61 protein-coding genes (2 of these 61 cut by a window edge) are annotated in these 54941 nt (G+C 69.0%); 44 read left to right on the plus strand and 17 right to left on the minus strand.

The window, feature by feature from the left end:
- A protein-coding gene (locus ACFY9N_RS03390) for an ArsR/SmtB family transcription factor (RefSeq protein ID WP_391476857.1) crosses the window boundary here: on the plus strand, positions 1-410 show its 3' portion. It extends 7 nt beyond the left edge of the window; 410 of the gene's 417 nt are visible here — the last part of the coding sequence; its start codon lies off the left edge, out of view; the stop codon is at positions 408-410.
- Positions 411-600: 190 nt separating this feature from the next.
- Here the strand turns inward: ACFY9N_RS03390 and ACFY9N_RS03395 are convergent, their stop codons facing one another.
- Both ACFY9N_RS03395 and ACFY9N_RS03400 read right to left on the minus strand, forming a co-directional pair.
- Positions 601-1425, minus strand: coding sequence for an ABC transporter permease (locus ACFY9N_RS03395; RefSeq protein ID WP_391476858.1), 825 nt, complete (start codon positions 1423-1425; stop codon positions 601-603).
- Entirely contained in the window at positions 1422-2327 is a 906-nt protein-coding gene (locus ACFY9N_RS03400) for an ATP-binding cassette domain-containing protein (protein ID WP_391476859.1), read from the minus strand. Before ACFY9N_RS03400 ends, ACFY9N_RS03395 begins: the two co-directional genes overlap by 4 nt.
- Positions 2328-2430: 103 nt before the next feature.
- On the opposite strand from ACFY9N_RS03400, the gene ACFY9N_RS03405 reads away from it, so the two are divergent.
- From ACFY9N_RS03405 to ACFY9N_RS03445, 9 genes are all read left to right on the plus strand, one after another.
- Entirely contained in the window at positions 2431-3363 is a 933-nt protein-coding gene (locus tag ACFY9N_RS03405) for a TetR/AcrR family transcriptional regulator (protein ID WP_391476860.1), read from the plus strand.
- A 94-nt stretch (positions 3364-3457) separates the two neighbouring features.
- The gene (locus ACFY9N_RS03410) at positions 3458-3649 is read left to right on the plus strand and encodes a helix-turn-helix domain-containing protein (RefSeq protein ID WP_391476861.1); all 192 of its coding nucleotides are present in this window, start codon (positions 3458-3460) and stop codon (positions 3647-3649) included.
- Positions 3650-3785: 136 nt separating this feature from the next.
- Complete coding sequence (locus tag ACFY9N_RS03415) at positions 3786-3884, plus strand: 30S ribosomal protein bS22 (protein WP_003792170.1); 99 nt, start codon at positions 3786-3788, stop codon at positions 3882-3884.
- Between the two features lie 97 nt (positions 3885-3981).
- A complete protein-coding gene (locus ACFY9N_RS03420) occupies positions 3982-4284 on the plus strand; it encodes a rhodanese-like domain-containing protein (protein ID WP_247623262.1) in 303 nt (100 codons plus the stop codon).
- Positions 4281-4544, plus strand: coding sequence for a glutaredoxin family protein (locus tag ACFY9N_RS03425; protein WP_391476862.1), 264 nt, complete (start codon positions 4281-4283; stop codon positions 4542-4544). Before ACFY9N_RS03420 ends, ACFY9N_RS03425 begins: the two co-directional genes overlap by 4 nt.
- Entirely contained in the window at positions 4541-4843 is a 303-nt protein-coding gene (locus ACFY9N_RS03430; protein ID WP_391476863.1) for a Dabb family protein, read from the plus strand. Before ACFY9N_RS03425 ends, ACFY9N_RS03430 begins: the two co-directional genes overlap by 4 nt.
- 148 nt (positions 4844-4991) lie before the next feature.
- A complete protein-coding gene (locus ACFY9N_RS03435) occupies positions 4992-5804 on the plus strand; it encodes a basic amino acid ABC transporter substrate-binding protein (protein WP_391476864.1) in 813 nt (270 codons plus the stop codon).
- A gap of 38 nt (positions 5805-5842) precedes the next feature.
- The gene (locus ACFY9N_RS03440) at positions 5843-6640 is read left to right on the plus strand and encodes an amino acid ABC transporter permease (protein WP_391476865.1); all 798 of its coding nucleotides are present in this window, start codon (positions 5843-5845) and stop codon (positions 6638-6640) included.
- Entirely contained in the window at positions 6637-7392 is a 756-nt protein-coding gene (locus ACFY9N_RS03445) for an amino acid ABC transporter ATP-binding protein (protein ID WP_391476866.1), read from the plus strand. Before ACFY9N_RS03440 ends, ACFY9N_RS03445 begins: the two co-directional genes overlap by 4 nt.
- Positions 7393-7460: 68 nt before the next feature.
- Here ACFY9N_RS03445 and ACFY9N_RS03450 read toward each other — a convergent pair whose 3' ends face one another.
- The 6 genes from ACFY9N_RS03450 to ACFY9N_RS03475 all read right to left on the minus strand — a co-directional run bounded on the left by ACFY9N_RS03450 (position 7461) and on the right by ACFY9N_RS03475 (position 12184).
- Positions 7461-7553 (minus strand): YegP family protein, encoded by a 93-nt coding sequence (locus ACFY9N_RS03450; protein WP_391478443.1) that lies wholly within the window; start codon positions 7551-7553, stop codon positions 7461-7463.
- Positions 7554-7568: 15 nt separating this feature from the next.
- A complete protein-coding gene (locus tag ACFY9N_RS03455; RefSeq protein WP_391476867.1) occupies positions 7569-8660 on the minus strand; it encodes an ABC transporter ATP-binding protein in 1092 nt (363 codons plus the stop codon).
- A complete protein-coding gene (locus ACFY9N_RS03460; RefSeq protein WP_391476868.1) occupies positions 8657-9451 on the minus strand; it encodes an ABC transporter permease in 795 nt (264 codons plus the stop codon). Before ACFY9N_RS03460 ends, ACFY9N_RS03455 begins: the two co-directional genes overlap by 4 nt.
- Positions 9448-10386: an ABC transporter permease gene (locus tag ACFY9N_RS03465; protein ID WP_391476869.1), complete on the minus strand. Its 939-nt coding sequence runs from the start codon at positions 10384-10386 to the stop codon at positions 9448-9450. Before ACFY9N_RS03465 ends, ACFY9N_RS03460 begins: the two co-directional genes overlap by 4 nt.
- Entirely contained in the window at positions 10383-11522 is a 1140-nt protein-coding gene (locus ACFY9N_RS03470) for an ABC transporter substrate-binding protein (protein WP_391476870.1), read from the minus strand. Before ACFY9N_RS03470 ends, ACFY9N_RS03465 begins: the two co-directional genes overlap by 4 nt.
- Positions 11523-11668: 146 nt before the next feature.
- Positions 11669-12184, minus strand: a complete 516-nt coding sequence (locus ACFY9N_RS03475) for a GNAT family N-acetyltransferase (RefSeq protein WP_391476871.1) — start codon at positions 12182-12184, stop codon at positions 11669-11671.
- Between the two features lie 101 nt (positions 12185-12285).
- On the opposite strand from ACFY9N_RS03475, the gene ACFY9N_RS03480 reads away from it, so the two are divergent.
- Positions 12286-13068 (plus strand): sulfite exporter TauE/SafE family protein, encoded by a 783-nt coding sequence (locus ACFY9N_RS03480; RefSeq protein ID WP_391478444.1) that lies wholly within the window; start codon positions 12286-12288, stop codon positions 13066-13068.
- A 352-nt stretch (positions 13069-13420) separates the two neighbouring features.
- Here the strand turns inward: ACFY9N_RS03480 and aspS are convergent, their stop codons facing one another.
- Positions 13421-15202: an aspartate--tRNA ligase gene (gene aspS / locus ACFY9N_RS03485; protein WP_391476872.1), complete on the minus strand. Its 1782-nt coding sequence runs from the start codon at positions 15200-15202 to the stop codon at positions 13421-13423.
- Positions 15203-15319: 117 nt separating this feature from the next.
- Here aspS and ACFY9N_RS03490 point away from each other — a divergent pair, with 117 nt between their 5' ends.
- A complete protein-coding gene (locus tag ACFY9N_RS03490; protein WP_391476873.1) occupies positions 15320-15718 on the plus strand; it encodes a DUF5684 domain-containing protein in 399 nt (132 codons plus the stop codon).
- 1 nt (position 15719) lies between these two features.
- Positions 15720-16349 (plus strand): histidine phosphatase family protein, encoded by a 630-nt coding sequence (locus tag ACFY9N_RS03495; RefSeq protein WP_391476874.1) that lies wholly within the window; start codon positions 15720-15722, stop codon positions 16347-16349.
- 72 nt (positions 16350-16421) lie between these two features.
- Here ACFY9N_RS03495 and ACFY9N_RS03500 read toward each other — a convergent pair whose 3' ends face one another.
- The gene (locus tag ACFY9N_RS03500; protein ID WP_391476875.1) at positions 16422-17378 is read right to left on the minus strand and encodes an NAD(P)/FAD-dependent oxidoreductase; all 957 of its coding nucleotides are present in this window, start codon (positions 17376-17378) and stop codon (positions 16422-16424) included.
- Between the two features lie 6 nt (positions 17379-17384).
- On the opposite strand from ACFY9N_RS03500, the gene ACFY9N_RS03505 reads away from it, so the two are divergent.
- From ACFY9N_RS03505 to ccsB, 13 genes are all read left to right on the plus strand, one after another.
- Positions 17385-17789 (plus strand): MerR family transcriptional regulator, encoded by a 405-nt coding sequence (locus ACFY9N_RS03505; RefSeq protein WP_391476876.1) that lies wholly within the window; start codon positions 17385-17387, stop codon positions 17787-17789.
- A gap of 54 nt (positions 17790-17843) precedes the next feature.
- Positions 17844-18383: a heme-binding protein gene (locus ACFY9N_RS03510; protein ID WP_391476877.1), complete on the plus strand. Its 540-nt coding sequence runs from the start codon at positions 17844-17846 to the stop codon at positions 18381-18383.
- Between the two features lie 10 nt (positions 18384-18393).
- The gene (locus ACFY9N_RS03515; RefSeq protein WP_391476878.1) at positions 18394-19149 is read left to right on the plus strand and encodes a GntR family transcriptional regulator; all 756 of its coding nucleotides are present in this window, start codon (positions 18394-18396) and stop codon (positions 19147-19149) included.
- Between the two features lie 76 nt (positions 19150-19225).
- Positions 19226-20467 (plus strand): ABC transporter substrate-binding protein, encoded by a 1242-nt coding sequence (locus ACFY9N_RS03520; protein WP_391476879.1) that lies wholly within the window; start codon positions 19226-19228, stop codon positions 20465-20467.
- A gap of 31 nt (positions 20468-20498) precedes the next feature.
- On the plus strand, positions 20499-21380 hold the full coding sequence (locus tag ACFY9N_RS03525; protein ID WP_391476880.1) for a carbohydrate ABC transporter permease: 882 nt from the start codon (positions 20499-20501) through the stop codon (positions 21378-21380).
- The gene (locus tag ACFY9N_RS03530; protein WP_391476881.1) at positions 21377-22219 is read left to right on the plus strand and encodes a carbohydrate ABC transporter permease; all 843 of its coding nucleotides are present in this window, start codon (positions 21377-21379) and stop codon (positions 22217-22219) included. Before ACFY9N_RS03525 ends, ACFY9N_RS03530 begins: the two co-directional genes overlap by 4 nt.
- Positions 22216-23427, plus strand: a complete 1212-nt coding sequence (locus ACFY9N_RS03535; RefSeq protein WP_391476882.1) for a mandelate racemase/muconate lactonizing enzyme family protein — start codon at positions 22216-22218, stop codon at positions 23425-23427. The genes ACFY9N_RS03530 and ACFY9N_RS03535 overlap by 4 nt, the downstream gene beginning before the upstream one ends.
- A 3-nt stretch (positions 23428-23430) precedes the next feature.
- Complete coding sequence (locus ACFY9N_RS03540) at positions 23431-24384, plus strand: aldo/keto reductase (RefSeq protein ID WP_391476883.1); 954 nt, start codon at positions 23431-23433, stop codon at positions 24382-24384.
- Between the two features lie 11 nt (positions 24385-24395).
- A complete protein-coding gene (locus tag ACFY9N_RS03545) occupies positions 24396-25406 on the plus strand; it encodes a Gfo/Idh/MocA family oxidoreductase (RefSeq protein ID WP_391476884.1) in 1011 nt (336 codons plus the stop codon).
- Positions 25407-25541: 135 nt separating this feature from the next.
- Entirely contained in the window at positions 25542-26192 is a 651-nt protein-coding gene (locus ACFY9N_RS03550) for a TlpA family protein disulfide reductase (protein WP_391476885.1), read from the plus strand.
- Positions 26189-26953, plus strand: coding sequence for a cytochrome c biogenesis CcdA family protein (locus tag ACFY9N_RS03555; RefSeq protein WP_391476886.1), 765 nt, complete (start codon positions 26189-26191; stop codon positions 26951-26953). Before ACFY9N_RS03550 ends, ACFY9N_RS03555 begins: the two co-directional genes overlap by 4 nt.
- 43 nt (positions 26954-26996) lie before the next feature.
- Complete coding sequence (locus ACFY9N_RS03560; protein WP_391476887.1) at positions 26997-28802, plus strand: cytochrome c biogenesis protein ResB; 1806 nt, start codon at positions 26997-26999, stop codon at positions 28800-28802.
- A gap of 4 nt (positions 28803-28806) precedes the next feature.
- Positions 28807-29784, plus strand: a complete 978-nt coding sequence (ccsB, locus tag ACFY9N_RS03565; RefSeq protein WP_391476888.1) for a c-type cytochrome biogenesis protein CcsB — start codon at positions 28807-28809, stop codon at positions 29782-29784.
- Between the two features lie 94 nt (positions 29785-29878).
- Here the strand turns inward: ccsB and ACFY9N_RS03570 are convergent, their stop codons facing one another.
- Positions 29879-31831, minus strand: a complete 1953-nt coding sequence (locus ACFY9N_RS03570; protein ID WP_391476889.1) for a YhgE/Pip family protein — start codon at positions 31829-31831, stop codon at positions 29879-29881.
- Positions 31828-34599 carry an efflux RND transporter permease subunit gene (locus ACFY9N_RS03575; RefSeq protein WP_391476890.1) on the minus strand — a complete coding sequence of 924 codons (2772 nt, stop codon included), beginning with the start codon at positions 34597-34599 and terminating at the stop codon, positions 31828-31830. The genes ACFY9N_RS03570 and ACFY9N_RS03575 overlap by 4 nt, the downstream gene beginning before the upstream one ends.
- A gap of 140 nt (positions 34600-34739) precedes the next feature.
- On the opposite strand from ACFY9N_RS03575, the gene ACFY9N_RS03580 reads away from it, so the two are divergent.
- The 3 genes from ACFY9N_RS03580 (at position 34740) to ACFY9N_RS03590 (ending at position 37423) form a co-directional block, all read left to right on the plus strand.
- The gene (locus ACFY9N_RS03580) at positions 34740-35360 is read left to right on the plus strand and encodes a TetR/AcrR family transcriptional regulator (RefSeq protein ID WP_391476891.1); all 621 of its coding nucleotides are present in this window, start codon (positions 34740-34742) and stop codon (positions 35358-35360) included.
- 69 nt (positions 35361-35429) lie between these two features.
- Positions 35430-36161 carry a TetR family transcriptional regulator gene (locus ACFY9N_RS03585; RefSeq protein WP_391476892.1) on the plus strand — a complete coding sequence of 244 codons (732 nt, stop codon included), beginning with the start codon at positions 35430-35432 and terminating at the stop codon, positions 36159-36161.
- The gene (locus ACFY9N_RS03590; protein ID WP_391476893.1) at positions 36158-37423 is read left to right on the plus strand and encodes an MFS transporter; all 1266 of its coding nucleotides are present in this window, start codon (positions 36158-36160) and stop codon (positions 37421-37423) included. The genes ACFY9N_RS03585 and ACFY9N_RS03590 overlap by 4 nt, the downstream gene beginning before the upstream one ends.
- Positions 37424-37429: 6 nt before the next feature.
- Here the strand turns inward: ACFY9N_RS03590 and ACFY9N_RS03595 are convergent, their stop codons facing one another.
- Complete coding sequence (locus ACFY9N_RS03595) at positions 37430-38407, minus strand: o-succinylbenzoate synthase (protein ID WP_391476894.1); 978 nt, start codon at positions 38405-38407, stop codon at positions 37430-37432.
- Between the two features lie 90 nt (positions 38408-38497).
- Here ACFY9N_RS03595 and ACFY9N_RS03600 point away from each other — a divergent pair, with 90 nt between their 5' ends.
- The 12 genes from ACFY9N_RS03600 to ACFY9N_RS03655 all read left to right on the plus strand — a co-directional run bounded on the left by ACFY9N_RS03600 (position 38498) and on the right by ACFY9N_RS03655 (position 49052).
- A complete protein-coding gene (locus ACFY9N_RS03600) occupies positions 38498-38827 on the plus strand; it encodes a PadR family transcriptional regulator (protein WP_391476895.1) in 330 nt (109 codons plus the stop codon).
- Position 38828: 1 nt separating this feature from the next.
- Positions 38829-39800 (plus strand): permease prefix domain 1-containing protein, encoded by a 972-nt coding sequence (locus ACFY9N_RS03605; protein WP_391476896.1) that lies wholly within the window; start codon positions 38829-38831, stop codon positions 39798-39800.
- A complete protein-coding gene (locus tag ACFY9N_RS03610; RefSeq protein WP_391476897.1) occupies positions 39797-40744 on the plus strand; it encodes a 1,4-dihydroxy-2-naphthoyl-CoA synthase in 948 nt (315 codons plus the stop codon). Before ACFY9N_RS03605 ends, ACFY9N_RS03610 begins: the two co-directional genes overlap by 4 nt.
- A gap of 24 nt (positions 40745-40768) precedes the next feature.
- Positions 40769-41911, plus strand: coding sequence for an AMP-binding protein (locus tag ACFY9N_RS03615; RefSeq protein WP_391476898.1), 1143 nt, complete (start codon positions 40769-40771; stop codon positions 41909-41911).
- Positions 41912-41933: 22 nt separating this feature from the next.
- Positions 41934-42773 carry an AAA family ATPase gene (locus ACFY9N_RS03620; protein ID WP_391476899.1) on the plus strand — a complete coding sequence of 280 codons (840 nt, stop codon included), beginning with the start codon at positions 41934-41936 and terminating at the stop codon, positions 42771-42773.
- An 18-nt stretch (positions 42774-42791) separates the two neighbouring features.
- Positions 42792-43583, plus strand: coding sequence for a class I SAM-dependent methyltransferase (locus tag ACFY9N_RS03625; RefSeq protein ID WP_391476900.1), 792 nt, complete (start codon positions 42792-42794; stop codon positions 43581-43583).
- A gap of 93 nt (positions 43584-43676) precedes the next feature.
- On the plus strand, positions 43677-44873 hold the full coding sequence (locus ACFY9N_RS03630; protein WP_391476901.1) for a sensor histidine kinase: 1197 nt from the start codon (positions 43677-43679) through the stop codon (positions 44871-44873).
- A gap of 16 nt (positions 44874-44889) precedes the next feature.
- Positions 44890-45525: a response regulator gene (locus ACFY9N_RS03635; protein WP_391476902.1), complete on the plus strand. Its 636-nt coding sequence runs from the start codon at positions 44890-44892 to the stop codon at positions 45523-45525.
- Positions 45526-45640: 115 nt separating this feature from the next.
- Positions 45641-46402, plus strand: coding sequence for an ABC transporter ATP-binding protein (locus ACFY9N_RS03640; RefSeq protein ID WP_391476903.1), 762 nt, complete (start codon positions 45641-45643; stop codon positions 46400-46402).
- Positions 46399-47874 (plus strand): FtsX-like permease family protein, encoded by a 1476-nt coding sequence (locus tag ACFY9N_RS03645; RefSeq protein WP_391476904.1) that lies wholly within the window; start codon positions 46399-46401, stop codon positions 47872-47874. Before ACFY9N_RS03640 ends, ACFY9N_RS03645 begins: the two co-directional genes overlap by 4 nt.
- Positions 47875-47902: 28 nt before the next feature.
- Positions 47903-48529 (plus strand): 2-phosphosulfolactate phosphatase, encoded by a 627-nt coding sequence (locus tag ACFY9N_RS03650; RefSeq protein ID WP_391476905.1) that lies wholly within the window; start codon positions 47903-47905, stop codon positions 48527-48529.
- A gap of 64 nt (positions 48530-48593) precedes the next feature.
- A complete protein-coding gene (locus ACFY9N_RS03655; protein ID WP_391476906.1) occupies positions 48594-49052 on the plus strand; it encodes a DUF3054 domain-containing protein in 459 nt (152 codons plus the stop codon).
- 11 nt (positions 49053-49063) lie between these two features.
- Here the strand turns inward: ACFY9N_RS03655 and ACFY9N_RS03660 are convergent, their stop codons facing one another.
- From ACFY9N_RS03660 to ACFY9N_RS03675, 4 genes are all read right to left on the minus strand, one after another.
- Positions 49064-49552 (minus strand): SprT-like domain-containing protein, encoded by a 489-nt coding sequence (locus ACFY9N_RS03660; RefSeq protein WP_391476907.1) that lies wholly within the window; start codon positions 49550-49552, stop codon positions 49064-49066.
- Between the two features lie 54 nt (positions 49553-49606).
- Positions 49607-50134 carry a hypothetical protein gene (locus ACFY9N_RS03665; RefSeq protein WP_391476908.1) on the minus strand — a complete coding sequence of 176 codons (528 nt, stop codon included), beginning with the start codon at positions 50132-50134 and terminating at the stop codon, positions 49607-49609.
- Positions 50135-50226: 92 nt separating this feature from the next.
- Positions 50227-51087, minus strand: coding sequence for a spermidine synthase (locus ACFY9N_RS03670; protein ID WP_391476909.1), 861 nt, complete (start codon positions 51085-51087; stop codon positions 50227-50229).
- Between the two features lie 32 nt (positions 51088-51119).
- Positions 51120-52379: an LCP family protein gene (locus ACFY9N_RS03675; protein ID WP_391476910.1), complete on the minus strand. Its 1260-nt coding sequence runs from the start codon at positions 52377-52379 to the stop codon at positions 51120-51122.
- Positions 52380-52559: 180 nt separating this feature from the next.
- Between ACFY9N_RS03675 and ACFY9N_RS03680 the strand changes: the two genes are divergently transcribed.
- The 3 genes in view from ACFY9N_RS03680 to ACFY9N_RS03690 are tightly spaced (at most 15 nt apart) and all read left to right on the plus strand, a layout consistent with a single transcriptional unit that may run on beyond the window.
- The gene (locus ACFY9N_RS03680) at positions 52560-53846 is read left to right on the plus strand and encodes a sugar ABC transporter substrate-binding protein (protein WP_391476911.1); all 1287 of its coding nucleotides are present in this window, start codon (positions 52560-52562) and stop codon (positions 53844-53846) included.
- 15 nt (positions 53847-53861) lie between these two features.
- Positions 53862-54836, plus strand: coding sequence for a carbohydrate ABC transporter permease (locus tag ACFY9N_RS03685; protein WP_391476912.1), 975 nt, complete (start codon positions 53862-53864; stop codon positions 54834-54836).
- Positions 54833-54941: the beginning of a carbohydrate ABC transporter permease gene (locus ACFY9N_RS03690; protein WP_391476913.1), read on the plus strand. 725 nt of this gene lie beyond the right edge of the window; the window shows 109 of its 834 coding nt (coding positions 1-109); its start codon is at positions 54833-54835; the stop codon falls past the right edge of the window. The genes ACFY9N_RS03685 and ACFY9N_RS03690 overlap by 4 nt, the downstream gene beginning before the upstream one ends.

Here is a 54941-nt window from a genome sequence, read left to right on the forward strand (position 1 = left end):
ACATCTTCGACGTGATCGCAGACGGTACGAGGCGAGACATCCTCCAGCTCCTCCTGCGGCGCACGTCCGAAGGAGAAGCGGGCACGAGCGTCAGCCAGATCGTCGCCGACCTCGGCATCAGCCAGCCCACCGTGTCGAAGCACCTCAAGGTGCTGCGCGACGCCGAGCTGGTCACCGTGCGCGAAGACGGCCAGCGCCGGTTCTACAGCCTCGCGGTCGAGCCGCTCGAGGTCGTGGATGACTGGCTGGTGCCCTTCCTCGTGGATGCTTTCGGCGACGAGGCCCCCGACATCGACTACCCGGGCGCGCCGATGTCCGAGAGCGCCGCGCACGCGGCCGAGGTCGTCGGACGCGCGGCGGCATCCGCCAAGCACGTGGTCGCCACCGCTCTCAAGCGCCTCGGCGCCTGACGGAGCGATCCGCGCCCCGATCCCGAACGCAGATCGCCCCCGAACGACCGGGGGACTGTCGTCGGGGGCGATGCCGCGGGCCCCAGCCCGCGTGTCCCGGGGCGGTGCCTGCCCCGGTGTTGCGCCGAGTGTGACACTTCCGGCTGAGTGAATCTCGGAGAGAGGCTATGCCTCTCCTGTGATGCGCGCCTCAGCGCCGCCCGGCCTTGCGGCGGAAGAGCCACGCTCCCCAGGCGCCTGCGATCGCGAGGATCAGCAGGCACCAACCGACCGCCCACCACGCCTCTCCGTTCGCGGCGGTATCCGTCAGCAGGGCGCGGATCGTCTCGACGATCGGCGTGATCGGCTGGTGCGCGGCCACGGGCTGCAGCCAGTCGGGCATGCTTTCGACGGGAACGAACGCGCTCGACAGGTAAGGGAGGAACAGCAGGATGAAGCCGTACCCGTTCGCTCCTTCCGGGCTGCCGGCCGCGAGCCCGATCGCCGCGAACAGGTAGGTTATGGCCAGGATGTACAGCGCGATGAGCGCGCCGAGCCCGATCCAGTCGAGCAGTGTCGCCGTCGGACGGAAGCCGACCAGCACTCCGACGCCGATGACGATCGCGGTCGCCACGAGGTTGCGCAGCATGCTCGCGACCACGTGTCCGGTGAGCACGGCTCCGGCGCGCAGGGGCATGGTGCGGAAGCGGTCGATGACGCCGGTGCGCATGTCGTTGGCGACGTACACGGCCGTCGATGAGGCGCCGAATCCGGCGCAGGTGAGGATGATCCCGGGAACGACGTAGTCGACGTAGGCCCCGGAGGGGTCGATCGCCCCGCCGAAGACCCAGGTGAACATCAGCATGAGCATCACGGGCAGCATGATCGCCATCAGCAGCGATTCCCCGTCGCGCAACGAGTGCTTCAGGCTCCGGCCGACGAAGACGGCCTCGGCGGTGAAACCGCGCAGACGGGGCCGCGGGGCGGGGGACGGGACGGATGCCGTGGCTCCGGCATCCGTGATCACGGCGCTCATGCGAGCTCTTCCTCGCGGATCGCGGCGACGGCATCCGTGCTGCCACCGCCGGTGATGGCGAGGAAGACGTCGTCGAGGCTGGGGCGCCGCAGCGAGACGATGCCGTCGCGTCCCTCCTCGTCGAGGCGGTCGAGCGCGCGCCGCAGGTCGCCCACGCTGCCGTCGGTCGGAATCGCGCGCAGGAGGTCGCCCGCGGTGTCGTGCAGTTCGACGGTGTCGCCGCCGATCCTCGCCTTGAGCTGCGCGGGTGTGCCGAGGGCGGCGATGCGCCCCTCGTGGAGCACGGCGATCCGGTCGGCGAGGCGATCCGCCTCTTCGAGGTACTGCGTCGTCAGGAACACGGTCGTTCCGGCATCCGCCATCGCCCGGATGATCTCCCAGAGGTCGCGGCGGCTGCGGGTGTCGAGGCCGGTCGTCGGCTCGTCGAGGAAGAGCACGTCCGGGGTGACGACGAAGCTCAGGGCGAGGTCGAGCCGGCGGCGCATGCCGCCGGAGAAGGTGCGGACGGCGCGCGAGGCGGCATCCGTCAGCCCGAATCGGGCCAGGAGGTCGACCGCTCGTCGGCGGGCGTCCGATCGTCTGAGGCCGGCGAGCCGGGCGAACATCGTGAGGTTCTCGGTGGCTGTCAATGCATCATCGACCGCGGCGGACTGCCCGGTGAGGCTGATGCGGCGCTGCACCTCGGTGCTCTGCGTACCGACGTCGAATCCGGCGACGCGGGCGCTGCCGGAATCGGCCGCGATGAGCGTGGTGAGGATCTGGATGGTCGTGGTCTTGCCGGCCCCGTTGGGGCCGAGCAGAGCGAAGATCTCGCCGCGCTCGACGGTGAAGTCGAGCCCGTCGACCACGGGAGATCCGTCGAATGCCTTGCTCACCCCGCGGGCTTCGATCGTGGCGTGCATGGGAGGGGCCTTTCTGTGTATGGATGAAACTGTGTACAGCAGAAACAACTGTGTATGACAGTAACACACTGTTTAGCTAATAAACAGAAGTAGGATGATCGACATGACGGATGCCGATCTCCCCGAGCTCCCCCGTGGAATCGCTCTCGCCTGGGGCGTCGCGGCGAGTCCGCAACGCGGGCCCAAGCGCGAGATGAGCGTGGAGCGCATCGTCGACGCGGCGGTCGAGCTCGCGGATGCCGAGGGGATCGGTGCGGTGTCGATGGCGGCGGTGGCCGCGAAGCTCGGGTTCACCCCGATGTCGCTCTACCGCTACGTGAGCGCCAAGGACGATCTGCTGCTGCTCATGCAGGAGCAGGCGACCGGGCTGCCGTCGGAGGCGCACCTCGAGGCCGACGGCTGGCGCGCCCGCCTCCTCGCCCTGTACCAGGAGCAGATCCTCCTCTATCTGCGGCATCCGTGGATGCTGTCTCTCCCGATCACCGGATCACCGGTGACGCCGAACAGCTCGGCCTGGTTGGACGCGGCGCTCTCGGCGCTGGACGGGACGCCACTCACGGAGGAGGAGCGGATCGCGGTCGCGCTCTCCGTCACGGGGAGCGCGCGCTGGTGCGGCATCGTGCAGGCGGGCTACACCGAGCAGGTGCGCGTGACCGGACTGTCGCCGGAGGAGGTCGCGCTCCGGGAGTCCGCGCTGTTCGACCGCGTGATCACCGCCGAGGAGTTCCCGGCGCTGCGCCGCGCGGTCGACGCGGGGGTCTTCCTGTCGGAGGCGGACCCGTTCCGTTTCGGTCTCGAACGCGTGCTCGACGGGGTCGAGGGGTACATCGCCGGTCTCGATAGAGGTGCGCCCCATGTCTCGACGGCGGACTGGACGGGGCTCGACCCGGCGGAACTCGCGGGCGATCGAAAGCTGAAGGACGCGCAGAAGGCCGTGCGCGAGGCCGAGAAGGCGCTGCGGGTCGCGCGCAAGCTCGAGCGGCAAGCGCGCAAGGATGCCGCGGAGCGGCTCGCGCGGGGGCGTTCGGGCTCCTGACGCAGCGAGTCCCACTGTTCACACCGGCCCCAAGGGTTTACATGCGTCACTGACAACCCATAGAGTGTGCTCATTCGAGAAAGGGGTATGTGGGATGCCCGAAGTTCCTGACGTCCGGTTCCTCACAGTTGCTGAGGTGGCCGAGATCATGCGTGTGTCGAAGATGACCGTCTATCGGCTCGTGCACTCCGGCGACCTGCCGGCCATCCGTTTCGGACGCAGCTATCGCGTGCCGGAGTCCGCCGTGGCGGACGCCCTCCAGCGCCCGATCGCCGACGTCGGCTGACCCTCGGAAGTCCTACGACGTCGGTGTGACGGCGCAGGCCCGCTGGTTTGCTAGACTGATCCGAGGCATTTTTCCGTGCCCGTACCCGGGCGTCCGATCATCGCGACGCCCAACCCCCTGACTTAGTGAGGTTTCCGTGGGTTCTGTCATCAAGAAGCGCCGCAAGCGCATGGCGAAGAAGAAGCACCGCAAGCTGCTTCGCAAGACTCGCCACCAGCGCCGCAACAAGAAGTAAGCGGCCAAGACACGAGCGCCCCCGACAGCTCCTCGGAGCATGTCGAATGGGGGCGCTTTGTGTCTCTGCCGCTCGTCCGAGCAGCTCGAAGGAAGCCATGAAGTCGATCACCGTCACCGAACTCGCCGACCGCACGGGCACGCCGCTCATCGACGTGCGCGAGAAGGACGAGTTCGCGGCGGGCCACGTGCCCGGCGCCGTCAACATCCCGATGTCCGAGATCGGCAACCGGCTCGAAGAGCTGCCGGCCGAGTCGTTCGACGTGATCTGCCAGGCCGGCGGCCGCTCGGCCCGCGTCGTCGAGGCGCTCGAAGCGCGCGGCTACGACGCCACCAACGTCGAGGGCGGAACGGGCGAGTGGATCGCGCAGGGACGCGCGGTCGAGGTGCCGTCGGCGTGACCACGCTGACACTCATCGGCAAGCCGGACTGCCACCTCTGCGACGTCGCTTCCGAGGTCATCGACGCCGTCGTCGCCGAGTTCCCGGATGCCGCGGCCGAGCGCATCGAGATCGTCGAGGCCTCGATCGCCGAAGATCCCGCCCTGTACGAACTCTGGTGGGAGAAGATCCCCGTCGTCCTCATCGACGGCGAACTGCACGCGCACTGGCGGCTGTCGCCGGATCGACTGCGCACCGCCCTCGAGGAGGCCCTGAAGTGACCATCCGCCATGTCGTGTCCTGGAAGCTCGCCGCGGAGGACGCCGATGAGCGCGCCGCTCAGGCCGCCGAGGTCGCCCGTCGTCTCAACGCTCTCGACGGCGTCGTACCCCAGCTGCTGTCGATCTCGGCCGGCGCGAACGTCGTGCTGCCGGAGTCGAACTGGGACGTCGTGCTCGTGGCGGACTTCGCCTCGGTCGAGTCGCTCGACGAGTACCAGGTGCATCCGGCACATGTCGAGGCATCCGGATACATCCGCTCGGTCGTGAGCGCACGCGTCGCGGTCGACTTCGAGCTCTGAGCCGCGCACGGCCGAAACGCACCGAAACAAAACCGTAATCCTCGATCGGGCACTCTTAGTAGGGCATCCACCCGGCACGTGCCAGGATGTTCACCTATCGGCCCACCGTCGGTGGGCCCTACCCTGCCATCGACTCTCAGGAGCTGTTATGCACCGTCGCACTACCTTCGCCGGCCTCGCACTCGTGGCTGCCGCAACCCTCGCGCTCGCAGGCTGCGCCGGCGGAACCGACTCCGAATCCAGCGAACCCGCCGCTGGCGACGAGTACGGACTGGTCACGGCCGGCACGCTCACCGTGTGCTCCGACATCCCATACGCTCCGTTCGAGTTCGAGGGCGGCGACAACGGAACCGGCTACACCGGCTTCGACATCGACCTGCTCGACGCGATCGCCGACAAGCTCGGCCTCGAGCTCTCGGTGCAGGACGTGGGCTTCGACGCCCTGCAGTCGGGCACGACGCTCGCCGCCGGCACCTGCGACATCGGCGCCTCGGCGATGACCATCACCGACGAGCGCAAGGCGAACATCGACTTCTCCGACCCCTACTACGACTCGCTGCAGTCGCTCCTCGTGCGCACCGACTCGGGCATCACGGGCATCGACGACCTCGCCGGCAAGAACGTGGGCGTCCAGCAGGGCACCACGGGCGAGACCTACGCGACCGAGAACGCCACGGGTGCCGAACTCGTGCAGTACCCCTCGGACGGCGAGCTGTGGCCGGCCATGCAGTCGGGCCTCATCGACGCGATCCTGCAGGACCAGCCGGTGAACCTCGAGCACGAGAAGGCCGACAGCGCCTATGAGATCGTCGAGACGTACAACACCGACGAGTCGTACGGCTTCGCCTTCGCCAAGGGCGAGAAGGACGCACTGCTGGCGGCCGTCAACGACGCTCTCCAGGAGCTGCGCGACGGTGGCGAGTACCAGACGATCTACGACACGTACTTCACGGCCAACTGAGCCGTGCGTCGTAGGAGTCGTCTCGGAGGTCCTTCACAATGGCGTTGAAGCGAACTACCAAGAGCAAGCTGTACCGCTACATCGTCTACGCGGTCCTGATCGCCATCGTCGTCTGGGCGGCGGTCGGGACCAACTGGGCGAAGATCGGTCCGCTGTTCTTCAACCCGGAGATCGCGGCGAAGATGTTCCCCGGGATCATCACCACCGCACTCGTCAACACGCTGTGGTTCACAGCCGTCGCCTTCATCCTCGGACTGGTGCTCGGCGTGATTCTGGCGCTGTTGAAGATGTCGTCGATCCTGCCGTTCCGGTGGATCGCCACGGCGTGGATCGAACTGTTCCGGGGGCTCCCCGCGATCCTGACGATCTTCGCCGTGGCCTTCATCCTGCCGATCGCGTCGGGGGTGCCGGGCAAGGATCTCGGTGGCCCCGTCGTGCTCGGCCTGATCGGTCTCATCCTCGTCGCCTCGGCGTACATGGCGGAGACGATCCGCGCCGGCATCCAGGCGGTTCCGAAGGGGCAGACCGAGGCCGCGCGCTCGCTCGGCATGTCTCCCATGAAGACCACCTTCTGGATCGTCGTGCCGCAGGGGTTCCGCATCATCATCCCGCCCCTCACGAACGAGTTCGTGCTGCTCCTGAAGGACACCTCGCTGCTGTTCATCGCGGGGACATTCATCTGGTCGAAGGAGCTCACCAACTTCGCCCGTGACGCGGCGACGCAGAACTCCAACGCGACACCGCTGATCATGGCGGCGATCCTGTACCTGATCGTGACGATCCCCCTCACGCGCTTCAGCGCGTGGCTCGAGCGAAGGATGGCGAGGCAGCGATGATCACGGAACTGATTGATGTCCACGCCCCGGCGATCGACATCCAGGGGCTCGTCAAGACCTTCGGCGACAACGAGGTGCTCAAGGGCATCGACCTCACCGTCACCAAGGGCGAGGTCGTCTGCGTGATCGGTCCCTCCGGCTCGGGGAAGTCGACGCTGCTGCGTTCGGTCAACCTGCTCGAGGAGCCGACCGGCGGCAAGGTGCTGATCGAGGGGATCGACATCACCGACCCCGAGACCGACATCGACCGCGTGCGCACCCGCATCGGCATGGTCTTCCAGAGCTTCAACCTGTTCCCGCACCTCGACGTGCTCGGCAATCTCACGATCGCCCAGCAGCGCGTCAAGAAGCGGGGCAAGGCGGAGTCCGAGAAGATCGCGCACGAGATGCTCGCCCGTGTCGGCCTGGCCGAGAAGGCGAAGGCGTTTCCGGGCCACCTGTCGGGAGGACAGCAGCAGCGCGTCGCGATCGCGCGTGCGCTGTGCATGAACCCCGACATGATGCTGTTCGACGAGCCGACGTCGGCGCTCGACCCCGAGCTGGTCGGCGAGGTGCTGCAGGTCATGCGCTCGCTCGCCGACGAGGGGATGACGATGCTCGTGGTCACCCACGAGATGGGCTTCGCCCGGGAGGTCGGCTCGCGCCTGATCTTCATGGACGGCGGCCACATCGTCGAGGAGGGCGACCCGCGCGAGGTCATCGGCAACCCGCAGCACCAGCGCACGAAGGACTTCCTCTCGCGCGTGCTGTGAACTGCAGACACACGACGAGGCCCCCGGAGCGCAGCGCTCCGGGGGCCTCGTCGTCGTCAGGAGAAGGATCAGACCTCGACGACCTCGGCGTCGGGAGCGTGGGTGCGTACCGACTCGATCCCGTTCTGTGCGGCGGACTTCGAGGAGTAGCCTTCGCTGATCGATAGGGCGAGATGTCAGGCGCGCGGGTTCACGGCCACGGGCTCGGGGGCGATCGCGATGCGCACCCGGTCGCCGAAGGCCGGATAGCTTCCGGGAGCGTGCTGCACCCGGACGATGTCTCCCGACTCCGTGCGCACGAGCGTCCGGCGCATGCTGCCGAGGAAGGTGCTCTCCTCGACGATCGCGTCGGTCGCCGCATCCGCTTCCGAGGCGAAGAACACGTTCTCCGGACGCAGGTACACGTCGACGGGACCGTCCGCCGGCGTCTGGAGCGGCAGTCGCTGCCCCCACACGACGACGTGGTCGCCTTCGGCGACACCGGCGACGATGCTCGAGAGACCCACGAACGCGGCCACACCGACGGTCGCCGGTGTCGTGTAGAGCTCCTCCGGCGAGCCGATCTGCTCGATGCGGCCCGAGTTCATCACGGCGATCCGGTCGGAGACGGCGAGCGCCTCCTCCTGGTCGTGCGTGACGAACACGGTCGTGATGCCCAGGCGCAGCTGGATGCGGCGGATCTCGTCGCGCAACTGCACGCGCACCTTGGCGTCGAGCGCCGAGAGCGGCTCGTCGAGAAGAAGCACCTTGGGCTCGGTGACCAGAGCGCGCGCCAGCGCGACGCGCTGCTGCTGACCGCCCGACAACTGGTGCGGGTAGCGGTCGGCGAAGTCGGCGAGCCCCACGAGGGCGAGGGCGTCCTTCGCGCGCTTGGCGGACTCGGATGCCGACACCCCGCGGCGGCGCAGTCCGAACGCCGTGTTCTCGGCGACGCGCAGGTGCGGGAACAGCGAGTACGACTGAAAGACCATGCCGATGTCACGCTTGTTGGTCGGAACGCGCGAGACGTCCTGACCGCCGAGCAGCACGGCGCCCTCGTCGGAGCCCTCGAGGCCCGCGAGCACGCGCAGGAGTGTGGTCTTGCCGCATCCCGACGGGCCCAGCAGCGAGACGAACTCTCCGGGGGCGATGTCGAGGTCGACGCCGTGCAGCACGCGGTTGCCCGCGTAGCTCTTCACGATGCTCTGCAGCTGCACCCGGGTGCCTTCGCCCGCCTCGGCGAGCAGCAGATTGTCCTGAGTGCGGGGGAGTGCGTGGTCGATGGTCATGAGTGGGCCTTTCCGTTGCCGCGCGCGACGCGACCGATGAGGAGGAGAAGCAGGAACACGAGCGCGAGTGCCAGCAGCGTGAAGATCGCCGGCGCGTACGGATCCTGCTTCTGCACGACGACCATGGCCGTCTGGAACACCTGCCGGTTCAGCAGAGAGGCGATGGTGAACTCGCCGAGCACCACCGCGATCGAGATGAGTGATGCGGCCAGCAGGCCCTGGCGGAGATTGGGCGCCAGCACCTTGAGCACGACCGTCGGCCAGCTCGCGCCGAGCGACCGCGCGGCCTCGGAGAGCGTGCGCAGGTCGGCGGCATCGATCGACGCCTGGATCGAGCGGTAGGCGAACGGCAGCACCGTGATGCCGTACGCGAACGCGAGCGTCCACGTGCCGGTGCCCACCGAGCGTCCGATCTGCAGGTAGATCGGGGCGAGACCGACCACGAGCACGATCGCGGGGATCGAGATCGGCAGCAGCACCGCGAACTCGAAGATCGGCTTGAGCTTGCCGAAGCGCAGGTTCACCAGGATCATCGTCGGCGTGAGCAGGAACAGCACGATCGCGACCGTGACGACGGCGAGGATCAGCGAGTTTCCGAGACCGGTCCAGATCGGCTTGATCGCCGCGGATGCCGCGGGGTCGAACAGTGCGATCCAGTGGTCGAACGACAGGCCGCTCTCGGTGTCGCGCAGCGTGTAGAGGAAGGTCGACACGAGGGGGACGGCGAAGAACAGGCCGACGAGGATGCCGATGACCCAGCGGGTCGCGAGGGAGGGGGCGAGACGGTTCACGACTGCCACCTCGCAGCCCGACGCTGGATCAGCGAGTAGAGGGCCATCACGATGCCGACCACGATGATCATGCCGAGCGCGAGTGCACCCGCGAGATTCTCGCGGCCGAGCACGGTCTCGCTCGTGAGCGCGGTGCGGATCTGCAGCGGCACGATCTGCGAGCCCTGGCTGGCGAGGGCCGCGGCCGTGGCGTACGACGAGAACGAGTTCGCGAAGAGCAGCAGCAGACTGGCGAGGAACGACGGCGCCAGAACCGGCAGGCCGATGCGCAGCCAGAAGCTCGTGCGCGTGCCGCCGAGGGTGAGGTTCGCCTCGGCCCACTGCGGCTTGAGCGCGGCGAGGGCGGGCATGAAGGTGATGACCATGAGCGGGATCTGGAAGTAGATGTACGGCAGGATCAGGCCCGGCAGCTCGTAGAGCCACGTGCCGTTCTCGTAGATGTTGAATCCGAACGTGTCCTTCAGGAACACGGTCAGGACGCCCTGGATGCCGATCGTCGCGATGAAGGCGAACGCCAGCATCACGCCGCCGAACTGAGCCAGCACACCGGCTGCGGCATCCACCGATGAGCGGATCGCGCCATCGGGATTCATGCCGAGCAGGGCGTAGCAGACGAGCGCGCCGACAACGGCGCCGACGACGGCGGTCAGGAGCGAGATCCAGGCGGAATTGGCGAACGTGTTCAGCACGACGGGGTCGCCGAGTGCCGCCACGTTCGTCCAGGTGAAGGCGCCGTCCTTCGTGAAGAATCCCGAGCCGATCGCGAGGATCGTCGGAACCGCCAGGAACAGCACGATGTAGGCCGCGAAGGGAACGAGTCCCAGCCAGGCCCAGGAAGGCGCGGACCGCCGGGCCCGCGCGGAGTGCGCGGGCCCGGCGGTGGTGGCGGGGGCGGATGCCGGAGCATCCGCCCCCGTGTGGACGAGAGTCGTCACTGGACCGCCGCTGCCCACTTCTCACCGAGCAGGGTGCCGGCGTTCTCGGACTGCTCCTCGGTGGGGACGACCGTCTCCTCGGGAACCTCGGGCAGGGCCGCGGCGAGGTCGGCGTCGATCGTGCCGGCCTCGGTCATGGCCTCCATGCGCACGGGGCGAGCGCCGCCGCCGAGCCACAGGTTCTGCACCTCGTCGCTGTAGAGGAACTCCTGCCACAGACGCGCCGCAGCCGGGTGCGGGGCGTCGACGTTGACCGCCTGGTTGTAGTAGCCCGCGTAGCCGGTGCCGTCGAAGACCACGACCTCCCAGTTGGGGTTGTCGGCCTTGTGCGAGGCGTTCAGGTAGTCCCAGTCGAAGACGACGGGAGTCTCGCCGCTCGCGACGGTCGCGGTGGTCACGTCGACCTTGAGCAGGTTGCCGGCCTTCTGCAGCTCCGAGAAGAAGTCGATGCCGGGCTGGAAGTCGTCGAGCGTGCCTTCGGACTGGACGGTCGCGAGACCGACCGCGGCGAACGCGGCGCCTGCCTGGGTCGGGTCGCCGTTGATCGCGACGGCACCCTTGTAGTCGGCCGAGAGCAGATCGGCGAGCTCGGCGGGAGCGTCGAACTTCGACGAGTCGTAGCCGACCGACATGTACCCGCCGTAGTCGCCGACGAAAAGACCGGTCGGCTCCTTGAGCTCGTCGGGGATCTCGTCCCACGTCTGCACCTTGTAGGGGGCGAAGTAGTCGGTGTTCTGGAGCGCGACCGTGAGGCCGATGTCGAACACGTCCGGAGCGGTGTCGAGGCCCTTGTTGGTCTCGGCAGCCTGGATCTCCTCGGCGCTGGACACGTCGGGGGAGGCCTCGTTGATCGTGATCTCTGGGTACTTCTCGGCGAAGAGGTCGAGGATCTCGCCGTAGTTCGCCCAGTCGCGGGGCAGCGCGATGACGTTGAGCTGGCCCTCCGCCTTCGCGGCGGCCTCAAGGTCGGCGAACGTGCCGAAGTCGGCGACGGACGTCGCGGTCGCGGCGTCGGTCGAGCCCTCGCCGCCGTCGGTCGCGTCGGCGGTGCCGGAGCAGGCGGTGAGTGCCAGGGCGGCGGTGGTGACCAGTGCGATACCGGCGCCGATGCGCGCGCGGCGGGTGAAGCGTGCCATGAGTGTCCTCTCGGGTGTCCGGCGGAGCGCCGGTTCGGGTTGCGAGAGGAAACTATGGGCCGTGAGTTACCGGTCGGAGCGGCGTGGGTGAACGAACGGTGACCGGGTGGTGGCGGAGTGGGGCGAACCCCGCCGTGGCGCGGATCTCAGGCGGTCTCGACGGCGTATTTGAAACCGAGATGTGACCCGATATACCCCAGGCGCTCGTAGAAGCGATGCGCGTCGGTGCGCGCGGCATCCGATGTCAGCTGCACCATCGCGGCGCCGACCGCGGGAGCGGCCTCCTCGCCGACCCAGCGCATCACGGCCGAACCGACGCCCGACGATCGCAGGTCGCTCCGCACGCGCACGGCCTCGACCAGGAGGCGCCGGGCGCCCCGACGCGCCATGCCCGGGATCGACGTGAGCTGCAGCGTGCCGACGATCGCGCCGTCGAGCTCGACGACGAGCAGGTCGTTCGAGGGCTCGGCGAGGATCTCGAGGAGCGCCTGGGCGTACGCGGGCCGATCGTCTGCCGAAGCGACATCGCCGCGCGCCGCGCTGATCGGGTCGTCCGCGAGCAGCGCGATCACGGCGTCCGTGTCATCGGCCGTCGCGCGTCGCAGCACGGCGCTCCCGAGACGCGATGCGAACGGGTACGGCAGGGGGAGGGCATCGATCATGGTTCCAGTCTGCCAGCGTGATCTTCGGGACCCCGGAACTCTGGAATCATGGCCGAGTGGATATCGGCGCCGTGCTCGGACTCGAGCAGCTCACCTGGGGGATGCTGCTGCTCGTCGTCATCGCCGCATTCGCCGCGGGCTGGATCGATGCCGTCGTCGGCGGCGGAGGATTGCTGCAGCTCCCCGCGCTGCTGCTCATCCCCGGCATCGCGCCGATCCAAGCGCTCGCGACCAACAAGCTCGCCTCGGTCTTCGGCACCGCCACCAGCAGCGTCACCTACTACCGGCGGGCGAAACCCGACATCCGCACCGCGATCCCGATGGCCGTGATCGCGCTCGCCGGATCGTTCGGTGGGGCGGCGGTCGCCACCCTCCTGCCCGCGGCGGCGTTCAAGCCGATCATCGTCGTGGCGCTGCTCGCGGTCGCCCTGTTTACCGCGTTCCGACCGCAGATGGGCGCCGCGACCATGCTGCGCTTCCACGGGCACAAGCACCACATCATGGCGGGAGCGGCCGGTCTCGTGATCGGCTTCTACGACGGCATGATCGGTCCGGGAACCGGCACGTTCCTCGTGATCGCCCTCGTCGCGCTGCTGGGCTACGACTTCCTGCAGGCGAGCGCCAAGGCGAAGATCGTGAATCTCGCCACCAACCTCGGGGCGCTGTTGCTCTTCATCCCGCACGGGTCGGTGCTCTGGGTGCTCGGCGGCATCCTCGCGGTCGCCAACGTCGCCGGCAGTTACCTGGGGTCGCGCATGGCGATCTCGCGCGGCACGAAGTTCATCCGCGTCGTCTTCCTCATCGTGGTGATCGCCCTGATCGCCAAGCTCGGCGTCGACGTGTGGAACGAGAACCTCGCCCCGGCCCTCGGTCTCGCGTCGTAGCATCCCGGGCCGGTGGGCGACGGCATCCTTTTGCAGGGAGCGATGACGGATGCGGGGAGGATTCGACGGCTTCTCCCTGCAGGTGTGCTTTCTCCCTGCAGATGAGCCGTGCAGCGCGGCACGCGCGCACGGAGCGCGCACGTCTGCACGGCGATACGGGCGGATGCTCCGTGCAGGTGTGACTTCTCCGTGCGGGTGTGCGGGGCGGGGCCCTTCGACGGGCTCAGGGACTCAGTGGCGCGACAGGCGCAGCGTCCGAAACTGGGTTGCTGAGCCTGTCGAAGCACCCCGCCAACGCGACAGGCCCAGCACCCCAACCGGGTTGCTGAGCCTGTCGAAGTGGGGACGAGGGTCAGGCCTCGTCGTCCTCCGGCTCGAAGTCGACGCCGGCCTCGGCGCGCTGCTCGGCCGAGATCGGTGCGGGCGCGGCCGTGAGCGGGTCGTAGCCGTTGCCCGACTTCGGGAACGCGATGACCTCGCGGATCGACTCGGTCTTCGTGAGGTGCTGCATGACGCGGTCCATGCCCAGGGCGATGCCGCCGTGGGGCGGGGCGCCGAACTTGAACGCGTCGAGCAGGAAGCCGAACTGCTCCTCGGCGAGCTCGTCGCTGATGCCCATCACGTCGAAGACGCGCTTCTGGATGTCCTCGCGGTGGATACGGATCGATCCGCCGCCGAGCTCCGAGCCGTTGCACACGATGTCGTACGCGTAGGCGAGCGCCGACCCGGGGTCGGTGTCGAACGTCGCCTCGAACTCGGGCTTGGGGCCGGTGAACGCGTGGTGCACGGCGGTCCAGGCTCCGGCGCCGACGGCGACGTCGCCCGAGGCCACGGCATCCGCCGCCGGCTCGAACATCGGGGCGTCGACGACCCAGGTGAAGGCGAACTCGTCGGGGTTCAGGTATCCCAGACGACGACCGATCTCGACGCGCGCAGCGCCGAGGAGGGCACGGCTCTCCTTCGTGGATCCCGCGGCGAAGAACACGCAGTCCCCGGTCTCGGCGCCGACGAGCTCGGCGAGACCCGCCTGCTCGGCCTCGGAGAGGTTCTTGGCGACGGGGCCGCCGAGGGTTCCGTCCTCGTTGAAGAGCACGTAGGCGAGTCCGCGGGCGCCGCGCTGTTTCGCCCAGTCCTGCCAGGCGTCGAGCTGCTTGCGGGGCTGGCTCGCGCCGCCGGGCATGCGCACCGCACCGACGTATTCGTTCTGGAAGACGCGGAACGTGGTGTCGGAGAAGTACTCGGTCGCCTCGACGAGCTCGAGACCGAAACGCAGGTCGGGCTTGTCGGAACCGTACTTGGCCATCGCGTCGGCGTAGGTCAGGCGCGGAAGCGGGGTCTGCACCTCGACGCCGATCGTCTTCCACATCGCGACGACGAGCGTCTCCATGAGGCGGATGACGTCTTCCTGGTCGACGAAGCTCATCTCGATGTCGAGCTGCGTGAACTCGGGCTGGCGGTCGGCGCGGAAGTCCTCGTCGCGGTAGCAGCGCGCGATCTGGAAGTACTTCTCGACACCGCCCACCATGAGCAGCTGCTTGAACAGCTGCGGCGACTGCGGCAGGGCGTACCAGCTGCCCGGGCTCAGGCGTGCGGGAACGAGGAAGTCGCGGGCGCCCTCGGGCGTCGAGCGCGTGAGGGTCGGGGTCTCGACCTCGGTGAAGTCCTCGCCGTGCAGCACGTCGCGGATCGCCTTGTAGACGTCGGAGCGCAGACGCATGGCGGATGCCGGGGCCGGGCGGCGCAGGTCGAGATAGCGGTACTTGAGGCGCGCCTCTTCTCCGACCGTCTCGCTGTCGGCGAGCGCCGTCGAGACCTGGAAGGGGAGGGGAGCGGACTCGTTGAGCACCTCGACGTCGGTCGCGATGAGCTCGATCTCGCCGGTGGGCAGGTTCGGGTTCGCGTTGCCCTCGGGGCGACGCGACACCTCACCCGTGACCTTGAGCACGAACTCGTTGCGCAGCGGGTGGGCGATCTCCTCATCGCGGATGACGACCTGGGCGATGCCCGATGCATCGCGAAGATCGATGAACGCGACTCCTCCGTGGTCACGACGGCGATCGACCCACCCCGCGAGGGTGACGGTCTGACCGATGTGCTCGGCTCGCAGTGAGCCTGCCGAGTGGGTGCGAAGCACGGAGGATTCCTTCTATTCTGTGAACGGGCGAATCCGCCCATTCTACGGGGGTGCGCGAGGCACCTCCGACGGGACCGCGGTCATCAGTAGGGTGGCAGGGAAAAGGAAGGTGCTCCCATGAACCTCGCTCTCGTCCCCGCCGCCGATGTACCGGTCGTCCCCGATTTCGTCTCCGCGTTCTTCTCCGGCACGACGAGCGTCATCGGGATCATCTTCTACGTGCTGCTCGCAATCGCCTGGTGGAAGGTGTTCACGAAGGCCGGATACCCCGGAATCCTCTCGCTCATCCCCATCGTGAACGCGATCATCCTGCTGCGCATCGCCGGAATGTCGGGCTGGTGGGTGCTGCTCTACCTCGTACCGATCGCCAACGTGATCCTCGCGATCATCGTCGCGGTCAAGGTCGGCGATCGCTTCGGCAAGGGCGGTGTGTTCTCGTTCTTCCTGCTGTTCCTGATCCCGTTCATCGGGTACTTCATCCTCGGGTTCGGGGACTCCCGCTACCGCAAGGCCTGACGTGCCGGCATCCCGTCTGCACCTCGTCCGTCACGGCGAGGTACACAATCCCGGTCGCGTGCTCTACGGCAGGCTGCCCGACTTCCACCTCAGCGACGACGGGCAGCGCATGGCGCTCGCCGCGGCCGAGCATGTCGCGGGTCTCGGTCGCGACGTCGAGGCTCTGCGGTGCTCGCCGCTGGAACGTACGCAGGAGTCGGCGGCACCGTTCGCCGAGCGCTTCCATCTCGACCCGGTGCTCGACGAGCGCGTGATCGAGCCGACCAACGTGTTCGAGGGAACGCAGATGCGCCGTTCCCTGATGAACCCGCTCAACTGGTGGCACCTGCGCCAGCCCTCGGTGCCCAGCTGGGGCGAGCCCTACGTGTCGGTGGCCGAGCGCATGCGCTCCGCGATGGACGACCTCTGGCACTCCACCGAGGCGGGCGATGCGGTGATCGTGTCGCACCAGGCGCCGATCTGGATCACGCACCTCTCGGTCGCGGGGCTGCCGCTGCGGCACGATCCCCGCACCCGCCGATGCGCGCTGTCGAGCGTCACCTCGTTCGAGCGCGTCGGCGACGTCTGGCGCGAGGTCGACTACGTCGAACCTGCGGCGACGGGCGGCGCGGTCGACGTCGGCGCGGTCTGACTCCGGTTCGAATCGCTCACTTTGCTGAAAACGGCCGCTGAAAACAGCTAAGTGAGCGATTCGAAAGCGGGGTCAGACGTTCTCGGCCATCAGAGACTGGATGTGGCCGACGGCGGCCATCTGACCGGCAGCGACCGCCAGGGCGACCGCGGCCATCGGGCCGGGGAGGGAGGCTCGGTGCGCGATGTCGCCGGCGGCCGAGATTCCGGCCACCGACGTGCGACCGAAGTCGTCGATCTCGATCGCGCCCGAGGGCAGCATCGTGAGTCCCAGCTGCTCGGCGAACGGGGCGCGCTGGCGCGAGACGACCGAGGCGACGAAGATGCCGGCGACGGATGCTTCGCCCTCCGCCGTGGTCACCGTCACGGTGTCGCCGTGCCGGGCCACCGACGTGGGAGCCGCCGGTGCCACCATCGCACCGAGCGCCTCGAGGCTCGCGCGATCCTCGTCGGAGAATGACCCCGCGGCGGGGAAGACCGTGATCGATGACACGATCCGGCCGAGCAGGCCGATGAGGTGGGCTGCGCGGGCGGCTTCACCGATCACCGCGATCGGCTTGTCGGCGTGCTCGTGCCCGTCGCAGAACGGGCAGCTGAACGCGCCGACGCCCCAGAGGTCCTGCAGCCCGGGGATCGCGGGCAGCTCGTCGGCCATGCCGGTCGCGAGAACAATGCGCCGAGCTTCGACCGTGCCGCCGGCGAGGGTGACGGTGAACGCCCCCTGCTCCCCGTCGATCCGCTCGACGGGAGCGTCGCGCACTTCGACGTCCGCGTATTCGGCGAGCTGCGCGCGGGCGGTCGCACGGAACTCGGCGGGCGGGGTGCCGTCGTTCGCGGCGACGTTGTGCATGTGCAGCACCGTGCCGTTGCGGTACTCGCCCGAGTCGAGGAGCAGCGCCGAGCGATGCATCCGTCCCAGCGTCAGCGCCGCCTGAAGCCCTGCGGGGCCTGCGCCGATCACGATCACGTCGTACATGAGGGGTCCTTCCGACCGGTGGTTCTTGCGTTCCCGCTCAGTCTGTGACTTCATGTTGACATGAAGTCAAATGCCCAGCACCCGTGGTCCGTCGGCGATGTCGCGGCGCGCGTCGACCTGCCGACCAACGTGCTGCGCCACTGGGAATCGGTCGGCCTGCTGACCCCCGCGCGCGACGACGCCGGTCGCCGTCGATACGTAGAGGATGACGTCGTGCGCATCGCCGTGATCCAGCGCAGCAAGGCGGCGGGCATGACGCTCGACCAGATCGCCGTGCTGCTCGACGACAGCAGCTGGGGGCGGCATCAGGTGCTGCAGTCGCACATCGACGACATCGACCGGCGCATGGAGGAGATGCGTCGCTCGCGCGAGATGACCGAGCACGCCCTGCGCTGCCGCTCGCATGACATCGCCACGTGCCCGCGATTCCGGGCGGGCGTCGACGACGTGCTCTCGCGATTCTGAGCACTGCGTCGATAAGGCGGCGGATGTCATCCGTGCCGTCCGAACCGGTGGTGCGTGGAGCGAGCACAATCGATCTCCGGCTATCCTGTCATTACCAATGATGGGAGAGTGATGGACCAGTCCTTCATAGAAAATGAGCTGCTTCGTGTCCGAGGGCAACGCGACGACCTGGAGGTTCTGCAGTTCGCCCACGACCAAGCTCTCGCCGTCGGTCAAGAGGCTCTTCGTATCGCCGAAGCACAGGATCTTCCCGTCGTCATCGACGTGCGACGAGGTCATCATGTCGTCTTCCACGCGGCTCGCGCGGGGACCACTGCCGAGCACGATGACTGGGTGCGGCGAAAGGTGAACACCGCCGTCCGTCATGAGATTCCGAGCTACGAGTTCCTCCTGCGTCAGCGCCAGTCGGGTCGTGTTCCGGACTGGCTCGACCCCACGGAATTCGCCGTCGCCGGCGGCGCAGTGCCCGTTCTCATGTCCGGAAACGTCGTCGGCACGGTCACCGTGTCCGGGATCGTCACCTCGCCAGAAGGCGACCACGATCTTGCCATGGCTGCGCTGATCAGCGTGCTCGCACCCGCCCCGAAGCCCTAAGGTTTCTGTCATGTCCGACGTGCCCGCGACCATCGACCGTCGCTCACCCGTTCCCTTCTACTCGCAGTTGAAGGCGCTGATGCTCGCCGATATCGCGGCTCGAGGGCTTGAAGCCGGCGACCGCATCCCCACCGAGCGTGAGCTCTGCGACACGTACGACGTCTCGCGGACGGTAGTCCGGCAGACCCTTCTGGAGCTGGAGCACGAGGGGGTCATCAGCCGTGAGAAAGGGCGGGGGACGTTCCTCGCCGACCGTCGAACCTCCGCCGGGTTCGGTGGCGCGCTCGTCGGCACGTTCGAGGACATTCAGAGCGAAGAGGGCCATCAGCACTCGCGTGTCGCGCGGCGGGGGATCGTTCCCGCATCGCAGCGGATCGCGGACGACCTGGGCGTTGCCGAGGGGACCGAGGTCGTCGAAATAGAGCGTATTCGCGAAGTGGACGGAGTGCCGTGGGCTTTCACGCGTACTCACCTCCCGCTCGACATCGGCCGCCCCCTGCTCGATGTGCCTCTGGAAGACGTGTCGCTCTTCGGTATCCTCGAGCGGCAGTTCGGCGTCACCTTCGACCGTGCGCGTCGATCCTTCGTTGCGGAGCAGGCCTCGCAGCAGGTCGCGGAGGCGCTCGATGTCGATCCGGGAGCGCCGATCCTCGTGATGCGCAGCGTCTCGTTCGATGAGTCAGGGCGTGCCGTGGAGCGCTTCGCCGGCTTCCACCGCGGGGACCTGAGCCGCCTCGATGTCGAAGTGCAACACTCTCGGAGTTGACATCCTGTAATTACCAATTGCATCATTGTCTTGTCAGCCCCTACCCGAGGGGCGGTTTCGAGCAATGGAGCAGAACATGGCAATCAAGGCGCGCACAGGGGTACTCCTCGGCGCCGCGGGTGTCGCCGTCGCCGCAATCGCAGCGACCGTGATCGTGAACGTGGTGCAGAACTCGGGCGACGACGAGAACGTCGTCACCTGGTGGGTTCCGGACTGGGACTACGACGCAGCCGTCGCGCTCGTCGACCAATACGAGGCGGACAACTCCGGCGTCACCGTCGACATCATCCAGACGACGGGTGACACGGTTGCCAACCGCACGGCAGTGGCTCTCGACTCCGGCAATGTCCCCGACGTGATCACCGAGTCCATCTCGCGTGTACGCACGTACGCGGACAAGGACCAGCTCGCCGACCTCAGCGATCTGTTCGGAGCGGATGCCCCGAAGGACGACTTCGCGCCCGGCCTCGTCGACGCGCTCACCTTCGATGGCAAGACCTATGCCATGCCGTACCGCTGGGCGACGAACGCGCTGATCTACAACCCGGAGCTTTTCGAAGCGGCCGGCATCGACACCCCGCCCGCGACCTGGGACGAGTTCATCGACGACGCCAAGGCCCTCACCTCCGGCGATGTCGTCGGCACCGCCTGGCCGATGCAGGGGGAGCCCAGTGACCTGACGCTTCGCTTCCTCGAGTTCGCCGTCTCCGACGGCGCCGATGTGGTCGACGGAGCGCCCGAGCTCGATGAGGCATCCACCCAGGCCGCAGTCGAGATGATCGGTGGATCCATCGTCGACGGCTGGGCGAGCCCGAGCTCGTTCGAGCTCGACAACACCGCGATCCGCGAACTGTTCCTCCAGGGTCGTGTCGCGATGTACCCCGGCGGTGTCTTCGATGTCGCCGAGGCGCAGGCGCAGGGCGCGCCTATCGCCACCGCTGTCCTGCCCGGCCCTGATGGTCCCGGCACCGCCCTCGGTGTCGGCTGGGCGCACCTCGTGCCCGCGGAGAGCACTCACCTCGACGCCGCAAAAGACTTCGTCGCGTTCCTCGCCGAGCCCGAGAGCATGGCTGCGCTGACCCTGACGTTCCCGGCGCGCATCAGCGCGTCGGACGACGAGAAGTTCCAGACCCCGGAGCGGGTCGCGTACGCCGAGCAGCTCGCCGAGTACTCCGTGCCGGCACCGAACGATCCCCGTTGGACCGGGTCGGTGCAGGCCGTGCACGACCAGATCCAGGAGGTCGCTCTCGGGCGCAAGACCGCGGAGCAGGCGGCCACGGACATCCAGCAGATCGTCGACCAGGCCTTCGCCGGCTGACGCGCCGCACGCAACACAGTTAGTAGAGAAGATGTCGACGCAGAGCATCACCACGGGGGCGACCGGCACGCGACGCCGGTCCGGTCGCCCCGTGGCCCTCATGCTCCCCGCGCTCGTGCTGACCGTCGTTCTGATGGTGGTGCCGATTGGCACCACCATCGTGCGGGTCATCACGGACGGAGGAGAGGGCCTTGTCCGTCTGTTCGCCGCCCCCAACATCTGGCCGGTGATGTGGAACACCCTCGTCTGGACCCTCGTGTCCGTCGTGGGCGCTGTCATCATCGGGTACCTCGGTGCCCTTGTGCTGCAGTCGAAGCATTTGCGCCTGGTCGGGCTGTGGCGCGGGCTGGTGATGATTCCTTGGATCATCCCAGGCGTCGTCGCGGCGACCGTCTGGCGCTGGACGCTCTCCACCGACTACGGCATCCTCAACCAGACCCTCCTCGACATCGGTCTCATCGATTCCCCGATCCGGTGGCTTTCGAACCCCGATATCGTCCTGATCGCCGTCGCCCTCATCCAGATCTGGGTGACCGCGCCGTTCGTCATGCTCATGGTCTCGGCTGCCTTGACCGGAATCCCCGAAGAGCGATACGAGGCGGCCCGTCTCGACGGCGCAGGCAACGCCACGATCCTGTGGCACATCATCCTTCCCGCTATCCGCACCACCACCGGTATCTGCGTGCTGACCCTTGCGATCTGGGCGCTCAATTCGTTCACCATCATCTACGTCACGACCAGCGGGGGACCGGCGGGAGCATCCACGATCTTGCCGATTCTGCTGTACCAGGCGTTCCAGAACGGTGACCAGACGCTCGTCTATGCCGTCGCGTTCGTCCAGCTCGTGATCGGCGCCGTGTTCGCCGTGCTGTTCGCGCGAACGATGCGCACCGATATCGAGGAGCAGTCATGAAGAACCGTTCTCTCGCCCGTTCGTTCGCCGTCATCGGCGTCTGGTTCGTCCTCGCCCTGATCCTCGTCTGGTCTCTCGCGCCCGTCGTCGTCATGGTGTTCACCTCGTTCAAGCCTCGCGACGAGATCTTCCAGGTGCCGACGAGGCTTCTGCCCGACGCGTGGACCTGGGACAACTTCGTCACCGTGTTCACGGCATCCAACATGCCTGGCGCGCTGCTGAACTCGATCATCGTCGGATTGCTCGTGGCCATCGCGACATTGATCTTCTGCTTCAGCGCCGGGTACGCCCTCGCGCGGTTCAAGTTCCGCAGTGCCCGCCCGCTCGCGCTGTTCATCCTGCTCGGCCAGGTCGTGCCGCTGACGGTGGTGCTCTTGCCGCTGTACCAGATCGTGTCGTCGATGAAGCTGCTCGACACCACCATCGGCCTCGCGTGCGCGCACCTCGCCATCACCGTGCCGCTCGTGACGTGGATGGTGCGCAATCAGATCGCTGCCATCCCGGTCGACCTCGAAGAGGCCGCACAGATCGACGGCGGCAGCCGCTTCGACGCAGTGACCTACATCACCCTGCCCATCTGCGCGCCGGGTCTCGTCGCCGCCGGCATGTTCGCGTTCCTGCAGTCGTGGCACGAGTTCCTGTTCGCCTCCGTCATGACGAGCTCTACTGCGGCGCGAACGGCGCCCGTGGCGCTCACCGAGTTCGCGAACGAGTTCAGTGTCGACTGGGGCGCCACCATGGCGGCATCCGTCGTGCTCACCGTTCCGCTGGTCATCGCCTTCATCGCCCTGCAGCGCTACTTCGTCGGCGGGCTCACCGGAGGGGCGGTAAAGGGATGAAGATCACCGATGTCCGCTGCGCCCGCATCGGTCGCAGCCCCATCATCCGCGTGCTCACCGATGAAGGTATCGACGGGTTCGCCGAGATCGAGTTCTCCAAGCCGCGCGCGGTCGCCGGATCCCTCGACATGTACCGTGCCCTGCTGCTCGGGCAGGACCCGACCGAGGTGGAGCGGTGCATGATGCGTATCCGCCGCTACGGGGCATCCAAGCCCTGGGGCGCCGTGGTCAGCGCCATCGAGATCGCGCTGTGGGACATCGCCGGGCGTGCACTCGACGTGCCCATCCACCGTCTCCTCGGCGGCAAGGTGCGCGACCGCATCCGTGTCTACAACGGCGGTATCCGCACCACCCTGGGCAACCACACCCCAGAGGACTACGCCGCGTCCATGCAGTTCATGGTCGACTCCCCGGAGGGGTTCTCGATCTTCAAAGAGGGCGTCGGCCTGCACGGCTTCATGGCGCCGAACACACCCGATTTCCTCTATGGAGAACTCCGTGAGGGGCCCCTGCACCCGAACCGCGGGTCCCTCACCCCTCGGGGCATCGGACACATCGTCGACTGCGTTGCGGCGATGAAGGACGTCATCGGACCGCACCGACGTCTCGCGCTCGACATGGGGCCGGGGTTCACGGTGCCCGATGCCATCACGCTGTTGCGTGCTCTCGAGCCGTTCGACATAGCGTGGGCGGAAGACCTGCTCACCGGCGACTTCGTGCCGTGGAACGACGTCGCCGGCTACCGCGAGGTGACGACCGCGACGACGGTGCCGACCCACACGGGCGAGCAGTTGTACCTGCGGCAGAATTTCCGCGAGCTCATCGAGCAGCGCGCCGTCCGTGTGATCGGCCCCGATCCCGGAGACGTCGGCGGACTCGCGGAGTTCAAGTGGATCGCCGAGTACGCAGACCTGCACGGCGTGCAGGTCGCCCCGCACGGAGTGAGCAGCGGGCTCCTCGGCCTCGCGGCGCTCATCCAGCTCTCCGCCACCCTGCCCGACAACCTCATCGCCTTCGAGTACCCGGTGTCAGCGGACGCCTGGTGGTACGACATCCTCGACGGCTTCGACGACACCATCGTCGTCGATGGCCATGTGCGCGTCGGCGACCGCCCCGGACTCGGGGTGGACTTCGACCGCGAGGCCGCGGCGGCGCACCTCGAGCCGGGCGCCGAGGACTTCTTCGACTGGAACATCAAGGAGCACTGACCCATGGAATGGAACCTGCGCGCCCTCGGAGGCACAGGACTGCAGATCACCCCGCTCACCGTCGGCGGAGCCCCGCTCGGCTCGATGCCGAAGAACTTCGGCTACGACGTCGCCGAGGAGCAGGGCATCGCGACTGCGCTGGCCGCGCTCACCGGCCCGATCCGCTCAATCGACACGTCCTGCGCGTACAGCGATGGAGAGTCGGAGCGGCGCATCGGTAAGGCCATCGCGCAGATCGGCGGAGTGCCCGACGACTTCGTGTTGGCGACCAAGGTCACGCGAGACCTCACGACCGGTGATTTCTCGGGTGCGCAGATGCGTCGCGCCATCGAGGGCAGCCTCGAACGCCTCGGCGTCGACCGTGTCCCGCTGCTCTACCTTCACGATCCGGAGAACACCACCTTCGCCGAAGCGACTGCACCCGGTGGAGCGGTCGAGGTTGTGCGGGCGCTCAAGGACGAGGGCATCGCGGGCGCCATCGGCGTCGCGGGCGGCGACACCACGATCATCACCGAGTATGTCGAGACCGGATTCTTCGACGTCCTGCTCACGCACAACCGGTTCACACTCGTCAACCGACGTGCGGAGCGGATGATCGACGCCGCCGTCGAGCGCGGGATGGGCGTCGTCAACGCCGCTGTGCTCGGAGGCGGCATCCTCGCCACGGGCACAGGCTCGTCCTCGAGGTACGGGTACCGCGAAGCGCCGGAGGAACTGCTGATCGCCATCCGTCGCATCGAACAGCTGTGCGCTGAAGCGGACGTCCCGCTTGCCGCTGCCGCTACGCAGTTCTCGACGCGCGACCCGAGGATCGCCACCACCATCGTCGGCGTCTCCCGCCCGGAGCGGATCGAGGAAAGCGTTGCGGCGGTGACCTGCGCCATCCCTGACGAGCTCTTCGTCGAGATCGACAGCGTCGTTGCCGCCCTGCCCGCGGACCTCGCCGGTCCCCGTTGAGAAGGAGTCACATGAGCATCCGCACAGCAATCATCGGGTACGGCACCGGCGGAAGGGTGTTCCACGCGCCTCTCGTCGACGCGACGGACGGGCTCGAGGTGTCGCACATCGTCACGGCCAATGCGGAGCGCTCCCGAGCCGCAGCGGGACGATACCCGCAAGCCTCCATCCACTCCAGCGTCGATGATCTCTTCTCCGCTGGCGGATTCGATCTGGTGGTGGTCACCAGCCCGAACGAGACGCACGTGCCGTATGCGCAGCGCGCGGTCGACGCAGGGATTGCCGTCGTGCTCGACAAGCCACTGGCCACGAACGTCGAAAGCGCACGCGCTCTGGTGGAGCGGGCGGAGGCAGCGGGTGTTCCGCTGACGGTGTTCCAGAATCGCCGGTGGGACGGCGATTTCCTCACGGTTCGAGCTCTCATCTCCGAGGGAGCTCTCGGCGACATCCACCAGTTCGATTCGGCGTTCGAATGGTGGTCGCCGAAGCTCAGCGACAGGTGGAAGGACACCGCGACGCCCGAAGACGGGGGAGGAATACTCTTCGACCTCGGCCCGCATCTCATCGATCAGGCGCTCGTGCTGTTCGGCGATGTCGTCAGCGTGCACGGAGAACTCGACAATCGTCGCGGCGGTGGAGCCGATGACGATGCGTTCGTCTCGATGACGCACGCCAACGGTGTTCGAACACGGCTGTGGATGAGCGCCATCGCGCCGTCGAACCGACCGCGCTTTCGAGTCGTCGGCTCGGCGGGAGTCTTCGAGTTCTCGGGGCTCGACCCGCAGGAACCGCAGTCCATCGCCGGGATGCGTCCGACGGATGCCGGATTCGGTGTGCATCAGGACGGACGCGCCGCCACCGTGCGTCGCCCCGACGGCGTCGTGGAAGAAGTGGAGCTGCAGGCTGGTCGGCACCTCTCTTTCTATGAGCGCGTCGCCAGCTCCTTGACCCGCGGCGGCGCGATTCCCGTCGATCCTCGCGACAGCATCCGCGGGCTCGAGGTCATTCGCGCCGTACGGTGAGGATGCAGAGCGAAGGAACTCGGTCGGATTGCTGATACCCGCGAGCTCTCGTGGTTCAGAGTGGCTGCGCAGAACACCCCTGAGCGCCACTCGCATCCGGCCTAACCATAGGAACCTCGGCGTAAACTCGTAACCGTGCCACTCGCCTCGAGGATTGACCCGATCCGCAGCGGCCGCCCCTCCCGCACTCGCCGTTCCCGGCGTGCGGTCGGAGCCGCGCTCGCCGCGGTGCTTGCCGTCGGCCTGACCGCGTGCGCTCCGGATGCCGTGAGCGAGTCGTTCCTGAGCGGTGAGAACACCGGCTACGTCGCCGCCGATGGCGCGATCGTCGAGATCCCCGTCGCCGAGCGCGGCGAGCCGATCGAGTTCGACGGCGTCACGGAAGACGGCGAGGCGTTCGACAGCGCCGACATCGCGGGCCAGGTCACGGTCGTGAACTTCTGGTACGCCGGCTGCGCTCCGTGCCGCGTCGAAGCGGGCGACCTCGAGGCCGTCTGGCAGGAGTACGAAGACCAGGGCGTGTCGTTCGTCGGCATCAACACCCGCGATCAGGCCGATACGGCCAAGGCCTTCTCGACCGAGTTCGAGATCACCTACCCGAGCCTGATCGACGTCGACACCGCGCAGGCCAAGCTCGCCTTCGCGGCCGAGACGCCCATCCAGGCCACGCCCACCACCCTCGTGCTCGACAAGCAGGGCCGCGTCGCCGCCCGCATCATCGGGCCGATCGACGGGACCTCGATCCTGTCCACGCTCGTCAAGGACGCGCTCGCGGAGAGCGCGTGAACCCCCAGGACATCATCGGTTCGGGAGCGCTCTGGCTGGCGATCCCGGTCGCCCTGCTCGCCGGGCTCATCTCGTTCCTGTCGCCCTGCGTGCTTCCGCTCGTGCCGGGGTACCTCGGATTCCTCGGAGGATCGGTCGCCCCGCGTCCGACGAACGGCGCGACGACGGATGCCGTGGCCCCGGGGCGCGGCCGCCTGGTGCTCGGCGTGCTGCTGTTCATCGCCGGTTTCAGCGCGGTCTTCGTCGCGATCACCGCTCTCGGCGGTGTCGCCAGCGTCTTCCTGATCCAGTGGGGTGAGCTCATCACCCGCATCCTCGGCGTCGTGATCATCCTCATGGGCCTCGTGTTCCTCGGACTGTTCGGCTTCGCGCAGCGCGAGCTGCGGTTCCATGTCGACGGCAAGTACGGCGTGATCGGGGCACCGCTCCTGGGCATCGCGCTCGGGATCGGGTGGGCGCCGTGCCTCGGCCCCACCCTGACCGCGATCTTCGCCCTCTCCTTCAACGCCGGTGATCCCGTGCGCGCGGGCGCCCTCGGCCTCGCCTACTCGCTCGGTCTCGGCATCCCGTTCCTGCTCGTCGCCCTCGGGTTCGGTTGGGCGACGACGGCTATCGGATTCCTGCGCCGCCACATCCGCGTCGTCAACGTCATCGGCGGCGTGCTGCTGATCGCGCTCGGTGTGCTGATGGTCACGGGGCTGTGGACCGACATCATGTCCCGACTGACGGCGGTGATGAGCAGTGTCATCCTCCCGCTCTGATCACGAGACGACCGAGAAGAAGCCCCGGAAGAACGAGAGTGCCGTGAGCAGCAAGACGACCAGGTCCAGCGATCCGCTGCGGCCGTCCGACCACGTCGACGGCGACGACTCGATCACGCAACCGCGCCTCGGCTTCGTCGGCTGGCTGCGCTGGGGCTGGCGCCAGCTCACCTCGATGCGCACCGCTCTGATCCTGCTGCTCGTGCTCGCGGTCGCGGCGATCCCGGGTTCGATCTTCCCGCAGCGCATGGCCGACCCGAACGGTGTCACGCAGTGGGAGCGCGACAACCCCGATCTCTTCCCGATCCTCGACGGGCTCAAGCTCTTCGACGTCTACCTGTCGCCGTGGTTCTCGGCCATCTACCTGCTGCTGTTCACCTCGCTCGTCGGTTGCGTGATCCCGCGCATCCGGCACCACTGGAAGGCGCTCAAGGCCCGCCCGCCTCGCACGCCGGCGCGCCTACAGCGACTCGACGACTTCCGAGCCGTGACGCGCGACGTCGCGTCCCCGAAGAGCGGTGAGAAGGCGGATGCCGAGGCCGAGGCATCCGCATCGATCGACGTCGCCACGAAACAACTCAAGGCACTGGGCTATCGCGTCGAGCGCTACGACCGCGGGCGCACCTTCTCGGTGTCGGCGGAGCGCGGGTACTGGCGCGAGACCGGCAACCTGCTGTTCCACCTCGCGCTCGTCGGCGTGCTCGTCACCGTCGGTGTCGGCGGCGGCTTCGCGTATACCGGTCAGCGGGTGCTGGTCGAGGGCGAGACCTTCGCGAACACGCTCGTCGACTACGACTCGATGAACCGCGGGCGCTTCGTCGCCGACGACGCCCTCGCGCCGTACTCGATGCGTCTCGACACCTTCGACGTCTCGTACACGCCGTTCGGTGAGGCGGGCTCCGGGCAGGCCGGCGACTTCTCGGCCAACGTCACGGTCAAGGAGAACGGCGAGGAGCGCACCGGCGCCATCAAGGTCAACGAGCCGTTGCCGGTCGCCGACGACGACATCTTCCTGCTCGGCAACGGCTACGCCCCGACGATCACGGTGCGCAACGCCGACGGCGACGTGGTGTTCACGAACAGCGTGCCGTTCCTGCCGCAGGACACCAACATGACTTCGCTCGGCGTCATCAAGGTCACCGACGGACTTCCCGAGCAGCTCGGTCTGCTGGGCTTCTTCTACCCGACCACCGCCGTGCTCGACACCGGGGCGTTCTTCTCGGCGTACCCGGCGCTCACCAACCCGACCCTCACGCTCGACGTGTACTCGGGCGACCTCGGCATCAACGACGGCACCCCGCGGTCGGTGTACGTGCTCGACACCACCGACCTCACCCAGCTCACCGGGCGCGCGGTCGACAAGGACTCGATCGAGCTTGCCCCGGGCGAGACCGCCGACCTGCCGAACGGCATGGGAACGGTCACCTTCGAGGACGAGTCGCCCGAGGGTGCGACCGACGCCACGCAGTCGGTCAAGCGCTTCGCCTCGCTGCAGATCCACCGCGACGAGTCCGGCGTGCTGGTGCTCGGCTTCGCGGTTCTCGCGCTCGGCGGACTCATGCTCGCGCTGTTCGTTCCGCGCCGCCGCATGTGGGTCAAGGCGACGGCCGAGGGCGACAGCGTGGCGTTCGAGTACGCCGGACTCGCCCGTGGCGAGGACCCGACCATCGCCGTGGCGCTCGACGACATCGTCGCGGGTCACGGCCGCCTGCTCGATGCGGCCGGCGGCACGGTCGCCCGCGCGGATGCCGAGACCGACGAAGAGACCTCCGAAGAACCGGCTGATGACTCGGCCGAAAACCTCGCGGATGCCGACCCGACGGCATCCGACTCCCCGAAAGTAGACTGACACCATGTTCGACCTCGAAGTGATCTCGCCGGTCCTGCTCTGGACCGCGATCGCGATCTACGCCGCGGCCTTCATCGCGTTCGCATTCGACCTCGCCCGCCGCTCGCAGGTCTCCGCCGACGCGCAGAGCGTGCGCGAGGGCGAGCTCGTCGGTGCCGGAGCGCGCGGGGGAGCGACCCTCACGGCCACCGGCAAGCCCATCGAACCGAAGCCGCAGCGCTTCGTCATGGCGCGCATCGGCACCTCGCTCACCGTGCTCGGGTTCATCTTCCACCTCGGGGCGACCCTCACCCGCGGCATCCACGCCGGTCGTGTGCCGTGGGCCAACCTCTACGAGTTCGCGATGATCGGCACGCTGCTCATCATCGCCGTCTACCTGATCGTGCTCATCAAGGTCGACCTGCGCTTCCTCGGAACGTTCATCACCGGCCTCGTGGTCGTGCTGCTCGGTCTGTCGTCGACGAACTTCTATGTCGATGTCACCCCGCTCATGGACCCGCTCAAGAGCGTGTGGCTCGTGATCCACGTCTTCGTCGCCTCGTTGGGCACGGCGTTCTTCGCGCTCGCCTTCGCCCTCTCGGTCATCCAGCTCATGCAGTCACGTCGCGAGCGCCTCGTGACGGAGGGCGCGGAGAAGACCGGCCCCGGGTTCCTCCGCACGTTCCCCTCGTCGGAGCGCCTCGAGAGCATGGCGTACCGCTTCACGATCATCGGGTTCATCCTCTGGACCTTCACCCTCATCGCCGGTTCCATCTGGGCGTACTACGCGTGGAGTCGCTTCTGGGGCTTCGACGTCAAGGAGACCTGGACCTTCGTGATCTGGGTGCTCTACGCCGGATACATCCACGCCCGTGCGACCCGCGGCTGGCGCGGCAATCCCTCGGCCTGGCTCGCGATCGTCGGCTTCACAGCGGTGCTGTTCAACTTCACGATCGTGAACGTGTTCTTCAAGGGTCTGCACGCCTACTCCGGCATCAGCTGAGGCATCCGCCCCGTGCGTACGACGCCCCGCTCCTCTTCCGAGGGACGGGGCGTCGTCGCATGCGGCGGTGACAGGCCAGGGCGGATGCCGGGGCTCAGGTCGCGAGCACCGTCTTCGCCGAGGTCGTGCGGCGCAGGGCCACGGCGAGGGTCGTCGCGCCGAGGGCGAGCACGCCCCACACCACGAGCCCCGCGACCGCGGAACCGCTGCCCGCGATGAGCCCGGTGAAGGCCGGCGAGGTGGGGAGCGCGGCCCCGAGGCCGGCGAGCCAGTCCGGCACGGTCGAGATCAACCCGGTCGCGACGGCCAGGACGCCTATCAGCGCGCTGACCCAGCGGCCCACGCCGCCGAAGATCGCCACGAGCGCCTGGTTCACTGCGGCGAAGACCACGCCCGCGAGCACGGCTGTCCCGGCGAAGGACCACCAGGCGGCCGCGTCGTATCCGGCGACGATCTGCACGATCAGCGAGACCAGGAGGCCCTGGCCGGCGCCGATCAGGGCGGCGGGCCAGAAGGCGCGCAGCGTGAGCGTCGGCGACGATCGGCGTGACGTGAGCGTGCGCGCGGTGTGCGCCCGCATCACGATGAACGAGGCCAGTCCGCCGAACCAGAGCACGACCGCGGCGAGCAGCGGGATGGCAGTCGGCCCGAAGATCGTGTTCATCGATGAGGTCGACTCGACCGGGTCAGCGATCACCGAGGCGATCGACGTCGACTCGGAGTCGCTGAACGAGGGGAGCGAGTCGGATGCCGTGCGCAGCCCACCGGCGAGGTCGCCGGCTCCGGTCGCGAGTGTGTCGAGACCCGTGGCGAGTTCGGTCGCACCCGTCGCGAGCTCGGTCGCACCGCTGGAGAGCTGTCCGGCTCCGGTCGCCAGCGCGCGGGCTCCCGCAGCGGACTGGTCGACGCCCTCGGTCGCGAGCTGGTTCAGCCCCGCGGCGATCTGGGCGGCTCCTGCGCCCGCTTCGCTCATGTTGGTCGACAGCGTGGAGGCTGCGGCCGGGAGGCCCGTGATGACGGGAGTGAGGTAGGCCGAGGCCGTGCCGGTGGCGGTGGCGGAGGTCGCAGCGGACGTGGCCGCCTCACCGAGGTCGTTGCAGAACTCGGGGTTCGCTCCCGACTGCGCGCAGGTGGCGGCGAGTGTGCCCAGATCGGTCGCGGCCTTGGCCGATTCCGAGGTCGCGGTGGCGAGGAACGGTGCCCCGGCCTGCGCGGCGCCGATGAGCTGGCCGAAGGCGCCGTTCGGGTCGGTCAGCGCGGCCGCACCCCCGGTCAGCCCCGCCCCGAGCTCACCCGCACCGGCGGCGAGCTGACGCGTGTTCGCGGCGATCGTGTCGAGTCCGGTCGCCAGCGACGTGGCACCCGTCCCGAGTTCGCCCGCACCGGACGCGAGTTGCGTGGCCCCGTCGGGGATCGCAGCGGCGCCGGTGGCGGCATCCCGCGCGCCGTTCGCGAGCTCCAGCGCCCCCGATGCGGCCTCGCCGATCTGGTCGCCGATGGTCGTGAAGCCGACCAGGATGTTCTCGGTTGTCGCCTCCGACAGCGTGGTGCCGAGCGTGGAGGCGGCGACGTTCGCGATCTGACCCGTGATGAGGTCGTCGGCGACGAGGCCGTCGTCGGGCGTGGTGACCTCGATCGTCGCCTTCTCGGGCGTGCCCTCGCCCTCGGAGATCGTGCGTCCGGCCGAGGTCGCGGCCGACGAGAAGTCCTCGGGGATGGTGATGACCGCCTGGTAGTCGCCGCTCGCGAGTCCCTCGGCAGCGTCGTCCTCGTTCGAGATCACCCAGGTGAGGTTCGAGTCGAGGTCGTCCGACCCCTCCACGAGACCGGAGGCGAGCTGGCGGCCGAGGGGCGTGAGCTGTCCGTCGATCTCGACCGGCTCATCGAGGTTCACGATCGCGGCGGTCATGGAGTCCAGGCGCTCGGTCGGGTTCTGCAGCGCGGTGACGAGGATGCCGCCGATCGCCGCCGGCAACAGCAGGATGCCGAGGATCGTCAGCCACGTGATGGGCTTGCGGGAGCGTGCGCGCTCGATGGGGAGGGTCATGCGGTCACCTCGGTGGTTGCGGTCGCCCGTCGCGGGGCGCGGGTGTCGAGAAGGTTCGCGTCCGGCCAGCCGGCCTCCGCGAGGATCGTGCGGGCGGTCGCCGCATCGGATGCCGTGGCGAAGACGGCGAGGGAACGGGAGGCCGCGGCATCCCGCAGCATCGCCGTGACCTGGTCGCGTCGGCCGCCGGACAGTCGGTCGATGCCGTCGACGACCACGACCTCCGTGCGCCCGCGCAGGGCCTCGGCGAGGTCGTCGAGTGCGGCATCCGCATCGTCGACGATCACGCAGCCGACGTGCGCGCGCACCCAGGCCGCCCGACCGGGGAGCAGGTGCCCGGCGACGCGGAGGCGCCCGTCGTCGGCGGAGACTCGGCCGGCAACGGCCAGGGCGAGGGCGCGTCGCTCACGGGCGTCGCCGCCGGTCGCGATCAGGGCCTCGCCGGGGGCGACCCGGAACGACAGTGCGGTGACGACCGGGGCATCGGCGCTGACCGTGAGGTCGTCGGCCGCGACGATCGAATCGTCGCCGGGCCACTCGGCCAGGTGCCGTTCGCGTTCGACCGCTTCGCCCTCGATGTCGACGCGGGGGAGGATGCGCTCGAGCCAGGCGGGGATCTGCCAGGCGCGCTCGCCGAGGATCGCCATCAGCGCGGGGATGAGCGTCATGCGCACGAGGAACGCGTCGATCGCGATACCCGCGGCGAGACCCAGCGCGATCGGTTTGAGCGACGAATCGCCCTCGGGGACGAACGCGACGAACACCGCGAACATGATGAGCCCGGCCGCGGTGACGACCTTCGCCGACCCCGTGAAGCCGCTGCGGACGGCGCGCAGCGCGGCTGCCCGGCGTTCGGCGCGTGAGGCCGAGCGTGCGGCACGATCGTGCACGAAGTCCTCACGCATGCGCGAGACGAGGAAGACCTGGTAGTCCATCGCGAGGCCGAACAGCACACCCATGAGCACGATCGGCATGAAGCTGATGATCGGACCCACCTTCGCCACGTGCAGCAGGTCGGCGAACCAGCCCCATTCGAACACCGCGCCCACGACGCCGAACGCGGCGACGATCGAGAGCAGGTAGCCGAGGGCCGCCGTCACCGGCACCCACAGTGAGCGGAACACGATGGTGAGGAGCACGAGCGACAGTCCGATCACGAAGATCCCGAAGGGCAGCAGAGCGCCTCCGAGCTGGTCGGAGATGTCGATCCCGACCGCCGTGAAGCCGGTGACCTTGAGGTCGATACCGAACTCGTCGAGCCACTCGTCGTGGTGGGAGCGCAGCTCGCGCACGAGATCGGCCGTGGCAGGGTCGTCGGCCGCGGTCTCGGGGATGATCTGCACGATGCCGGTGTCGGCGGTCTCGTTCGGAGTCGAGAGCGCGACGTTCTTCACGCCGTCGATCTTCGCGACCGCGTCGCCGAGGTCGTCCATGAGCCCGACCGGGTCGGTCGAGGTGACGATCGTGCCGGTGAGGATGAGCGGTCCGTTGAACCCGGGCCCGAACTCCTCGCCGACGATGTCGTAGCTCTGCCGGGCCTCGGAATCCTTCGGCAGCACGCCGGCGTTGGGCAGGGCGAGGTCGAGGCTGAGGGCGGGCACCGCGACGATGCCGAGGCCGAGGACCACGGCGATCGACACGACCACGGGATGCTTCGTCACCCCGCCGACCCAGCGCTCGCTGAACGCGCGGCGCGGGTCGCGTGCGGAGCCGTCCTTATTCTTCGAGGCGCGCTCGCGGCGCGGCCGCCCGACGATGCGTCCCTTCATGAAGCCGAGCACGGCGGGGGTGAGGGTGACCGCGATCATCACGGCGATCGCGACGGCGACCGAGGCCGCGATGCCCATCGTCGTGAGGAACGGGATGCCGGCGAAGCCGAGGCCGATGAGAGCGATGAGCACGGTGATCCCGGCGAAGACGACGGCCGATCCGGCGGTGCCGACGGCGCGGGACGCCGATTCCTCGGGGTCGACGCCGGCGCGCACCTGGTCTTGATGTCGGGCCATGATGAACAGCGCGTAGTCGATCCCGACCGCGAGGCCCAGCATGAGGGCGAGCAGCGGGGTGGTGGACGAGACGGTGGCGAACGCGGTGGCGGCGAAGATGCCCGCCATCGAGATGCCGACGCCCAGGATGGCGGTGAGCAGGGGCAGGCCGGCGACCACGAACGAGCGGAACGTGACGATCAGCACGAGCAGGGCGATCAGCAGGCCCACGGCCTCGGTGGGGGTGATACCGGGGATCGACATCGCGAAGAGGTCGCCGCCGAGGGCCGTCCGGGTGCCGTCGGGGAGGTCGGAGGTGAGGTCGTCGACGATGGCGCTCAGCTCGTCCTGGGTGTCCTGCGAGACGTCGGATGCCTGCCCGTCGAACTGCAGGCGCACGATCGCGGCGGTGTCGTCGTCGTTGATCATGCCGTTGACCATCTCGTCGTACGGCGAGGTCACCGCGAGCACGCCGTCGAGATCGCCGAGCTCGTCGACGACATCCTCGATGGGGGTGCGGTACGCGTCGTCGGTCATCTCGTCGCCGTCGGCCGCCACGATGACGATCTGCGCGTCGGTGCCGCTCACCTGGGGGAACGAGCGCGAGAGCTGCTCGAGGCCGGCCTGCGACTCGGTGCCGGGGATCGAGAACGTGTTGTCCGTGCCGGAGCCGAGCACGAGCGCCCCGGTGCCGGCGAGGCCGAGCACGAGCAACCAGGAGGCGAGCACGCGCCAGGGGTGCCGGAACGACCAGCGACCGAGTGAGGACAGGAGAGTGGACACGCGCGTTCCTCCAGGAAGTGGGGGATGGGGTGGATACACAGGTGTATCCAATACATAGTTGTATCGTAAGGCGATTCGCACGCGGGAATCTGTGTGCGAGGTGTGAGAATCGACACGATCGCGAACACCAGGAGGTTTCGATGTCGATACCGGCAACCCGGAGTCGTGAGAACACCCGCGCCCGACTGCTCGAGGCCGCGGAGCAGCTCTTCGCGGAGGTGGGCCTCGACGGCGCCTCGGTCGAGGCTGTCTGCGAGCGTGCCGGCTTCACGCGCGGTGCCTTCTACTCGAACTTCGAATCGAAGGACGAGCTCTTCCTGATGCTCGCCGGCCGCGTGGCCGACAAACGCGTGAACGCGGTGCGCGAGCGGGTGACCGAGATCACTGCCGAGGGCGGGCTCGCTCCCGGCTGCGATCCGACCGATCTGCTGCAGAAGGTGATGGACTCGGGCAGTGATGACCGCATGGGCGTGATGCTGATGAGCGAGATCCGTATCCGGGCGCTCCGCGATGCGCAGTTCGGTGCGGCGTATCTGGCGCAGGAGCGCGAGATGGTCGGCAGCATCGCGCAGATCGTCAGCGACATCGTCGATGCCGCCGGCTTGCAACTGCGGGTGCCGGCCGAGGTGGCCGGCCGCATCCTCATGATCGTCTGGGAGGGCATGACCGTGCGCGGCGCGATGGCCGGACAGGACGACGCCCAGCTGCGACGCGCGGGCGGCGAGGAGCTCGCGCGACTGGTGGATCTGCTGCTCGCCTGAGCGGCAGATCGCTGCGGCCCTGTCGTCGTGCTGCTTGATTTCGAGAGTTAACTCTCATAAGTTGGTGAGGTGACCCTTACTCCTTCCGGTGGACGGATGCCGCGCCGCCCGGCATCCGGTCGTCCGCCCGCTGTCGACGGGGAGGCTATCGCTCGCGCCGTGCTCTCCGTCGGCTTCTCCGACCTGACGTTCGCGACCGTCGCCGCCCGGCTCGGCGTGGGCCAGGCGACGCTGTACCGCCACGCGCCCAACCGTGATGAGCTCGTGCGCCTCGGCCTCGACCTCGCGTTGCGCACCGAGGAGTGGCCCGATCTGACCGGGCACTGGCGGCCCCTCCTCGAGCGGTGGTCGATCGCGTCCTGGCGCGCGTGGGAGCGCCACCCCGGTGCCGTGATCGAAGCCGCCCGCGGCATCTACCCGCCGTCGATCGTCGCGCTCTCCGACGGCGTTGCCGCCGCCCTCGTCGCGCAGGGATTCACAGCATCCGCCGCAGTGCTCGCCGTCGACCTCGTGTTCGATCTCGCCGCCGACAGCCGCCGCGGCGTGGAGTCGTACGACGCCCCGGTGCCGGCGGGTGACGGCGAGATGCGTCGGCAGATCGAGCGTCAGTGGCACGCGCCCCAGGCGCCGGATGCCTCGGCCGAGGTGCGGGCCGAGATGCTGCGCGCGATCCAGGGCGACCCGTTCGACTGGTTCCGCCGCAAGCTCGCGGTCGTGCTGGCGGGGATCGCCGTCGAGCTCGCGCCGCCGCATCCGTCGGCCACCGACATCACTCCGCGAACGACAGGGACTTCCGCATGACACACGCCGACACCGCCTCGATCCCCACCGTGGAGTCCGCCGCACCGCGCTCGCAGGTGCCGCTCCTGCTGGGTGCCGTCTTCCTCGCCTACCTCGGGCAGATGACGCTGAACCCGATCATCGCGCCGCTGTCGCGCGAGGTCGGGCTCGCCGAGTGGCAGATCGGCGTCACCATCAGCATCGCCGCGGTGATGATCGTGCTCACGAGTCAGATGTGGGGGAGGCGTTCGCAGTCCTGGGGGCGCAAGCCGGTGCTGGTGCTGGCCCTCGGCCTCGCCGTCGTCACGATGGCGCTCTTCGCGCTGACGGCATGGGCCGGCATGACGGGTCTGCTCAGCGGCACGGTGCTCTTCGTGCTGTTCATCCTGTTTCGCGGGATCGGGTTCGGCTCCGCGCTCGCCGCCGTGCCGCCGACCGCCCAGGCCTACATCGCCGATGTGACGACCGACGAGAAGGCGCGCGTGAAGGGCATGGCCGGTGTCGGTGCGGTGCAGGGGATCGCGATGATCGCCGGCTCCGTGGTGGGCGGGTTGCTCTCGGCCTTCGGTCTGATCACTCCGCTGATCGTGGTGCCGTTCCTGCTCGCGGCCGCCCTGGTCGTCGTCGCTTTCCGACTGCGGCGCGAGACGCGCACCGAGCTGATCGAGAAGCCGGCGAGCGTGCGGCCCTTCGACACCCGGGTCTGGCCGTTCCTGGTCGCGGGCTTCGGGATGTTCACGGCGCTGGGGTTCATTCAGGTCATCACCGGATTCGTCGTGCAGGATCGCCTCGGCCTCACCTCCGCGCAGACCGGGCTCGTCACCGGAGCGGCCCTGCTCGCCGCCGGCGTCGGCATGGTCGTCGCCCAGACCCTGATCGTGCCGCGCAGCGGCTGGACCCCGGCGACGCTCCTGCGTGTCGGAGGCCTCGCGGCGCTGCTCGGCTTCCTGCTGCTCATCGTCGATCTGGGCCCGTGGTCGCTGTTCACCGCGATCCTGATCATCGGCCTCGGGCTCGGCACCGCGATGCCCGGCTACACGGCAGGGCCGACGCTGCTCGTTCGGCGCGACGAGCAGGGCGGACTCGCGGGACTCATCGGTGCGACGACCGGTCTCACGTTCGTGATCTCGCCCACGCTCGGCACGGCCCTCTACGGCGTGATGCCGGTGCTGCCGATCATCATCGGCGCGGCGATCATGGCGATCGTCACACTGTTCGTGTGGCTGCACCCGCGCTTCCGGCGGCTGCCGCACGTGCCGGTGGGCGACGCACCGTCTCTCTGACGGGTCTCAGCTCGCGTCGAGCACCCGGAAGGTGCGTTCGAGACGGGCGAGCCACCAGTCGCGACGGTCGTCGGAGGCCGCGAGGCGGTCAAGGCCGGCTCCCTCGGGGGTGACGCGGCCGGCGGGGATCGCGCCGTCGTGAGGGCGCCGGTCGGCGACGTCGTCGAGAAAGAGCGATGCCGTGCCGAGCCCGCAGTCGTAGTCGAGTCGGGGGAGGGCGGCGGCGAGGGCCGCGCCCTGCGAAAGGCCGACCGCGGTGTCGAGGGCGCTCGAGACGACGGCCGGGAGTCCCGTGGCCGCGATGATCTGTAGTGCGTGCGTCACCCCGCCGAGCGGTTGCGCCTTCACGACGATCAGATCGGCGGCGCCGGCCCGTGCCACGGCGAGCGGGTCGGACGACTTGCGGATGCTCTCGTCGGCGGCGACCGGGATGCCGAGGTACTTCACGCGGGTGCGCAGCTCGGCGAGTTCGTCGACCGTCGCGCAGGGCTGTTCGACGTACTCGAGGTCGAACTCGTTGAGTGCGTGGACGGCGTGCTCGGCCTCGTCGACGTTCCACAGGCCGTTCGCGTCGAGGCGGACGCGGCCCTCCGGCCCCATCGCCTCGCGCACCGCGCGCACGCGCGCGACGTCGTCGGCGAGCGTCTGCCCGGGCTCGGCGACCTTCACCTTGGCGGTACGGCATCCGGAGAAGCGTGCGAGCACCTCCGGCACGCGCTCGGCGTCGACGGCCGGGATCGTGGCGTTGACGCGGATGCCGTCGCGCAGAGGCGAGGGCTGCGGGTTCCAGGCGAAGTCGATCGCTGCGGTGAGCCAGGTCGCGGCCTCGGCATCCGCGTATTCGACGAACGGCGAGAACTCGGCCCACCCCTCGGGGCCTTCGAAGAGCAGCGCCTCCCGGGTGTCGACCCCTCGGAATCGCGTGTGCATCGGCAGGGCGACCACGCGCGCGGTGGAGAGGATGTCGCGGAGTTCTGGCGTCATGCGTCTCATTCTGCTCCCCGGCTTCGATTTCTCATCGTCACAACGATGTGTCATTGACAATGGTGTGTGGCGCACAGTAATGTGATCGACATGAACGAGACGCTCGACACGCACCTGCAGGAATTGCGACGGGGAACCGTCGTGCTCGCCTGCCTGCAGCTGCTGCGCACCGCGGGCTACGGCTACGGCCTGCTCGAAGAGCTCGAGACGCGTGGGTTCGCGACCGACGCCAACACCCTCTATCCCCTCCTGCGCCGCCTCGAGAAGCAGGAATACCTCACGAGCGAGTGGAACACCGACGAGGCTCGGCCCCGCAAGTTCTACCGCACGTCGGACGCAGGCATCCGCCTCGCCGACGCCCTGACAGACGAATGGCGCGCGCTCACCGTCGCGATCGCCACCCTCACCGAGGAGAACTGAGATGACCTCCACCGCCACCCTCACCGAGCGCTACATCGGCGCCACCATCCGCAGCCTCCCGCCCACGGCGCAGGACGACGTCCGGGCCGAGCTCGAGGCCTCCATCGCGGATGCCGTCGAGGCCCGCCTCGAACAGGGGGAGACCCCCGCCGAGGCCGAGCGCGCCGTGCTCACCGAGCTCGGCGACCCCGGCATCCTCGCCGCCAGCTACGCCGATCGGCCGCTGCACCTGATCGGCCCGCGGTTCTACCTTGCGTGGTGGCGCCTGCTCAAGCTGCTGCTGATCATCGTTCCGGTGTGCGTCCTCGGCGGCGTCGCCCTCGGGCAGGTGATCGCCCAGGCGCCCGTCGGCGAGGTGATCGGGTCATCGATCGCCGCGTCGCTCAGCTCGATCGTGCACATCGCGTTCTGGACGACGCTGGTGTTCTTCATCCTCGAGCGCACGAACAGCGAGTCGAGCCTGCCGGAATGGGACGTCGACCAGCTCCCCGAGACACCCGAGCAGGGGGCCGGGCGGGCCGAGGTGATCGCCGCGCTGGTCTTCCTCGGCGCTGCCGTCGGGGCGGTCTTCTGGGACTCGATGCTCGGTTTCTTCCCGACCGGCGGCGACCCGATCGCCATCCTGCATCCGGGCCTGTGGCCCTGGGGCATCGCCGTGCTCTTCGTGCTGATCGTCGCCGAGGTGCTCCTCGCGATCGCGATCTACGCCCGCGGACGCTGGACCACCGCGCTGGCCGTCGTCAACACGGTGCTCGCCGTGGCGTTCCTCAGCTGGGCGCTGACGCTGCTCGTGCGCGGCGACCTCATCAACCCGGCGTTCATCGAGTTCGTCGGCGGCGATGTCACCGCCGAGGCGTGGCGCATCGTGGGCATCGTGACCGGGTTCTGCATCGTCGCCTTCCCGATCTGGGACATCGTCGACGGATGGATCAAGACGGCGCGCGCCGAGCGCGGGAATAGGGTGGAAGCGTGACCAGCGCATTCGTCTCCGACCTGTTCGACCCCGCCGAGTGGCAGCTCGCGCCCGGAGCCGAGGACTACACCGACATCACCGCCCACGTCTCGAACGACGGAGGAATCGCCCGCATCGCGTTCCACCGGCCGGACGTGCGCAACGCCTTCCGCCCGCACACGGTCGACGAGCTCTACCGCGCCCTCGACATCGCCCGTCAGGACCCGCGTATCGGCGCCGTGCTGCTCACCGGCAACGGACCCAGCGCGAAGGACGGCGGGTGGGCGTTCTGCTCGGGCGGCGACCAGCGCATCCGCGGGCGCGACGGGTACAAGTACTCCGACCCTTCGACAGGCTCAGGGACCCATGGCGGGGACTCAGGGACCCAGGCTTCTCCGTCTCCCGCCTCGTTGGGCCGCCTCCACATCCTCGAGGTGCAGCGTCTGATCCGCTTCATGCCCAAGGTCGTCATCGCGGTCGTGCCCGGGTGGGCGGCCGGCGGCGGGCATTCGCTGCACGTGGTCTGCGACTTGACGATCGCCAGCGCCGAGCACGGGCGTTTCAAGCAGACGGATGCCGACGTCGGCAGCTTCGACGCCGGATACGGCTCGGCGTACATGGCCCGCGAGACCGGTCAGAAGATCGCCCGCGAGGTGTTCTTCCTTGCCGAGGAGTACTCGGCGCAGCGCGCCTACGAGATGGGTGCGGTCAACCGCGTCGTGCCGCACGCCGAACTCGAGCGCGAGGCGCTGAAGATGGCGCGCACCGTGCTGACGAAGTCGCCCACCGCGATCCGCATGCTCAAGTTCGCGTTCAACGCCGTCGACGACGGGCTCGTCGGTCAGCAGGTCTTCGCGGGCGAGGCGACGCGTCTCGCCTACGGTACCGACGAGGCCGTCGAGGGACGCGACTCGTTCCTCGAGAAGCGCGACCCCGACTGGTCGTCGTTCCCCTGGCACTACTGAGGAACTGACGACGGAGAAGCCATCATGACCGCGCTGATCCCCATCGAGGCCGATGACCCGCACCAGCTGGGTCTCGCGCTGCACCGGGCGCTCGACGGCGGGCCGGCGCTCGGGTTCGGGATGCTCGCCGATGTGCCCGAGCGGGTCCCGGCGGGAACCGCCGTCGTCATCGCGACCTCGGGGTCGAGCGGCATCCCCAAACGCGTGGCGTTGAGCGCCGAGGCGCTGCGCACGAGCGCCGAAGCGACCGCCGGACGCATCGGCGCGGGTCGCTGGCTGCTCGCCCTCCCGACCGGGTACGTCGCCGGGCTCCAGGTCCTCGTGCGGTCGATACTCGCGGGCACCGAGCCGGTCGCGCTGACGGGACGGTTCTCTCCCGAGGCGTTCGCGCACGCCACGCTGTCGATGCTTCGCCACGGAGACGAGGCGCTGTTCACCTCGCTCGTACCGGCGCAGGTGGCGACGCTGCTCGAAGCGGCGGACGACGTCGCCGTGCGCGCCGCGCTGCAGGCCTATCGCGCGCTCCTCGTCGGGGGACAGGCCCTGCCCGAGCCGCTGCGGGAGCAAGCATCCGATCTCGGCGTGCACCTCGTGCGCACCTACGGTTCGACCGAGACCAGCGGCGGATGCGTGTACGACGGTGTTCCCCTCGACACCGTGTCGGTGCGCACGGTCGACGGCGAACTCCGTATCGCGGGACCCATGCTCGCCGACGGCTATCTCGGCGACGACGAACTGACCGCGCGGATGTTCGTGCGCGACGAGCACGGCATCCGCTGGTACCGCACGGGTGACCTCGGTCTCGTCGACGACGGCGTCGTGCGGGTGCACGGTCGCGCCGACAACGTGATCGTCTCGGGCGGCATCAACATCTCCCTGGACCGGGTCGAGCGGATCGTGCGCCAGGTGCCCGGCCTCCGCCAGGCCGTGGTGGTCGGCGTCGCCGACGAGCGGTGGGGAGAGGCATCGGTCATCGTCGCCGCGCGCGGCGAGGTGCTTCGCCGCAGCGAATCCGACCAGCTCGTGCAGGCGCGCGACGCGGTCGCCGAGGCGCTCGGCAAGCACGCGCGTCCGGCGCGCTTGATCCTGGTCGACGAGATCGCGACACTGGCGTCGGGCAAGCCCGACCGTGAGGCGATCCGTCGCATCGCGGCCGAGCTGCACTGACGACTCGGCCCCTCTGCCTAAAGTGGGGGGCGTGCACATCCTGCGCCTGGCCGGTGTTCCCGGTGTCGGCAAGAGCGCCGTCGCCGCCGAGCTCTTCGCGCGCTTCCGGGGCGCGGGCGAGCGGGTGGCCCATGTCGACATCGATCAGTTGGGTATGTGCTACCCGGCCCCGGACGACGACCCCGATCGCTGGTCGCTCAAGGAGCGCGCTCTAGAGCGGGTGGCACGGCGATTCCACGCGGAGGGGACGGACCTTCTCGTGGTGTCCGGCGTGGTCGAGCCGACTCGTCCGCCCGACACGTCGGCCCAGGTCACCTCGTACTGGCTCGATGCCTCGGCCGCGACCCGGCGCCGACGGCTGAAAACACGCGGGTGGTCTGAGGAAGAGGTCGAGCGCGTGGTGGCGGTCGGCGGCGACGAGGCGCGCCGAGCCCCTGCGGAGTGGGTGCGCGTTCCGACCGATGCGCTCTCGATCGCCGAGACGGCGGACCGGGTGCAACACCTCCGTACGCTCCGTCGGCGGATCGCCGAGCCGCTGGGCCCACCCCAGGCGGCCGGGCCGGGGCGTGTCGTCTGGATCACGGGTGCGCGCCCGGCAGACGCCTCGCGCATCGGCTGGGAGATGGCCTCCGCCGCGTGGTCCCGCGGTGAGCGGACCGGATTCGTCGACGTCGCGCGGCTCTCGCTCGTGGCGTGGGAGCCGTCGAAGATCGGCCTCGAGAACACCGTTGAGATGCAGGCGCTGTTCGCCTCGATCGGAGCGGAAACCACGGTCGTCGTCGCATCCGTCGACATCGACCCCGTCAGCGTGAGGCAGGCGTTCGCTCCGGCGTCCGTACGGTTCGTGCGGAGCCACGCCTGAGCGGTGCCAGACTGGAGCATGGCCACGTACACCCACGGACACCACGAGTCCGTCCTCCGCTCGCACAACACCCGCACCATCGCGAACTCCGCGGAGTACCTCCGGCCGCACCTCGCACCGGCCACCCGGCTGCTCGATGTCGGGGCGGGCCCGGGCAGCATCACGGCCGACTTCGCGACCGTGGTCGGTCGCGTCACGGCGACCGAAATCGACGAGAGCGCCCTCGCGCTCTCGCAGAACCTCATAGCCGATCGCGGCCTGACGAACGTCGACTTCTCGATCGAAGACGTGCACGCGCTGTCGTTCGCCGATGACAGCTTCGACGTCGTTCACACGCACCAGGTGCTGCAGCACGTCGGTGATCCGGTTCAGGCCCTGCGCGAGATGCGCCGGGTCACGGTGCCCGGGGGCATCGTCGCCGCGCGCGACGCCGACTACGCCGGGTTCATCTGGTTCCCGGCGCTGCCCGAGCTCGACGAGTGGCTGCGCCTCTACCGCGAAGCCGCGCGCGCGAACGGCGGCGAACCCGACGCCGGACGGCGCCTGCTCTCGTGGGCGCGCGCCGCCGGATTCGACGACGTCACGGCGACGGCATCCACCTGGTGCTACGCCACTCCCGAGGAGCGGGCCTGGTGGGGTGGCATGTGGGCCGACCGCATCCTCGAATCGGCGCTCGCGCGTCAGCTCGTCGACAGCGGGCTCGCCGGCCGCTCCGAGCTGCAGTCGATCAGCGACGCCTGGAAGCGCTGGGCGGATGCCGGTGACGGCTGGTATCTCGTGCCGCACGGCGAGATCATCGCCCGCGCCTGAGCCCCGGATCGGACTCCCGCCTGGTCCTCGCGATGCATCCGGATACATCGCGAGGCGGACGCGGCCGCCGAGCCGCTCGCGTAGCGTGAAGGAGTGATCCGCCCCATCTCCCGCGCCTGGCTCGTCGTCGACATCGTCGGCGCCGTCGTCGGCTTCGCCATCACGACGCCCCTGACGTTCGTCATGGGTGCAGCCGGCCTCAGCGCGTGGATTCCGGACGGGTCGGCGGCAGTCGTCGCCTACGTCGTCGTCGGGCTCGTGCTCTGGGGGGCCGCCGCGATCGCGCGCCTGTCACCCGCTCTGGCACTGTGCGTCGCGTGGTTCGGTGCCGTCGTGCAGATGGGGCTCGGTCTCCCACCCGCCGCCTATGACCTCGGCATCCTCGTCGTGCTGTTCGCGACCGCTGCGTGGGGCACCACCCGCCTGCTGTGGATCGGCGGGATCTCGGCTCTCGGCGGCGGACTGGTCGGCGGTGCGTACTTCGGTGTCGTGTGGTCGGGTGAGTTGCTGACGGACGCCGCCAGCGCGTTGCGCGCCGCGCTCATCGCCGCGCTCCTCGCCTCGGTTTTCGTGCTCGTCATGGTGATGTCGTGGGGGGCCGGCTTCCTCTGGCGGGTGATCCTCTCGGGGCGGGCCACCCAGGTGGCGCGGGCGCAGGCCGAGACCATGGCCGCCGAGGAGCAGGAACGCGTGCGCATCGCCCGCGACATGCACGACGTCGTCGCACACTCGCTCGCCGTCGTGATCGCGCAGGCCGACGGCGCGCGCTACGCCGCCGCGGCGAAGCCCGAGATCGCGACCGAGGCGCTGGGCACGATCGCGCAGACCGCCCGCGGTGCGCTGTCGGACGTGCGGATGCTGCTCACCCAGCTGCGTCACCGTCAGGGTGATGGGCCGCAGCCCACCCTCGCCGACCTCGAGACCCTCTTCGCGCAGGTGCGGCACGCCGGCATCGAGCCGCGGATCACGGTCGACCCCATGCCGCCGGGTGAGCCGCCGGCAGCCATCCAACTCGCGGTGTACCGCATCCTGCAGGAGGCACTGACGAATGCCATCCGGCACGGCGACGGCGCCGTCGACGTGCACCTGGCCTGGCTGCCCGATCGGGTGGAGATCCGGGTGGCGAACACCGTCGCGCCGGGTCCTGCTCCCGTCCAGCTCGGGCAGGGCGGACACGGCCTGATCGGCATGCGCGAGCGCGCTCAGCTCGTCGGCGGTAGTCTGCAGGCCGAGCGCCGCGGAGCGCAGTTCCACGTCTACGGCATGCTGCCGATCGGACACCCCGCGTGACCAGAGGAGTCCCGTCATGATCAGAGTCGTCCTCGTCGACGACCAGTCGCTCTTCCGCGCCGGCGTGCGGATGCTGATCGCGTCGCAGCCCGACCTCGAAGTCGTCGGCGAAGCCGGTGACGGACGCGAGGCCCTCGACGTCGTGCAGCAGACCCGGCCCGACGTCGTGCTCATGGACATCCGGATGCCGGTGATGGACGGCCTCACGGCGACCGCCGAGATCCTCCAGCGGCCCGACGCGCCGCGCATCGTGATGCTCACGACCTTCGACCTCGACGAAGCCGCTGCTCGCGCCATCCGTCAGGGCGCGAGCGGCTTCCTGCTCAAGGACGCCGACCCCGAGTTCCTGCTCGCCGCCGTGCGCACCGTGCACGCGGGCTCGAGCGTGATCGCGGCGTCCGCCACCCGAGAGCTGTTCGCGCATTTCTCCGAGGCGCCGACCCCGGTCCCGCCGCAGTTCGCCGACCTCACCGACCGCGAGCGGGAGATCTTCGCGCTCGCCGCGCGGGGCCTCTCGAACGGCGAGATCGCAACGCGCGAGTTCCTCAGCGAGGCGACCGTCAAGACGCACATCAGTCGCATCCTCGCCAAGCTCGGCCTGCGCGACCGCGTGCAGCTCGTCGTGTTCGCGTTCGAGCACGGCCTCGCCTGAGCACGGCCTCGCCTGAGCATCCGTCTCCGGTCTCTCCGGGATCATCCTCCAGGCGGAGACGGATGCATCCGCCGGGCGACGACCGCGACGGCACCCGCTCCGTAGCGTCGGTGACATGGAGATCACGACCACCGACCTGGGCCTCGCCGCCCGCGTCCAGCACCTGAAGAAGACATACGGCTCCGGCGAGGGAGAGGTCCGCGCGCTCGACGACGTCAGCGTCGGCATCCGCCGTGGCCAGTTCACCGCGATCATGGGCCCGTCGGGCTCGGGCAAGTCGACGCTCATGCACATCATGGCCGGCCTCGACACCCCGACCGAGGGGCGCGCGTTCATCGGCGACACCGAGATCACGGGTCTCGGCGACCTCGACCTCACGATCCTGCGCCGCCGCCGGGTGGGGTTCATCTTCCAGGCGTTCAACCTGGTGCCCACCCTCGATGCGCTGGGCAACATCCTGCTGCCGTTCGAACTCGACGGGCGTCGGCCGAGCGCGCTGGAGCGTGCCCGCATCGACGGTCTCATCGACACCCTGGGCCTGGGGTCGCGCCTGCGTCACCGTCCGCACCAGCTCTCGGGCGGGCAGCAGCAGCGCGTGGCCATCGCTCGTGCGCTCGCCACGGCACCCGATCTCGTGTTCGCCGACGAGCCGACGGGAAACCTCGATTCGAAGACCGGCCGTGAGGTGCTCCAATTGCTGCAGGCAGCGAGTCGCGAGCACGGGCAGTCGATCGCGATGGTCACGCACGACGCGATCGCCGCCAGCCACGCCGACCGCGTGCTCTACCTCGGAGACGGTCGCATCGTCGCCGACCACCCGCGTCAGACCGCCGAGGAGATCTCGGCGTACATGCTCGCCGCCGAGGTGTCGGCATGACCGCGGCCGGCGCCTCCGTCATCGGCACCGTCGTTCCCGAGACCTCCGCCACAGCCCCGCGCCTCGCGTGGCTGCGCGATCGCGGCATGGGAGCGAGCATCCTGGTCGCCGCGCTGTCGGCGGCGTTCGGGGTGATCCTCGTCGAGGTGACCGCGTTCATCGGCGCGGTGCTGCAGGCCGACCCGTTCATCGGCGACAGCGAGACGCTCGCCATCGTCGTCGGCATCCTCTCGGTGCTGCTCACAGCGGTCGCCATGTACGTCGCCGCGATCGTCACCGCCAACACGTTCTCGACGATCATCGCCGGGCGCACCCGTCAGATCGCGCTGATGCGTCTGATCGGGGCGACCGCGCGCTCGCAGCGGGCGGAGGTCGGGCGCCAGGGACTCGTCGTCGGCGTGATCGGCGCGCTCACCGGCGTGATCGTCGGTGTCGCGTTCGCCGCGCTCGGCGTGCAGGTCGGCGGCATGGTCATCGCGAACGTCCCGTCGGACTTCACGCTCGCACAGCCGTTCCTGCTGCTGCCGGCAGCCGGGGTCGCGCTCACGACCTGGGCTGCGGCTTGGGCCGGGTCGCGCCGTGTGCTCACGGTGACGCCGCTGCAGGCGATCGGCGGGTCGGTCGAGCGCGCCCACGACGAGGTGTCGGGCAGAGCCGGGCGGCACGTCGGCGCCTGGGTGCTCCTGATCGCCGGGGCCGCGCTGCTCGCGGGCGGCGTGCTCGCAGGTCTCGTGACCCCGCTCGGGGTGGTCATCGCCTTCTTGGGAGGACTGCTCTCGTTCACCGGACTCGCTCTCGGCTCGGTGCTGTTCATGCCGCCGGTGCTGCGACTGGTCGGACGCCTGTTCGGGTCCTCCGCCACGGCACGCCTCGCCGCCGAGAACGCCCTGCGGTACCCCGAGCGCTCGTCGCGCATGGCGATCGGCGTCGTGATGGGGGTCACCCTCGTGACGATGTTCGCGGTCGCGCTGGAGTCGGCGAAGCGGCTGATGATGAGCCAGACCTCCGAAGAGGTTCCGCCGGAGTTCTTCGCGCCGTTCGACGCCTTCGCCTCGATCATGATGGTGCTCGTCGCGGTCTCGGCCGTGATCGCCGCCGTCGGGCTCGTCAACCTGCTCACGATCGGGGTCGTGCAGCGGCGCCGCGAGCTCGGTCTGCTGCGGTCGATCGGGCTGTCGAACGGGCAGGTGCGCCGGATGGTGCTGCTCGAGGCGACGCACATCACGGTGGCGGCGACGCTCACGGGTCTCGTGCTCGGTATCGTCTACGGGTGGATCGCCGCGCAGTCTCTGCTCGGCTCGGTGCCGGTACTGCCCGACTTCACGCCCGCCGGGCTCGTCGCTCCGCAGGTGCCGTGGGTGCCCGTCGTGATCATCGTGGTCGCGACGGCGGTGCTGACGCTCGTCGCCGCCGCGACGCCGACCCGCCTCGCGACGCGCGTCGCGCCGGTCGAGGCGCTGGCGGCCGACTGACGCGTCACGTGCCGCATAGGCTGGACGGATGCCGTCGCCGTTCGATCAGTCCACCTACCAGGTCCGCCTCGACTGGGGCCTCGCCGGCCTCGAGCGGCTCGCCGAATCGGACGTGGTCGTGATCGTCGACGTGCTGCATTTCTCCACGAGACTGGCGGATGCCGTCGCCGACGGTGCCACGATCGAGCTGCCCGAGGCGGCCACCTGGTCGCCGGACCCCGTGGCCCCGGCCCTCGCCGTGACCTCGGCCGCGGGAGGGGCGACGGTGCTGGTCGGCGGCATCCGCAATGCCACCGCCGTCGCGCGCACCGTGCAGGCGATCCAGGAAGAGCGGCAGGCGCGGACCTCCGTCGCGCTGATCGCGGCGGGGGAGCGGGACGGCTCGAACGACGTGCGCTTCGCGGTCGAAGACCACCTCGCCGCGGGAGCGATCATCGCGGCGCTCACCGACCTCGGCATCGATCACACCGCGCCCGACGCGGCGGTCGCGGCCGAGGGCTTCCGAGCCCTGCGCCGCGCGCTCGGGCACCTGATCTCGGCGAGCGGTTCGGCCCGAGACAGCGCAGATGCCGAGGCGGTCGCCGCAGCATCCCGTCTCGACGCCGTCTCGGCGGTGCCCGTGTTCCGCGACCGGGTGTTCACGGCCTTCGGCTGAGTCAGCGGGGCGGCACGCCCGGGCGCAGCGCCCTCGGCGCGGAGCACGAGCGTAGGGTCGGGGCATGAGGTTCCTCCCCGCAGTCATCGTCGACGCCGTGCTGGTTCTGATCTTCGCCGTGATCGGCCGCGCCTCGCACGACGAGAGCCCCGCCGGTTTCCTGATCACGGCGTGGCCCTTCCTGGTCGCGCTGATCGTCGGCCACGTGCTCGCCGCGCTGCTGCCCGGGCGTCCGCGCCGCCCGTGGTCGGTGCTGTGGGGTGTGGTGGTCTGGGTCGTGACCGTCGCCGGCGGCATGCTGCTGCGCGTGGCGACGGGAGACACCGCTCAGCTCGCGTTCATCATCGTCGCGACGCTGACCCTCGGGGTTCTGCTGGTCGGATGGCGGGCGGTCACGGCGCTGGTGCGTCGTGGCCGGGCGTCGCGCTCGGTGATGGCCGGCCCGGGGGGTGAGGGCGAGGATCCTGTCGACCGGGATGCCATCGCCCCGGAGGAGCCGAGCGACGACCCGCGCGCTCTCTAGCGCGGATCGGCCTAGCGCGGCGCCTGAGCGGCGAGCTTCACATCGGCCGTGATCTCGCGGCGTGTCCACGCGAAGAGGTACCGCTGGTCGAAGGTGCGCGAGCACTGGGCGCACGAGGTGGCCCGGGTCGGCCGGCGATGCCGGAAAGTCTCGTGCCCGGCCGGGCAGCGCCCGATCCAAGGGGCGAGCTCGACGGCGGTCTCGCCGCGGTGCGTGGTGCCGCCGACGTAGCCGAGGTCTCGCGCGACGCGCTTCCACGCCGGGCCGTGGGCGGCGGCGTGCCCGGCGAGAGCGTGAGCGACCTCATGGAGGAGCACCTGGTGGATCTCGTCGTCGTCGAAGCGCGCCGCGAGATAGCGCGAGACGGTGATGCGCTTCTTCGTGTAGTCGCACTGCCCGGCACGTCGCTTGGCATGGTCGAAGCCGAACGACCAGGAGTCGTCGAGGTACATCGTCAGGAGCGCCTCGCCCCAGATGCGCACACGGTCAAGATCCGCCATGCGCTCAGGCTAAGCCATGCCACCGACACCGGGGCGAACGGCGGGTGTACGGGGTCAGCCGGCGACGAGCTGCGTCGGGCGGCGGCGCTCCGCCGCCTCGATCGCCAGCAGCGTCACCTCGAGCTCGCGATCGGCCGCCCCGGCCTCGCGGCGCAGGAAGAGCGACTGCTTGAAGCTGTCGCGAGCGGTGTCGAAGTCCTCGGCGTCGAAGGCGTTCTTGCCGCGGTGCTGATGAGCGAAGGCGGCGATCGTGATCCAGCCCTGCCCCTCCGCCTCCTCGGCGCACGCGGCGAGCTCCTGCTCGGCGGCGGCGTGCGCACCCCGGAACTGCTGCACCGTCGCGCGCAGCACGCGGGCGCGCAACACGTCCTTCCGCGTGCCCGCCATGCGGGCCTGTCGCACCGTCGTCTCCGCGAGGGCGAGCGCCTCGTCGAGGCGTCCCAGCACTTTCAGCAGCCACACGCGCTCCAGCAGAGCGGGAAGGCTGCGCTGGCCCTCGATCTCTTCGAGCCGTGCCGCGCACTCGTCGATGTCGACCAACTCGCGGAGGTTCTCCCGGTCGTATCCCCGGATGAAACTCATTGCTCTCCTTCCGCAGCGTCCCCGTCCAGTCTGCATGCCGTTCGCGCGGTCCTCGGGTCGGCGCGCCCACGCGCCCGCATCCCGGATGCGGATCAGCGCAGGAAGAGCGAGGCGTCCGGGCGGGGGGAGGCGACGGCATCCGCGTCGGTCACGATGAGCGCACCCTGGACGAACGTCTTCACCTCGGCTCCCTGCGCGATCTTCGCCGGATGCGGACCCGCGGCGAGCAGGCGCGGCAGCCACTCGGTGGGCAGGGGAGAGGCGGATGCCGCGACCACGAGGTTGCCGAACCGGCGCCCCTTGAGCACCTGCGTGTCGGCGAGCACCGCGACCTCGGGGAGCACCGTGGCGACGGTCGCGACCTGCCGGCGCGCGAACGCGAGACCGGGGCCGTCGGCGACGTTGATGAGCAGCACTCCTCCGGGGGAGAGCAGCTGCGAGACCTCGCCGTAGAACTCGACGCTGGTGAGGTGCGCGGGCGTCTGCGCGCCGGAGTAGACGTCCGACACGACGAGGTCGCACGCGCCGGTGAGAGCAGCGGGGAGTTTCTGCACGCCCTCGCGCGCGTCCCCGATGCGGATGCGGATCGACGCGCCCTTCGGGAGGGGGAGGTGTTCGCGCACGAGTGCCGCGAGCGGCGCCTCCCACTCGATCACCTGTTGCCGGGAGCCCGGGCGGGTGGCGTCGATGTAGCGCGGCACGGTCAGCGCTCCCGCACCGAGGTGCACGGCGGTGAGCGGGCCCGCGGGCAGTTGGTCGATCACGGCGCCCATGCGCACGATGTACTCGAAGTGCAGGTGCGTCGGGTCGTCGAGGTCGACGTGCGACTGCGGGGTGCCGTCGACGATGAGCTCGAAACCGCTCGTGAACTCCGAGGGGGCGATGCTGGCGACGCCACCGTGATCGAGCTTCGCCTGCGGATGCTCGGTGTCGCGTGCACGCATCCGTCCCATGTCTGCGAGCCTACGCGCTCGTGCCGTGCCGGTCAGCGCTGGCGGCCGTTGGAGCAGGTCTCCTGTTCGGCGGTCTGGCCCGAGATGCTCGGGTCGAGCGTGGCGCGAGGGGCCGGGGTCGCGGTCGCCGGAGCATCCGTCGAGGGAGTGGTGCCCTGGTCGGTCCCGGTTCCCGGATCGACGAGCTCGACGCCCTCGTTGTTCGTGGCGTCCCCGGTGAGCTGCACGGGCTGCCCTGCCGCGAGCGCCGCCCAGAGCGTCTCGGCGGCGTCGTAGTTCGGGACCACACGGTTGCTGTTGTCGGGATCCTCGAACACGGGGTACTGCACGAACACGAAGTCGCTGAACGGCACGTCCTTGATCGAGAGGGCGAGCTGCGCGATGCGCACGGGGTTGCCGAGCTCGGTGCTGGGGTTGATGTTGTCGGCGACGGTGTTGGCGAGGGAGAGCACCTTCCCGGGATCGCTGAGCACCTCGTCGCTGAGGATCTTCTTCACCAGGCGCGACATGTACTGCTGCTGGTTCGACACCCGTGCCATGTCGCTGCCGTCGCCGACGCCGTACCGGGTGCGGATGAACTGGAGCGCTTCGTATCCCGAGACGGTACGGGGGCCGGGCGCCCAGTAGTCGATGCCGGTCTGCTCGTCGCTGATGCCGTCGCCGCCGATGCAGACCTCGACGCCGCCGACGGCATCCGTGACCGCCATGACGCCGTCGAAATCGATTTGCGCGGCGAACGGGATCTCGACGCCGCTGAGGTCGGTGAGGGTCTTGGCGACGCACGAGAGGCCGGCGTTCTGGTAGATCGAGTTGATCTGGGTCTTGCTGGTCGCCGAGGCGATCGAGCCGTCCTCGCGCGTGCACTCGGGGGTCTCGATCATGAGGTCGCGCGGCAGGGAGACCACCGTGACGTTGCGGGGCTCGGCAGACACGTGCACGAGCAGGTTGACGTCGTTGAGCACTCCGCCGTCCGCTTCGGAGCAGCGCTCGCCGAGGAGTCCGCTCGAGACCTCGCCGCACTCGTCGGTGCCGACGAGCAGCACGCTGAACTCTCCCGGGAAGGCGCTGATCGACGGGGGCTCGACCTCCGGAGCGCCCTCGAGGGCGACGGCATCCGCATTGAAGCGGTTGATGTAATCGACGACGACGAAGGCGCCGACGGCGATCGCCGACACCAGGATGACGCCGAGGCTGATCCCCGCGATCTTGAGGAAGCCCTTCATCGGCCCCGGGGTGGGGAGGGGAGCATGGCGGGCGACGGTGGATCGGTCCTTGTGGCGGGAGCGAGGCATCCCGAGAGCATAGTCAGACCCTCGGCAGGATGCCTGGGAAAGCAGTCACGGAAACAATTGTCACAAGCATGTGACGATCGTGTGAAAAACTTGCCGGGAATTAGTTAGTCGTGGATACTTATTCGACAGGACGAGCACCCACTCGTCATCCCCAGGACGTTTCAAAGAGGAGATCCACTGATGCACAAGCGCATTCTTCCGGTCGTGGCGCTCGGCGCCGTGGCTTCGCTCGCGCTGGCCGGCTGTGCCGGCGGCGACAACGGCGGAGCAGCAGACGGAGAGGGCCAGGAGCTCACCGTCTGGATCATGAAGGGCACCAACCCGGATTCCACCGCTTTCTACGACAAGGTCTCCGCGGCCTTCGAAGAGGAGACCGGAGCGACGGTCAACATCGAGGAGATCCAGTGGGCTGACGCGCACGATCGCTTCGTCACCTCGATCGCCGGCGGCACGACCCCCGACATCGCCGAGACCGGCACCACCTGGACCGCCGAGTTCGCCGACGCCGGCGCCCTCCTCCCGCTCGACGAGTACGTCGACGCCGAGGACGGCCTGCGCGACGACCTGGTCGAGGGCCTCGAGGTCGCGGGCACCTACGACGAGGAGCTCTACGGCATGCCGTGGTATGCCGGCGTTCGTTCGCTCGTCTACCGCGCCGACGTGTTCGAGGAGCTCGGTCTCGAGGCTCCGAAGACGTGGGACGACATCATCGCCGCGGGCGACGCCATCAAGGCCGCCAAGCCCGACATGCTCCCGTTCCCGGTCCCCGGTGACGCCGAGTTCCAGGTCTACCCCTGGGTCTGGGGCGCGGGCGGGGAGATCGCCACGAAGGACGGCGACACCTGGACCAGCGAGCTCGACAGCACCGAGTCGCAGGCCGGCATCGAGTTCTACACCGGTCTCGCCACCGAGCACGGCTTCTCCTCCGCAGGTGCCACCACCTGGAAGGAGACCGACCTCCGTGACGCGTTCACGCAGGGCAACGTCGCCATGATGCTCTCGGGCTCGTGGACGCCGAAGTCGCTCATCGAGGCGAACCCCGACCTCGAGGGCAAGATCGGCGCGGCGGTCATCCCCGGCGAAGACGGCGGCATCGCCCCGTCCGTGCTCGGTGGATCGCACCTCTCGGTCTTCAACACCACCAAGAACGCCGACCTCGCGTGGGAGTTCGTCAAGCTCATGACCACCGGCGAGTTCGCCGAGCAGTGGTCGAACGAGACCGGCTACTTCCCGGGCGTCCAGTCCGCGATGGAGGAGGCCCTCGCCTCGACCGACCCGCTCGTCGCACCGTTCGCCGAGCAGATGGTCGACGGCGGAGCATCCGTCCCGGTCACCCCGAACTTCGGCGCCGTCCAGGCGAAGAAGACGACCAACTCCATGATCCAGGCCATCCTCAGCGGGCAGAAGGACGTCGCGACCGCGACGAAGGATGCCGCCGCTGAGATGACGGACCTGCTCAACCAGTAAGGAAGCATCCCTTCCATGTCGATGGTGCAAGCGCCACTGCCGGCCACGAAGGCGGAGTCCCCCTCCGCCTCCGTGGCCGGCGGCCGGAAGCGTCGCGGTCTCTCGATCGTCACGGCCCGCCCCTGGCTCCTTCTCGCGCCCGGGCTGATCATCCTCGGGGTGCTCATGCTCTGGCCGCTCGTCCAGGTGTTCATCTACTCGCTGCAGGACTACGGTCTGCGCGAGATCAACACCGGGGAGAGCAATTGGATCGGCTTCGACAACTACGTCGAGGCGCTCACCAACCCGACCCTGTGGACGGTGGTCCTGCCCAACACCGTCGGGTTCGCCGCGGTGGCGGTCTTCGCCACCGTGGCGGTCGGCACGCTCGTCGCCCTGCTGCTCGCGCGGCTCGGCACCACGTGGCGCGTCATCGTCTCGAGCTGCATCATGGTCGCCTGGGCGATGCCCGCGGTGACCGGCACCTACGTCTGGACCTTCATCTTCGATGCCGACCGCGGCATCTTCAACGCGGTCCTCAAGGACCTCGGCCTCATGGATGCGTCGGTCAACTGGTTCACGAACCAGTGGTCGTTCTACGCGATCGTCTTGCTGAACGTCGTGCACCACGGCTTCCCGTTCGTCGCGATCACCGTGCTCGCCGGGCTCCTGGGCGTCTCGAAGGAGATGCTCGAGGCCGCAGCCCTCGACGGCGCCGGCGCCTGGCGCCGGTTCTGGAAGATCATCTTCCCGACCCTCAAGCCCGTCTTCTCGGTCGTGATCATCCTGTCGACGATCTGGGACTTCAAGGTCTTCGCGCAGGTCTACCTGATGCCCGGCGGTGGCGGCGGTAACCGCCAGGTGCTCAACCTCGGCGTCTGGTCGTACGTCGAGTCCTTCGGCCAGAACCGCTACGGCTTCGGTGCGGCCCTCGCCGTGCTGCTGACCCTCGTGCTGATCGGCATCACGATCGTGTACATCCGATCCCTCATGAAGGAGGACGAGCTGTGAACCCGCGCGAATCCCTCCGCTCCCGCATCGGTATCGGGATCGCCGTCGCGGCCGTCCTGATCTTCACGCTGTTCCCCGTCTACTGGATGGTCTCCAGCGCCTTCG

The organism is Microbacterium sp. NPDC008134 (assembly GCF_042957055.1).
Classification (GTDB): Bacteria; Actinomycetota; Actinomycetes; order Actinomycetales; family Microbacteriaceae; genus Microbacterium.

Excerpts from the sequence above, each read along its gene's own strand:
- ACFY9N_RS03540 (WP_391476883.1), top strand. The coding sequence starts at position 23,431 with ATGGAATGGAACCTGCGCGCCCTCGGAGGCACAGGACTGCAGATCACC.
- ACFY9N_RS03680 (WP_391476911.1), top strand. The coding sequence starts at position 52,560 with ATGCACAAGCGCATTCTTCCGGTCGTGGCGCTCGGCGCCGTGGCTTCG.
- ACFY9N_RS03405 (WP_391476860.1), top strand. The coding sequence starts at position 2,431 with ATGACGGATGCCGATCTCCCCGAGCTCCCCCGTGGAATCGCTCTCGCC.
- ACFY9N_RS03530 (WP_391476881.1), top strand. The coding sequence starts at position 21,377 with ATGAAGAACCGTTCTCTCGCCCGTTCGTTCGCCGTCATCGGCGTCTGG.
- ACFY9N_RS03400 (WP_391476859.1), bottom strand. The coding sequence starts at position 2,327 with ATGCACGCCACGATCGAAGCCCGCGGGGTGAGCAAGGCATTCGACGGA.
- ACFY9N_RS03645 (WP_391476904.1), top strand. The coding sequence starts at position 46,399 with ATGACCGCGGCCGGCGCCTCCGTCATCGGCACCGTCGTTCCCGAGACC.
- ACFY9N_RS03545 (WP_391476884.1), top strand. The coding sequence starts at position 24,396 with ATGAGCATCCGCACAGCAATCATCGGGTACGGCACCGGCGGAAGGGTG.
- ACFY9N_RS03470 (WP_391476870.1), bottom strand. The coding sequence starts at position 11,522 with ATGGCACGCTTCACCCGCCGCGCGCGCATCGGCGCCGGTATCGCACTG.
- ACFY9N_RS03650 (WP_391476905.1), top strand. The coding sequence starts at position 47,903 with ATGCCGTCGCCGTTCGATCAGTCCACCTACCAGGTCCGCCTCGACTGG.
- ACFY9N_RS03505 (WP_391476876.1), top strand. The coding sequence starts at position 17,385 with ATGAAGTCAAATGCCCAGCACCCGTGGTCCGTCGGCGATGTCGCGGCG.
- ACFY9N_RS03670 (WP_391476909.1), bottom strand. The coding sequence starts at position 51,087 with ATGGGACGGATGCGTGCACGCGACACCGAGCATCCGCAGGCGAAGCTC.
- ACFY9N_RS03580 (WP_391476891.1), top strand. The coding sequence starts at position 34,740 with ATGTCGATACCGGCAACCCGGAGTCGTGAGAACACCCGCGCCCGACTG.
- ACFY9N_RS03660 (WP_391476907.1), bottom strand. The coding sequence starts at position 49,552 with ATGGCGGATCTTGACCGTGTGCGCATCTGGGGCGAGGCGCTCCTGACG.
- ACFY9N_RS03685 (WP_391476912.1), top strand. The coding sequence starts at position 53,862 with ATGTCGATGGTGCAAGCGCCACTGCCGGCCACGAAGGCGGAGTCCCCC.
- ACFY9N_RS03605 (WP_391476896.1), top strand. The coding sequence starts at position 38,829 with ATGACCTCCACCGCCACCCTCACCGAGCGCTACATCGGCGCCACCATC.
- ACFY9N_RS03435 (WP_391476864.1), top strand. The coding sequence starts at position 4,992 with ATGCACCGTCGCACTACCTTCGCCGGCCTCGCACTCGTGGCTGCCGCA.
- ACFY9N_RS03590 (WP_391476893.1), top strand. The coding sequence starts at position 36,158 with ATGACACACGCCGACACCGCCTCGATCCCCACCGTGGAGTCCGCCGCA.
- ACFY9N_RS03455 (WP_391476867.1), bottom strand. The coding sequence starts at position 8,660 with ATGACCATCGACCACGCACTCCCCCGCACTCAGGACAATCTGCTGCTC.
- ACFY9N_RS03410 (WP_391476861.1), top strand. The coding sequence starts at position 3,458 with ATGCCCGAAGTTCCTGACGTCCGGTTCCTCACAGTTGCTGAGGTGGCC.
- ACFY9N_RS03595 (WP_391476894.1), bottom strand. The coding sequence starts at position 38,407 with ATGACGCCAGAACTCCGCGACATCCTCTCCACCGCGCGCGTGGTCGCC.
- ACFY9N_RS03570 (WP_391476889.1), bottom strand. The coding sequence starts at position 31,831 with ATGACCCTCCCCATCGAGCGCGCACGCTCCCGCAAGCCCATCACGTGG.
- ACFY9N_RS03520 (WP_391476879.1), top strand. The coding sequence starts at position 19,226 with ATGGCAATCAAGGCGCGCACAGGGGTACTCCTCGGCGCCGCGGGTGTC.
- ACFY9N_RS03615 (WP_391476898.1), top strand. The coding sequence starts at position 40,769 with ATGACCGCGCTGATCCCCATCGAGGCCGATGACCCGCACCAGCTGGGT.
- ACFY9N_RS03600 (WP_391476895.1), top strand. The coding sequence starts at position 38,498 with ATGAACGAGACGCTCGACACGCACCTGCAGGAATTGCGACGGGGAACC.
- ACFY9N_RS03490 (WP_391476873.1), top strand. The coding sequence starts at position 15,320 with ATGAACCTCGCTCTCGTCCCCGCCGCCGATGTACCGGTCGTCCCCGAT.
- ACFY9N_RS03675 (WP_391476910.1), bottom strand. The coding sequence starts at position 52,379 with ATGCCTCGCTCCCGCCACAAGGACCGATCCACCGTCGCCCGCCATGCT.
- ACFY9N_RS03515 (WP_391476878.1), top strand. The coding sequence starts at position 18,394 with ATGTCCGACGTGCCCGCGACCATCGACCGTCGCTCACCCGTTCCCTTC.
- ACFY9N_RS03440 (WP_391476865.1), top strand. The coding sequence starts at position 5,843 with ATGGCGTTGAAGCGAACTACCAAGAGCAAGCTGTACCGCTACATCGTC.
- ACFY9N_RS03420 (WP_247623262.1), top strand. The coding sequence starts at position 3,982 with ATGAAGTCGATCACCGTCACCGAACTCGCCGACCGCACGGGCACGCCG.
- ACFY9N_RS03640 (WP_391476903.1), top strand. The coding sequence starts at position 45,641 with ATGGAGATCACGACCACCGACCTGGGCCTCGCCGCCCGCGTCCAGCAC.
- ccsB (WP_391476888.1), top strand. The coding sequence starts at position 28,807 with ATGTTCGACCTCGAAGTGATCTCGCCGGTCCTGCTCTGGACCGCGATC.
- ACFY9N_RS03535 (WP_391476882.1), top strand. The coding sequence starts at position 22,216 with ATGAAGATCACCGATGTCCGCTGCGCCCGCATCGGTCGCAGCCCCATC.
- ACFY9N_RS03665 (WP_391476908.1), bottom strand. The coding sequence starts at position 50,134 with ATGAGTTTCATCCGGGGATACGACCGGGAGAACCTCCGCGAGTTGGTC.
- ACFY9N_RS03625 (WP_391476900.1), top strand. The coding sequence starts at position 42,792 with ATGGCCACGTACACCCACGGACACCACGAGTCCGTCCTCCGCTCGCAC.
- ACFY9N_RS03480 (WP_391478444.1), top strand. The coding sequence starts at position 12,286 with ATGCTGCTGCTCGTCGTCATCGCCGCATTCGCCGCGGGCTGGATCGAT.
- ACFY9N_RS03635 (WP_391476902.1), top strand. The coding sequence starts at position 44,890 with ATGATCAGAGTCGTCCTCGTCGACGACCAGTCGCTCTTCCGCGCCGGC.
- ACFY9N_RS03475 (WP_391476871.1), bottom strand. The coding sequence starts at position 12,184 with ATGATCGATGCCCTCCCCCTGCCGTACCCGTTCGCATCGCGTCTCGGG.
- ACFY9N_RS03395 (WP_391476858.1), bottom strand. The coding sequence starts at position 1,425 with ATGAGCGCCGTGATCACGGATGCCGGAGCCACGGCATCCGTCCCGTCC.
- ACFY9N_RS03445 (WP_391476866.1), top strand. The coding sequence starts at position 6,637 with ATGATCACGGAACTGATTGATGTCCACGCCCCGGCGATCGACATCCAG.
- ACFY9N_RS03655 (WP_391476906.1), top strand. The coding sequence starts at position 48,594 with ATGAGGTTCCTCCCCGCAGTCATCGTCGACGCCGTGCTGGTTCTGATC.
- ACFY9N_RS03525 (WP_391476880.1), top strand. The coding sequence starts at position 20,499 with ATGTCGACGCAGAGCATCACCACGGGGGCGACCGGCACGCGACGCCGG.
- ACFY9N_RS03500 (WP_391476875.1), bottom strand. The coding sequence starts at position 17,378 with ATGAAGTCACAGACTGAGCGGGAACGCAAGAACCACCGGTCGGAAGGA.